Source organism: Bacillus sp. JK106 (assembly GCF_053663355.1).
In genome coordinates, this window is record NZ_JBSJQC010000003.1 from 859286 (window position 1) to 916956 (window position 57671).

Here is a 57671-nt window from a genome sequence, read left to right on the forward strand (position 1 = left end):
CTCCTTATAATGCAGGATATAGTGGTATATACCCAATTCTTAAAATGATAAACATATATGAAAGGTCTGTATGTATACTATTTCTCCATTTATCGGTAAATCCCTTTTGCAGCACGCGCAAAAAAGCAGTGAGAGCCCCACTGCTTTTTTGTTACGCTATGACGTTTTCATAGGCTCTCATATATTTTTGAATGTCTCCGGCGCCCATGAAGATCAGCACTGCGCCTTCATGCGCTTTTAACACGGATGTGTCATTTTCTTCAATGAGTTCTGCGTTATCGATTTTTTCCTGAAGATCCGTGATCGTGAGCTTGCCGACGTTCTCGCGGGCAGAGCCGAAAATGTCGCACAGATACACGCGGTCGGCCGCGCTTAAGCTTTCTGCGAATTCATCCAGGAATGATTGCGTCCGTGTAAACGTATGCGGCTGAAATACCGCGATGATTTCACGTTCGGGATATTTTTGGCGCGCCGCCTCAATCGTGACTTTGATTTCAGTCGGATGGTGGGCGTAGTCGTCGATCAGTACCTGGCTGCCGATCACTTTTTCATTGAATCTGCGTTTGACGCCGCCGAATGATTCAAGTCCGAGCTTAATCATGTTCACGTCTATCTCTTCATAGTGGCAGAGCGCAATGACCGCTAAGGAATTGAGGACATTGTGATGGCCGTATGCCGGGATGTAGAACGTATCGTAAAACGTATTGCGGACAAAGACGTCAAATGTCGTGCCTTCCGTATTTTTTACGATGTTTCTCGCTTGAAAATCGTTTTCTTCTCCCGTGCCGTAATAAACGACAGGCACATTGGCGTGAATTTTCGGCAGGTACTCGTCATCACCGCAGGCAATGATGCCTTTGTTGACTTGAAGCGCCATGTTTTGGAAAGCATCAAACACATCGTCAATGTTGGCGAAATAATCAGGGTGGTCAAAATCAATATTCGTCATAATCGCATAATCAGGCTGATAGCTTAAGAAATGACGGCGGTACTCGCAAGCTTCAAATACAAAGTATTCGCTGCTTTCATTTCCTCTGCCCGTCCCGTCCCCGATAAGAAACGAAGTCGGCTTCGCCTGCTGCATCACGTGTGCCAAGAGGCCCGTTGTGGACGTCTTGCCGTGTGCGCCCGTTACTGCGACACTTGTATATTTTTTCATATATTCAGCTAAAAATTTATGATATCTGATGACAGGAATCCCTTCAGCGAGCGCCTTTGCGATTTCCGGATGAGAATCAGGAAATGCGTTTCCGGCGATTACCGTTAAGCCGGGTTTGATGTTATCGGCGCTGAACGGATAGATCGGGATATTTCTTTTTTCAAGGGCAGCCTGAGTGAAAATCTGCTTCTCGATATCCGATCCCTGCACCTGATACCCCGTATCATGCAGGATTTGAGCAAGCGGGCTCATACCTGTCCCTTTTATTCCAACAAAATGATAAACAGTCATAATCGTACCTCCAACAAACGTCTATCTGTTCCCCAGTATATGACGCTCATTTCATTTTGCGACCGCAGCGGGCGAAAAGCCCGCACAGCGGCGCTTCCATTTATTTTTACGTTATCGTCAGTATCTGTAACTTTCTTTTTGATTAAACCTGCCGCATGATATTTCAGCGCGTGACAGTGATGCAGTTTTGATGGTCCATCCACTATCATACCATGTTTGTGAGAAAAATGAACGATATTCTTATTCTTGAGAAATGTCAGCGGCCGTAATCAGCACTTCACGGGGTTTGCTGCCCTTCGCTTCTGAGATCATGCCTTCGGCTTCCATCATGTCAATCAGCCTCGCGGCGCGGTTATAACCGATTCTGAACCTTCTTTGAAGGCTTGAGGTGCTGGCGCTGTTTTGCTCCACGACGAATTGGCACGCCTCAGGAAACAGTTCATCTTCTTCCTTAAGGGCGGTTCCCTGCCTGATCAGTTCTTCCTGTTCAAACAAATAAGAAGGCGGCAGCTGCTTTCTGACATGAGAGACGACGCGGTCAATCTCTCTGTCGGAAACAAAGTTGCCCTGCAGGCGCACCGGTTTTCCGGTACCGTTTTCCCAGTACAGCATGTCGCCTTTTCCGAGCAGCTTTTCCGCTCCCGCCATGTCGATGATCGTTCTGGAATCTACCTGGCTTGAGACGGAGAATGCAATCCTCGTCGGTATGTTCGCCTTGATCATTCCGGTAATGACATCGACAGACGGACGCTGTGTCGCGACAAGCAGATGAATGCCGCAGGCTCTCGCTTTCTGCGCGATTCTGGCGATGCTTTCTTCCACATCGTTCGGCGCGACCATCATTAAATCGGCAAGCTCATCAATGACCACTACGAGGTACGGAAGCTTTTCGCCTGTCTTATGATCGGCCGTTAATTCATTAAAGCGGCCGATATCTCTCACACCCGAATGGGCAAACAGTTCATACCGCCGTTCCATCTCTTCCACAACCCATTTTAACGCGGCGGTCGCGGCTTTGGCGTCCGTGATGACGGGGCTGACCAAATGCGGTATTTGGTTATAAGGCGCAAGCTCGACCATTTTCGGATCAATCAGAAGCATTTTGACATCACTCGGATCCGCCTTATAAAGCAGACTGACCAAAATGGTATTGATGCAGACGCTTTTTCCCGATCCTGTCGCACCCGCTATCAACCCGTGCGGCATCTTTTTCAAATTAATGACGACCGGGTTTCCGGAAATATCGACACCGAGCGCGGCTGTAAGCGGAGACGGATTCGTCCTGAAAGCGGCGCTTCTGATCATCTGCCTTAAATCGACGACTTTGCTTACGCGGTTCGGAACTTCAATGCCGATCGTGTTTTTACCGGGGATCGGCGCCTCAATCCGAATATCCTTGGCAGACAGGCTCAGTTTAATATCATCTGCTAAGTTTGTAATTTTGTTTACTTTCACTCCGGGCTCAGGATGCACTTCAAAACGTGTGACGGACGGGCCTTGTGTGACATGAACGACTTGGGCGCGCACATTAAAGTTTTTCAGCGTAACGTTTAAAAGCTCGCGCTGTTCTTCAATCCACGATTGGTCGTCATGTCTTTGCGCCGGCGGTACGTCCAGAAGCGACAGATTCGGAAAGACATAGCTCGCTCCGCCCTCTGGCGTCTTCGTCTGCTTGTGTTTATCGCTTTTAAGCATCATGACGTTAAACGGAACATTGCGCTCTTTCGGCCGCTCCGCTTTTCTCACAGTCTGAGGCTGTCCGGGATGCTCCGTTTTTTCTTCGGCAGGCCGGGACGGGGCATCAGCCGTCTCAATGCTTGCTGGTTCAGGCGCGAGGTCTGAATGCCGGTCTGCTTCATTGTACTCAGGCTGACAGTCTGCTTCCTGTTTCGCGTCGGGTTCAGCTGATTCGGGCTTGTCTTCAGACTGCGGCTGAACTTCCTCATCGTATCCGGGTTCTGTGTATGTATACACCGGTTCTTCTGCGGTTTCAAAAGGCGGTGCTTTTTCCGGCTCAGGCTCCTGATGTTCCCCCTGCAGCGCCGCTTGTTCCTCTGTGTTTTCAGCCGTTCGGGATGCTTCATACTCAGGCTCTATTATAGGCTGCGGGCGGGTTTGTTCATGCTCTTGTTCTTCTGTAAAGCCGGCAGACTCCGCGCTTTCGGTGTGCTCCAGCTCTTCAGCCTGCTGCGGTTCTGGTGCTGCAAACACTCGCTCTTTTGCATTCTCAGCCTCGGTGTGTAGCTCCTCTTTTTTAACGGCCTGGATTTCTTCCGTTTCTTGTTTCGCAAACGGGTCTGGCCGGTCATTCGTCTGTTTTGTTATACCGGATGTTGTGAAGACGGGCTCTTTTTCCGTTTCCTGACCGGATTTAGGCGGAACAAATTGCTCCTCTGACAGCAATGTTACGTTCTCTTCACGCCGCTTTTCGGAAATAGGCGCTTTTTTGATGCTGTGCTGAGATTGAAAGCCGTAAACCGGTGAAGGAATGGATGACGGTTTAAAGGGCTTTTTCACGGTATCAGGCTCTTTATGTGTATGCTGTTTCCGCTCGGTTTGCTCCTTCCCGGCGGCATAACCCCGGGACGGCTGACGGCGTTCGTGCCTTTCCCGCTGTCTTTGGTTTTGCTCCGTTCGCTTATAGCCGTCCGGAACGACAGGGAAGCGGAAATTCCCTTTCGGATATTCGTAATATATTTTAGGATCTTCCATGCGCGTTAATTTGCCTTCTGGCTGATCCGGTATGTGCTGTTTCGGGATTTGGGCATGCATGTTCGGTTCACGTTCATGCTCTTCTTCTTTTTCACCTAAAAATAAGTCAAAAAATTTATTCAGCCAACTCATGTTTAATCACTCTCTAACTCCCTTTTTAGTAGTCTGGGACGATATTTAGTATACCATTGCCGGGCGGCTCAGAAAAGATTAAGCTCCCAACTGAAGAAAGCCGTTAAGCAGGCCTGCTTAACGGCTTTCTCTCACATCATTCGATTCTGTGCGCTTATTTATGGGAGTTAGAATTGAAATGCTTCGCCGGCCTCGCGGCTGTCTTCAAGAACAAGAATCCCTTTTTCCGCCGGTGCATCCGGCAAAGCGAGTTCTTTTGCGGAGCAGATCATGCCGCTTGACGGAACGCCTCTTAATTCAGCGTCTTTAATCACAAGTCCGCTCGGCATTACCGCGCCGACTTTAGCGACGACGACTTTTTGCCCTTTGTCCACGTTCGGCGCGCCGCAAACGATTTGAAGGGTTTCCTCTCCCACATTCACTTGGCAGATATTCAGTTTATCCGCATTCGGATGTTTTTCTTTCGATTCAACGTGACCGACAACAAATTTCGGAGAAAGGTCAACCGTCAGCGTTTCTGAAACGCCGTTTCTGTTCAGTATTTCATTCACATCCTGAACGAATGTCTCAGACAAAGCGACGGGGCCGTTGTCTTCAATCTGTAAGTAAGAAGACACGTTAAAAATGTTAAAGCCCGTCGTTTCTTTTGTTTCTTTGTTAAAGATTCTGACGACATCGCCTTCTCTTTCATAGCCGATTTCTTCGCGTGCTGCATCTTTAAGAGAGATCAGAAGCGTATCTCCCACACCTTCTTTATTGTAAAAAGCGTTCATAAGAAAAATCCTTTCTAATCCTTTTTCGGCCGGCTTTTCGCCATGATAAACACAGGTTCCAGTCTGCCTTCATTATACAGAAATGAAAGGGCCGTAATCGGCACCGTGCCGCTTGCAAAGAAGCTCATGGACATTTGCCCTAAAATATCATAACCCGATTCATTTCGAATGTCAGCAAGTATTAATACATCCTGATGCGGAACGGAAATCGCTAATTCGCCTTCAGCGGCCTGCTTGTATTCATGAAGAATTGAATCATTGAGAATCCGGCTGGCGTCATAGCCGTCATTCGCCCTGAAAAAATAAAAATAATTGTCCGCAACCGTATCCTGTTTCACGACCGAAGGAAGAGAGCGGAGATTGAATGACGCCGTCTCCCTGATGCGTTCTTTTGTCCAGTTTTCTTTCTCGAGCATACGGCTGTCAATTAAGCGGTACGTCTTACCGAGATCAAGCGCGTAGTAGATTCTCGTTTCGGCCGTATGGTCATCATACACGAGCGGAATGCCGTCGCTTGTTTGATCGGGAAATGACGTGGAGCGGATGACCGGATAGATTCCGGCTTCCTTTCCGGACATCTCCTGTCCGCTGCCTTCCATCGCCTCCATCGCTTCTGACACATAGTAGACGATTTCGTCGATCGCTTCTTCTTTTTTCGTCTCCCATTTCGCAATGATCGGCGGGAGCTCCAATGTGATGCCTTTTTTGGTCGTTTGATCCTCAACACGGAGGGTGTCTTTTTCTCTGTCAAAAAAGAAGGATCGGTTCTCGTGCTGCAGGCGCTGTTTTAATAAATCCGCCAGCTTCCTTGACGTCATTTTCAAAGCCCGTGGCCTCCTTTATGCTTTAGCAAGGGAATCGGTTAAAAATTGCTCAATTTCTTCTTTTGTTTTACGGTCTTTGCTGACGAAGCGGTTCACTTCTTTTCCTCCGTTAAACACAACAAAGCTCGGAATGCCGTAAATTTCCCATTCCGCGCATGTATCAATAAATTGATCGCGGTCTACGTAGTAATAAGTGAATTCAGGAAAGTCCGCTTCCAGCTCAGGGAGAAACGGCTCCACAAAGCGGCAGTCCGGGCACCAATCCGCTGAAAACATAAATACCGCCCAATCGTCTTGTACCGCTTTTTGCAATTCTTCCGTGCTTTCAATCTTTTTCATTGTCATTCCTCCATCTGGATTATGAGTTTTTTATATGCTGATGTTTGTCCAATTGGATCATACCAGACTGTTTACGGCAAAACCAACTATATGCAATATCATTATCATATTTCATTTGCATTATCAAGCAAGTTTCGTTTACCATTTTGCTTGTAGCCGTACGAAATTCTGAATATGTACATAAGGAGGGGCAAAAGGTGCAGTTTGTCGTGTATTTAGCCGGTGAAATCCACAGTGATTGGCGGGATGAAATCAAACAAAAAGCAAAAGCGCTGAACCTGCCGATTACGTTTGTCGGTCCGATGGAAAACCATGAACGCTCAGACAATATCGGAGAAGAGATTATGGGCGTGCAGCCCGATTCTGTTTTAAAAGACGCCAGAGCTTCTGATATCAACAATTTCCGTACAGAGGTGCTGATGGAAAAAGCCGATTTTGTGATCGCCCTGTTTGGCGAGAAATATAAACAGTGGAATACCGCGATGGATGCTTCTTATGCCGTCGCAAAAGGAAAGCCGCTCATTCTCATCCGCCCGAAAGAACTTCATCATCCGCTGAAAGAGCTTTCCGGAAAAGCGAATATCACGGTCGAAACCGTAAATCAAGCGATGAAAGCACTTTCTTATTTATTTGAAACAGAATAAGCAGGCCGCCTTTATGCGGTCCTGCTTACCTATTTACAATAGAATGGTATCAAATCTTACTTTTCAGACTTTTTTCTCGAATCCAAAAGAATTTGTCCGCAATAAATTATTCCCACAGCCCTCTTTTTCTTCACTTCATTCATGAATTATTTTACTCAACCTCAAACTAACTATATATTGTTTTCTTTATATGTAAGGAAGGAGAGCGAAATCTGCGCAATAACGGATACATATGCTGCTCGTTGAAATTGATTAAAACCAAAAAGTGGGATACTGCCGATTATTTCGCAAGTTATTAATAATAACTGCTGCCGCAACAATAATTACAGATCCCACAAAAACCGGAAAAGCTAAATAGCTCCAAGCATACGCCCCTTGAATAACTACAATAGGGTCCGCTCCAGCAGGTGGATGAGTAGTCTTTGTAACCGCCATAAAAAATATAGCTAGCCCCACTCCTAAAGCCAATGTCCAGGGATGAGAACCAAGAAGATTATATATAACAAGTCCAGTCAATGTCGAGATGAAGTGTCCGCCAATAATATTTCTAGGTTGTGATAAAGGGGCATTCCACGCTCCGAAAGCCAGTACACAACTTGCCCCAAAAGGCGCCATCAGCCACAGAGATCCAGTTTTATAGGTTATCAATGACAAGATTAAAATTGTTATAAAACCACCTAATAAGCCTGTTGAAGCATCTTTAACATTTACTTTTAAAGGACTTTTTCCTCCTCCTTTCATTTTTTTGAAATAATATCCTTTTTTACTTTGTGGATTTTCTGCTGTTTGCTCAATCTTCAATATAACCCCTCCTTTTCACTAAGTTTAAAACAATTAAAATAACCTGTCAATTTAATTTTAAAGGGTTATAAATCTGAAATTACAATCCTTCTCTCTTTCAAAGATTGTTCTTCTATTCAAAAATGATCTTTTAAGAACGCTTGAAATATCATTTTCCTGTTTGTTACTTTAACCTTTTTTTATAATTCAACTGGGTTTTAGCTGCAAATTGGTTGTTTTATGAGCGACATTTTAATTTTCCGTAAAAGCCGTTAAGTTACTTATTGATTGTTTTTTCTAAAAAAGACAAACAACCTTACTCAAAAGAATATTGAAATAAGGCTGTTCATTAACTTTTTATTTATATGTGATTATTCAAAATTAAAGTAAAGTGCAAGATGATTTCGACAATACAATAAAGAAAATTTGTTCTATGTTTTTTTAAGATGACGGGAAACCTTTTCTCTGTTACCACATATCTTCATTGAACACCATTTTCTCCTTCCAGTGTTATCAATGAATAATAAAACACATTCCTCATTAGCACATCGCTTAATTAAATTAATCTTTTTTGTATATATTAGCGATAAGCCATCATAAGCAATGAGCGAAATAATTGCATCATCAATATTTCCAATTGGAATACGAGCAAGTTTAGTATCGAGAATCTTATATGTAAATGGAGCCAATTCAATCTTTTTTTCTAAAAAAGTGATAAAAGATTCTCCAGGTTCTTCACCATCTGCAATTTTCTCAAAATTTTCTCTTAGTGTTGATCGTAACTCAAGTATTTTTTCAACCATCACAGTAGTCAGTTCATCTTGTGCTTTTTTTAATGTTAATTGATTGAAAAAAGGGGTTACTTTACTCATTAACCTTAACCATTCTAAAAGATCCTCTTTTGACTTTAACAAATTATGACGTTTACCATAACTGACCACCTCAGTATTAACCAGATCAAGAGGAAGATTGTTAGAGATGAGAGGAAATTTTATGTTTGTCTTTTTTGTCATAATCATACCTCCTTGCAGAACAAATAAAAAATGCAAATGACTCGACTTTGTGAAATCGCTGCTCATCTCAATGCTTGCAGCATGTTTTTGATTTAAAAACGTTTATCATTGCAATAAAGATTCGTGGTTGTTTATTTGGATTGGAACCATTTTGATAATAATATTGAAAAATAATATGTGTTACCTAATTCTATTTTCAATACGCTTTAATGAACTGTCTCGATCACGCGGCTTAAAACAGAATGTAAAAACAGCAGTCAATAAGTATTCAAAGGGACTTATTGACTGCTTATTTTTTTACACATTTTCTCTGATCGTTTCAACCGTCTGTTTGTCACTCGCCATGACCAGCTTAATGAGCATTTCTTTCGCCGCGGCATAATCATCGACATGGATGATAGCGGCATTTGTATGAATGTATCTTGAACAAATGCCGATGACGGCAGACGGAACCCCGCTGTTTGATATGTGGACCCGTCCGGCATCCGTTCCTCCGCCTGAAGCGAAATATTGATAAGGGATATTGTGCGTTTCCGCCATATCAAGGACGAACTCTCTCATCCCGCGGTGCATGACCGTCGTTCTATCGAGAATGCGGAGCAGCACCCCCTCGCCGAGACGGCCGAACAGCTCCTTATCCCCGCTCATATCATTTGCCGGGCTGGCATCAAGCGCGAAGAAGAGATCAGGCTGAATCATGTTGGCCGCTGTCTGCGCCCCTCTCAAGCCGACTTCCTCCTGAACGGTGGCCCCGGCGTACAGATTGTTCGGCAGGTCTTTTCCGTGCAGCTCTTTTAATAGTTCAATGCTTAACCCGCAGCCGTAGCGGTTATCCCACGCTTTGGACAATATTTTCTTCTCGTTGGCCATCGGGGTGAACGGGCAGACCGGCACGACCTGCTGTCCCGGTCTGATCCCCATTTTGACCGCGTCCTCTCTGTCATCGGCACCGATATCAATCATCATATTTTTGATCTCCATCGGCTTTGCGCGCTGGGCATCCGTTAAAATGTGGGGCGGGATGCTTGAGATGACGCCGATAATCGGTCCGTTATCCGTCTGCACCTCGACACGCTGGGCAAGCAGCACCTGGCTCCACCAGCCGCCGAGCGTCTGAAATCTCAGCATGCCGTTATCCGTAATCTGTGTCACCATAAACCCGACTTCATCCATATGCCCGGCTACCATAACGGTCGGCGCATCTTCAGCGCCGCGCCTTACTCCGAAAACACTTCCGAGTCTGTCCTGCACGATGTCATCCGCATATTTCGCAAGCTCCCGTTTCATAAAGGAGCGGACCTGATGTTCATTTCCCGGTGCGCCGGGAAGCTGCGTCAGCGTCCGGAAAAGCGTTTTCGTTTCCTCATTCATATTTTCCCCTCATTTCTATGTAATGCTTTTATTTTATTAGAAAAACAACCGTTTTCCAAGCGCTCAGATTGAATGGGCTGTAAAACCGCCGCTTTACTTAACACCGTCTGGCATCTTCTGTATAATAAAAACTACGACATAATTGGAGGTGCTTCATATTGAAATTACGTCATTTTCTCTTAGGTGCAGGAGTCGGATTATGCGCTGCCATCGCAGTGAAAAAGTATGCGATGAAACCTTATATCTCTTCAGAAAAAGCGCTCCGTATCGTGAAAGCGGCTTTTAAACAGCGCGGGCCGATAGACGGATCATGGATTTACACAGAGCCCGAGCCCTACCAGGTAAACGGAGAAACCATCCAGGTATACAAAACCGGCGTGACACGTTCGGCATTCGGCGAACTGGAGCAATATGAAGTTATGGTTAATGCAAAAACAGGCCAGATTGTCGATGTCATTGATTCTGTCGCCTCATAATTCGGACAAGCAAAAAATAAAGCCCAAAACCATCAGCGTTTTGGGCTTTATTCGGTTACATCGGCCGAATTCGTTTATATACGGGGTTCCACATCGCGTCCTGCACCGCTTGGATCAGATCCTCGGGTTCCGTTTCCGCTACACCGTCCTGAATCGCAGCTTTAGCTACGGCTACCGCCACTGTTGCCGATACCGTCCTGAGATCCTCCACTTTCGGAAGCATCGGCGCTCCCGGCTTGCCGACGTCCACCATACCGGCGATGGCATTCGCGCAGGCAACGAACATATTGTCCGTAATGAGCCTTGCTTTTGTCACAATCGTGCCGAGCCCGAGTCCCGGGAATACGAGCGCGTTGTTCGCCTGTCCGATATGGTAGGTAACGCCGTTATACGCAACAGGCGGAAACGGACTTCCCGTTGTGACAAGCGCGCGGCCTTCCGTCCATTTAATTAAATCTTCAGGTTTTGCTTCTGATAATGTCGTCGGATTTGACATCGGCAAAATAGCCGGCCGTTTGACATGTGAGGCCATTTCTTTGACGATTTCTTCCGTAAATGCGCCTGAAACGGTGGATGTGCCGATCAGGATCGTCGGCTTGGCCTGACGCACCGTCTCCGCCAGATCAATTGATCCGCCTTCACCGCTGCGGCCGTACTCTTTCACTTCATCAGCAGGGCGGGCGTACGGAACCTGAAAATCACGCAGGTCCTTCATATCATCCGTTAACAATCCGTTTCTGTCGATACACCAAAAGCGGCTGTATGATTCTTCTTCGCTTAATCCGTCATGCACCATAGCTTCGCGCAGCTGCTCAGCAATTCCGATACCGGCCGTTCCCGCGCCGAAGACGACGACTTTATGCTCTTTTAAAGGCACTTTTGATGCTTTCGCACACGCTAAAACAGCTGCAAGTGACACCGCGCCCGTTCCTTGAATGTCATCGTTAAACGTACAGACTTTATCTTTATACCGTTTTAATATGCCGCGGGCGTTAGCCGTACCGAAATCCTCCCAATGAAGTAGCGCATTCGGGAATGTTTCCCGGGCAAGCGAGACATACTCATCAATAAAGCGGTCATATTTCTCGCCGCGCACTCTTGAATGCTGGTTTCCGACGTACAGCGGGTCATTTAAGAGGCTTTCTTGATTTGTCCCGGCATCTAATACGACCGCAAGCACTCGTGACGGATCAATTCCGGCCGCCGCCGTATACACCGCGAGTTTTCCGACAGAAATGGCGATGCCGCCGACGCCCCAGTCACCGATTCCCAGAATACCCTCCGCATCTGTGGCAACGATTAAGTCAATGTTTTCATTTTTTCCGAACTGCTGAAATGCGGCGCGCATTCCTTCAGGGTCATCTATTGACAAATACAGACCGCGGGGTTTTCTGTACTCGTGGCTGTAACGCTGGATCGCGGTGCCGACGGTCGGCGTATATACGATCGGCAGCATTTCGCCTAAATGATCATTTAACAGCCTGTAAAATAACGTTTCATTCCGATCATGGAGAGCGGTCAAGTAGACATTTTTGCTCAGCTCATCAGGCTGCGAACTGAATTGTTCGTAGGCCCGCCTCGCCTGCTCTTCGATTGTCAATACTTTCGGCGGCAGAAATCCCTCGAGCCCGAGTTCCTTTCTTTCCTCCTGTGTAAAGGCCACCCCTTTATTTAAAAAAGGCGTAGAAAGCACTTCTAATCCGCGCAGAGTTGTTTTGATTTCTCCATCTTTCGTCACTTGAAATTGATTCACCTGTCTCTTCCTTTCAAAGCAATTTGTCTTAGGTTTGCTTTTATTCCCGAAATTCATACAGGTAAATCATCGATCCGCCTATTTTTTCTCCCGTCTGACAGATGCAGCCACTTCGCCGTCTTCTCCCCATTTTACCGCTCTGTAAATCGCGTCGTGATAGAAAATCAGCCAGGCGTCTTTTTCTGCCGCGAACGTCTGCCATTTCTGCTTTTGCGGAATGGAGGTCATCGGATAATCATCATATGCCAGCACCCATAGCGGATTTTTATGCGCATTCGTCGGCATCAGGTCGGCAAAATGCACAGCCGTCTCCCCGCCGTCTTCTAAGACGATGACGCTGTGGCCGTCGCTGTGGCCGCCGGTGTGGTGCATCGTAATGCCTTCTGTCAGCTGATACTCGTTCTCAAAGGTTTCGACCTGATCTTGTACCGCCTCCCAATTTTCTCTCCAATATGTATTTTTCGATCTGATATTAGGGTTTCTCATTTCGCGCCACTCTGTTGCAGAAGTGATAATGCGGGCATTCGGGAAAACAGAGACAAGCTCCTCTCCGCTGTATTCCGTCAAGCCGCATGCATGGTCAAAATGAAGATGGGTCATCGCCGCAATATGAATGTCCTCACAGGAAAGCCCGAGTTCACGAAGAGAGTGTTTTAAATTGGATTCCTGTGTTACACCGTAATTCCTTTTTTGTTTATCAGAAAATTTCCCTCTGCCGATACCCGCGTCAACCAATATATTCAGGCCGTTTGTTCTGATCAGAATCGGGTCTGTTCTTAATTCAATCTGGTTTTTGTCATTTACGGGGTATTTTCTCGACCATAAAGGCTTCGGGACAACGCCGAACATCGCTCCGCCGTCCATATGCGTTACACCGCCGTCCAGCCATGTTAATGAAATATTCCCAATATTCAATGTCTCCATCTTGATCCCTCCTGATGTAATGGTAGCAAATGGCGGCATAAAAAAACAGACTCCCGCATCAGAGTCTGTCTTTTGTTCTCCATTCAACTTCGGCCCGGTAAATCGGCTGGCCGAGCGCGGAGAATTTTTCTTCGTATTCTGTCATAATATTGCCTTTTGGATCGCTGTTGTGCAGATCGAGACTGACTTCCTTCAGGAGCAGGCCGTATTCGGAAAAACTTTTCAAAGAGTATTCAAACAACCCGCGGTTATCGGTTTTGAAATGAATCTCACCTGTTTCGCCCATCACTTCTTCGTATTTTTTCAAGAACGTTTTAAATGTTAAACGGCGCTTTTCGTGACGGTTTTTCGGCCACGGGTCAGAAAAGTTTAAATATACGCGCTTGATTTCTCCCCGTTCAAATACGTCATTCAGTGTTTCCGCGTCTATATTTAACAAACGGACATTGTGAGCCCCGCTGTCCTTAACTTTTTGGACGGCAGTGACGATGACGCTTTTAAACAGTTCGATCCCGATATAGTTGATATCCGGATTCTGCTTGGCCATTCCAGAAATGAACTGCCCTTTTCCCGTACCGACTTCAATATGGATCGGGTTGTCATTGCCAAAGACCGTGTTCCACCGCCCTTTATACTGGGCCGGATCACTGATGGCGATGTCAGCGTTTTCTGCCAGAAAATCATTCGCCCAAGGTTTATGGCGCATTCTCATATGATTGACACCTCTATCTATAATTTCGAGTAACAACATACCATGAAACATAAAGAGCCGCAAGCGCCTTTTAAAGGCGCCGGCTGCATAAAAAAAGAGGCTCCCCCGGTCCGGAACACTCATGTGATGCATAAAACCGCACCGCTTTGCACAATGTATGACACAGAAAGGATGTGTATATGAATCATGGGCTTAACAAGCGAACATCAGGTCCGGTTATTAAAGGACATATTGGCCGACCATCAATTGGATTGCTGCGGCACGGTTGCCGAGTATGAACAGCTGGAGCGCGTCATCAAATCACTGATGGCCAACACCGGGCTTGATTCAAATATAAAAAACGTGCTCGAGGATGTCTACCGCTACAGCCAGTCCGGCATCACGGCCGATTCCATCGACACGCATATTCAGGAGCACCAAAACCATTTGTCCCAATGGGTGGAGCAGATGGATTCGTACTCCTGACTACTTGACAATCCGCTTCATCAGGGCATGAAGCTCTTCCATGGCATCATGATACGCTTTGTCGTTTCCTTTTGATTTGTGCCAGGCGATGAAGGTGATGGTCTCCGATAACATGTACCACGCCATCCGCAGCCGAAGCCCTTCCGTGAGCTTCATGCCGTACATCCCAAGCCAGCTGTCCCACGCTGGCTCTTCGACGTAATGATACAATAAAGGGCCGAGATCCATGGCCGGATCGGCTATCATGGCGCCGTCCCAATCTATTAAATACAGCTGGTTGTCTTCTGACAGAAGCCAGTTATTATGATTCACATCACAATGGCAAACGACTTTTTCACCGAATTGCACCTGATCCACATGAGCTTCCAAATAAGCAAGGCCTTCCTGAATAAGCGGCGAAAATTGCCGCACGGCAAAGACGGCCTGCTTCAGCTGCGACAAAAGGGCGCCCGGATCAAGCGGTTCTTTTCCCAATCTTTTCAGCATGTCGAGCAAAGCTTTTGATGTGTGGATTTTGCGGAGCAGCTCAGCCACCGGGCGTCCGCTCATATCCTTTGCCTTCAGCTCCCTGCCCGCCATCCAATGCTGAGCCGTAATGACGTCTCCGTTTTCCATCCGTTTTGTCCAAACCAGCTTCGGAACAATGCCTTCGGCGGATAACACGGCTAAAAAGGGCGAGCTATTACGTTTTAAAAAAAGCTGTTGGCCGTTATGTTTCGCATAATATGCATCTCCTGTAGCTCCTCCGGCGGGGAAGATCTCCCAATCGCTACCTAGTAATTGTCCCAACCAGTTCATATCAATGTTCAACCCATCATTTCTTAAAATATTTTAGAATAGGCCTCCAGCCTTTCTCTATTGGCGGAGCGGCCTGTCATAAACAATTTCATGAGAATAAAAAAGACAGCTATTGAGAGTCTCATATGCTAATCAATAGCCGTCCTATAAATTTTAGCGCTACAGCACAAACTTCGTCAAGCAAAACTAGCAAGAACACCTGTGAATTCTGAAGATTTATGCCGCGAACCGCTCTTTGCCGTGAAACATTTGACGGGTTTCATTTGTTTATTATGTTTTTATTTTCAACGGCGCGCCGCCCGGCATAAGCCGAAACGGCGTTGTTCCGATCAGCTCGCCGTCAGCGTGAAACGGAATTTTCCCATCTGTTTCAAAAACGAATTCCTTCCCCTTTATCATCGTCACTCCGTCCATTTTGATATGCCGGCCGAAGCTCATCGCCCATAAAAAACGATACAGCGAGAAAAAGGACAGGTTTTCTGCAATGACAATATCAAAATGGTTTTGACGGGGATTTGCTGAAGGCGCCGCTTTCATGCCGCCTCCGTAATAAGGATGATTAGCCGCAATGACAAACCAGACATTGCGGAATTCACGCCTCTGGCCGTCTGCCGTGCAAACAAATCTGAACGGCTGAAACCCCGAGGCCGTATGTAAATGCGCGAGCGGGTAAATCACAAAACCGAGACGCAAAAACCGAAGAACGCGCGAAAACGGAAAATTCGCGGCTGCCTTCAAAACTGAGGCATCGAAACCGACAGACAGGTGGTTAATAAAATAAAGTGATTGCGCTTTGTCATGAAAAAAGTTGATGTTTCCCGCAAAAAATTTCCGTGTGAGCGGGCGGTGCATACTTTTGATTTCTTGGAGGAGCGCCGACTTCTTAATACCGAGCCCTTTGGAAAAGTCATTGTACGAACCGGCGGGCACAAAGGTCAGCTCAATCTGATCCGTTCCTTTCAGTCCGTTAATGACTTCATGCATCGTCCCGTCACCGCCGATGACGAACAGCCGCTTAAGCTTATGATCCTGCATCATTGAAATCTGCCTCGCCAGCACCTCCGCATGTCCGGGATGCCCGGTCAAAAAAGAGCGGTGGCTGACCCCGCGCCTGGTCAGCTCTTTTTGAACTGATTTCCAGACACGCCGGCCCCGCCCGCCTCCTGAGACCGGATTAATAATAAAAAACCATTGACTCATCGTTTGTTTTCACCTGCTTCATAGATGAAGAGACAGCCGGCAAACGTCCGCTTTAATCAAGCCATTCCTGTCTCCGGCTTGAATCGCTCAACCCGTAAGACAAAAGAGCCTTCGCCGCCTTCAGCTGGTGGTGCTTGATCGGCGCCGTATTTTTCTGCTGCTTTTCCAGCCACCCTGCGGCAGTCCGTTTATCAGCTATTTCCAGCCCGTACGGCGGCTCCGGGTAATCAATATAAGACGTTCTGCTGAGCAAAAGCTTCCGCACGGGAATGTCGGCCTGCTTTTCTTTTATGATTTGCGAAACGACCGAGCCCGTCCGTTGCAGGCTGAGAGACGGATTCAATACTTGGCGCGTGCTGCCGGAGCCTCTTTCTTCCCAAAAACGGTGTTTTGATCCGATATATACACTGTCCTCTTCCGCTTCCATAAAAGCGGCGCAGAAAATCTCCAGCGGCGAGATAATGATGATGCTCAGTTCGACGGACGCCTGCTGAATTTGCAGAACCGGATGATACATCACAAAATAGGAATCGGGCAGCTTTTGAGCCAGCATTTTTAACATCCTGTCCCTTTTGACCGCCTGCGAAAGCTCAGACTTTTGAGAAAGCGTGGAGCTCGCCCATTTTAATTGAAAGTCATACAGCTGATCTTTGAAAAAAGGCGCGAGCTCAGACTTTTGAGACGGAAGATTCCCGAACAGCGCCTCTTCTCCCTCCGGTTCATCAAACCATTGGTGCCTCTTTTCATTTATATCGGCCGTATTTTCTTCTTTTCTCTTTTTTAAGGAAAATTTTTTCCTGGCCGGCGCTTGACCGGTTTCCCCGCCGGCAGCCGTTTCCGTTTCCGTTTCTTCCGTTATCCGGTCAAACGCTTCAAGAAGCGCCTCCCAGCGTTCTTTCTTCAGCCGGATAAACTGGTTCATATAATGGTATGGATCAAGTTCATATCTGGATATGCAGTCGTGAATTTTGATGATCTGTGCCATGTGATTTCTCCACTCCGAATATTTGTTTATGTCAATTGAAACTGTGCGATTTCTTCGTATTTAGGCGACCGGTCAAGATGGGTCTGAAACAGGGAAAACCGGCTGACGGCACTTTGCACCCTGCCGCTTTCAAACGGCATATCGTCAGGAAACGGCCGGTCTCCCGCCCACTTCCGCGCCATCGTCATATGAGGGTGATACGGCCGTTTTTCCACTTGAAAACCGGCTTTCAAAACAGCCTGTTTTGTTTTTTCCCACAAATCAAAGAGCAGTTCATTCCGTTCGGGCTCAAGGTGAAGCACTCTCGGCTGTCTGCGGTCGCCGAAAATATCCAGATGCTGAAACTGTACGGTAAACGGCTGCGCTGCCGACGCAGCATCTGCGAGCAGAGACGATAATTTCGCAAGCCGTTCTTCATCCGCGGCTCCGAGAAAAATGAGTGTAATATGATAGTCATGCGGGTGCACCCATTTTTTGAATGATAACGCCGGCTCCTTTTTGGCTGCTTCCCAAATCGGTTCAGCAATGTCAGCCGGAATCGGAATGCCGATAAAATAATGCGGCAATGAAGCTTTCATACGAGGATCTCCCCCTCTTTGGTTATGGTGTTATTATAAAACGGATAAGCGGAGAGGAGAACCCTGTCCGCTCATTATGATAGGATATTATGTACCGAACGTTTTATACAGAAAGGAATGAGCCGGCCTTGAAAATCGCAAACAGCACGGCGGAGCTGATCGGCGGCACACCGATCGTAAAGCTCAATCGCCTTCAGCCAGAACATGCAGCACAGGTCTATTTAAAATTAGAATCGTTTAACCCGAGCGGCAGTGTCAAAGACAGAGCGGCTTACAATATGATCATTGAAGCGGAAAACAGCGGGCATTTAAAACCCGGCTCTGTCATCATCGAACCGACAAGCGGCAACACAGGCATCGGCCTGGCGATGAACGCGGCGGCGCGCGGCTACAAGGCAATCCTCGTCATGCCTGACACGATGACGAAAGAACGCATCAACCTCCTGAAAGCGTACGGCGCGGAGGTTGTGTTAACACCGGGGGCGGAAAGAATGCCCGGCAGCATCAAAAAAGCGAAAGAACTCGCCGAACAGATTCCGGGAAGTTTTATCCCGATGCAATTCGATAACGGCGCAAATCCAGATGCCCACCGAAAAACGACAGCCATTGAAATCTATCAGGCCGTTCAGCAGCTCAACAGACCGCTCGGTGCTTTTGTGGCAACGGCGGGAACGGGCGGAACCATTACCGGAACCGGAGAAACGCTGAAAGAGCTTTTCCCGGATATGATTGTTCATGTCGCCGAGCCTGCGGGATCTCCCGTCCTGTCTGGCGGAAAACCCGGCGCTCATAAGCTTGTCGGGACAAGCCCCGGATTTATTCCCGGCATACTGAATCAGGACGTTTACGATGAAATCATGAAAATATCTGATGAAGATGCGTATACGACAACACGGCGTCTGGCCCGGGAAGAAGGCATACTCGTCGGCCCGTCTTCAGGCGCCGCCTGCTTCGCCGCCATTGAAACCGCCAAACGCCTCCCTTCCGAACAGATCGTCATCTGTATGACGGCCGATACGGGAGAACGTTATTTATCAACGGATTTATGGTCATTTGAATGATAAAAAGGGATGCCGCTTTCGGCGTCCCTTTTTATTATCACTTGGCAAGCTCATAAATGGCTTGGGCATATAAAGCCGTTGACCTGAGAAGGTCATCGATTTCAATGTACTCATCCTTTTGATGCGCGCTGTCAGGCCGGCCGGGGAACAGCGGCCCGAACGCGACGCCCGCCGAAAGGGATCTCGCATACGTTCCTCCGCCGATTGAAATCAGATCCGCTTTCTTTCCCGTTTGTCCTTCGTAAACCTTTTGAAGCGTCTTTACGAGCGGATGATCGGCAGAAACGTGGTGCGGTTTGCTGTCTTTAAATTCTTCAAGCCGGAATTCTTCAGCAGACGTAAAAGCATCACGGATGACTTTGCTGTCTGAAGTGACGGGATAACGGATGTTGATGCCGAGTTCTCCTTCCTCACCCTTTCTGTATGTAAAGGTGCCGACATTCAATGTAAGATCTCCGCTGATGTCATCCCTGCAATCAATTTTCAGCTTTTTGCCTCGTGTATCATTTGAAAAATAGTCACTGACGGTTTTGACAAAGCGCTTTCCGGCTCCATCCAGCTCTGTTCCGTTAAGGCATTCAGCAAGCTTTAAGCCGGCATTGACACCATTATCCGGTTCCATCGCGTGGCATGATTTTCCGTACACCCGAAGCGTCAGTTTTCCATTTTCCGAAACTGCTTCACCTTGTGTTTTTGACTGCTCAAGCCATTTGCTGAAATATGCGTGCACGGCATCAAGACCGTTCCCTTCAATAACCGCTTCAGCCGCATCCGGCACCATGTTCAAGCGCAGTCCTGAACGGAATGACAGAAGCACGTTTTTTGCGTCTTTGTCAGAAGCGCTTTTTGCAATGCGCAGTGACGCATCTATAATTCCTTTTTCCGCGTTAATGATCGGAAAATCTGCGTCAGGAGCAAAGCCGATGTCAGGCATTTTTTCGTGTTTGAAGTAGTGATCCACGCATCTCCAATCACTTTCTTCATCCGTTCCGATGATGATTCTCACGCGTTTGGATAAAGGGAGCTGCATGTCTTTGACGATTTTCAGCGCATAAAACGCCGCCATTGTCGGCCCTTTATCATCAATGGCGCCTCTGGCATATATCCGGCCATCCCTGATATCGGCTGAAAACGGATCGCTCGTCCAGCCGTCTCCGGGCGGAACGACATCGACGTGGCACAAAACGCCGACGATTTCGTCACCCGTTCCCCATTCAATATGGCCCGCATAGCCGTCAAGATTCTTTACGGTGAAACCTTCTTTTTTACCGAATTCCAGCAGTGACGTCAGGCTGGCATTGACGCCTTCTCCAAACGGCCGGCCGGGACCGGCTGTTGATTCGTCCATTACGCTGTTGATCTGCAAAAACTTCTGCGTGTCACGGATCAGATCTTCTTTGTTTCTGATGACTTCAACTTCCCAGTTCATCACAAATCCCCTTTCTTGATAAAGACTTGCAAAATGTCGATAAAACGAATAATATAGATGATGTTTTGAAAAAATGTTCGTCATTGGAGGTACTTATGTTTCATCTCGACAAGCATCAAACGACAATAAAAAGAGAAATTACCGCGGGATTGACCACCTTTTTCACAATGGTGTATATCATTGTCGTCAATCCGGTGATCCTTTCCAATGCGGGAATTCCGTTTGACCAGGTGTTCACCGCGACGATTATCGCTTCCATTGTCGGAACTTTATGGATGGCTCTCGCTGCGAATTTTCCGATCGCCATTGCCCCCGGCATGGGCTTAAACGCGTATCTCGCCTTTCACGTTGTCGGTACAGGCAGCGGCATTACGTATCAGACGGCTTTCAGCGCCGTTTTTATCGCGGGAGTCATCTTTATTATTTTATCGTTAACGCCTTTAAGAAAACAACTTATAGAAGCGATTCCGGACAATTTAAAATACGGAATTACGACCGGCATCGGCTTATTTATCGCTTTTATCGGCTTACGCCAATCCGGAATCATCACGGCTGATAAATCTAATCTGGTCGCACTCGGCGATCTTCATTCGCCCGCCGTCATTTTAACGCTTATCGGACTTATCATCAGTATCGTGCTGATGGTGCTGAATGTAAACGGGGCTCTGTTCATCGGAATGGCGCTGACCGCCGTCATTGCCTTTTTGACCGGACAGATCCATTTTGCGAAAGGGTTCGTTTCATTCCCGCGCCTGCCGGAGGGGCTTTTGATCACAAATCCGTTCGGTGCCCTCGGGGATGTCGTGCATCACGGTCTGTACGCCGTTGTGTTTTCTTTTCTTCTCGTTACGATTTTTGACACGACCGGCACCATGATCGGTGTCGCCGAACAGGCGGGATTGATCAAAAACAATCAGCTGCCGAATGCCAGAAGAGCGCTGTTGGCTGATTCGACAGCTACGACGGTCGGAAGCATCTTCGGCACCAGCCCGACGACCGCGTTCGTTGAATCTTCAGCAGGTGTGGCCGCCGGCGGAAGAACGGGTCTGACGGCGCTGACGATTGCCGTTATGTTTGCCGTTTCCATGTTTTTCAGCCCGCTTGTCAGCGTCTTATCGGAAGTGTCCGCGATTACGTCACCGGCTCTGATTATTGTCGGCAGCCTGATGATGGGTGCTGTGTCGAATATCCGCTGGAATGAGCTTGACGAAGCGTTCCCGGCCTTTCTCGTCATTTTGGCGATGCCTTTAACGTCCAGTATTTCAACCGGAATCGCACTCGGCTTCATTTCATATCCGCTTGTTAAAGCAGCTAAGAAAAAATGGCGCGAAATCCATCCTCTAGTCCTCATCTTCGCCGTGCTGTTTTTTATTCAGCTTTTTATTTTGAACGGACATTAAGAAAAATCCCTTTCCTTTTCGGAAAGGGATTTTTACATATAAAGAACGGAAAGAATCGCGGCAATGAGACACCAGGCGGAACAGATGATTTGAATGACGGTTAATGCGCTGTTTCGCGCCCGGAAATAGTCATCGCTGTCTCTCTTGATACCGCTTAAAACCGGTTTACCCGTGATCCGGTCAAATAAAAGTGACGCGGCATAGCGGCTGACGATCGCAAATAAAATAAGGACTGCCGGCTTCACTAAGAGCGGAAGAACGAGAATAAGAGCCGTAAAAGCCGCGGTTAAAAGGTAAAGCTGCCGGAGATACCCGCCGTTTCGGATCAGCACTTTAAAGAACAATTCTTTCCACGCCGTATACGCCGACCGTTTTGTAAAGATGTGCTTTGAGCCGGGATATAAAAACGGCTTGTTCCGCCCTTTATTTTTACCATTCGGGAGCTGCACATCATGGCTGAGCATCAAAACAGAGGCGGCGAGTGAAAGCTTCCGCCTGTTCTCCTCAAGCACTTCTTCCTCAAAGGCTGATAATGTCTCCGTCCCTTTCCAAATCAAAAAAGCGGAACAGATGAACAATATACATCCCGCCGGCCAAAGCCAATACCATTCGGCGGCATAGACGATCATAAAAAACGCACCCGCCATCAGAACCATCACTTTCAGCCAGCCCGCCGCCTGATTCCCGAATGTCCGCCTGCTGTTTTTTCTGTGCCGGTGCACCGCTAATATCGCGGTATGGAAGCCGAACAGACAGCAAAACATACCTGAATATGCCGGTAAGGTACAGTCACCGTACTGGAGCCATAAGGGAAATAACAATACGGCAAGCGCACCCCATTTGATAAGGGAAAGGAACATCGAATACAAAAGCGCGTACCGTTTCAGCTTTTGCATCAGATGTTTTGCATGCACCAAAAACACGTGATCCGCTTCCAGCAAAAAGGTATGAATAAAACCCGTGCACAACAGCAGGGCACTGAATACATACAGCCAGCCCCATCCTAATACTCCTGCCGCTCCACTAAGAAGCCCCCTGCCGTTCAGCCATTCAGCATATTGATAAACGGCAAATGCGGCAGCGGGAAGAACGATATACAGCGCGACCGTCCAATCAATGACCGTCTGAAACACCTTCCATTGATACCGCCAATAATGAAACAGCCTTTGAAAAAACAGAGCCCGCCCGGTCATCGCTGACTGCTCCGAACCGCTGAATAAAAGCAATCCAGCAGTGAACGGCTCCCCGTTTTTTCCTGAAGCTCCTCTAATGTGCCTTGAAGAAGCAGAGCGCCCTGATCCAGCAAATAAAATCGGTCGCAGATTTTTTCCGCCGTATCCAGAACATGCGTGCACATCAAAATCCCCGCGCCCCTTTCTTTTTCAGCAATCAGCATGTCGGTAAACAGCTTTGTTGAGATCGGATCAAGTCCGATAAAAGGCTCATCAATGATGTAAATATCCGGCTTCGCCAAAAATGCCTGTATGAGCATCAGCTTTTGCTGCATCCCTTTTGAAAAACCGGAAGGCAAATCATGTTTTACAGACGTCAGCGAAAACTCTTCAAGCAGCCGCCCTGCCCGCTCACGGCACTCTTCCCCTTCTATACCCCGCAATGACCCGGTCAGCTCGAGGTGCTCCCAAAGCGTCAGTTCATCGTAAAAACTCGGACGCTCCGGTATGTAAGCATAAGAAGAATCATTCCACTCAATACCGCCTTCTATATCCCGGGACAGCCCGAGAACCGCCTTTATCACTGTACTTTTCCCCGCGCCGTTCGCTCCGATTAAACCGGAAATTTCACCAGCGTTGACTGACAGAGATACATTCGAAATCACCTTCGGCCTGTCAGCATAACCGGCGCAGACAATGTTTGCATTCAATAATTCTCCCAAACTTCTCACTCCCCCGTTTTCATACGGACATGTATAAAAAAAGTTTCAGTTTCCATAATAATAAAAGCGGGCCGGACATAGTAATCCACCAAGGCTGTACCCATTTGAAAAAATTACCTGCGCTTATTCCTAGATTCATGTCGTCCATATCGTGTATAATGGAGGCAGTTAAAAGAGAAAAAACAGAATGTCATCCTTTGTTGCTTATTCGTACGAAGTTTTAGAGTCGAAAGTTGTGGTATATCAAGTCCATCCGATCTTATGATAGGGAGTGGTTTTTTGAAACCTTCAACAAATCGTATGCTGACTCGGATTAAATCAGTTTACATGTTCATCCAGGAAAAAGGCCTTGTGACAACACAGGAACTGGTTGATGAATTCGGCATTACACCTAGAACCATTCAGCGAGACTTAAATGTGTTAGCATACAATGATCTTGTTCATAGTCCTAGCCGAGGCAAGTGGGAGACAACACGAAAAAAAGTGAAAATTACATCTTAAGCGAACAATTACATAAGGCCCTTTTCGGCCTGACATGCTGCAAGGCAAAGTAGCGTCTTTGCCTTGTTTTTTGTTCCTCTATATAAAAAGCCCAAAACAAATCTGTTTTGGGCTTTTCTGATATCGATTACACTTCTGCGCCTCTCAGCGTTTCGAGCTCCTCTTCAGTCAGCTCGCGGAATTCTCCCGGTTTAAGATCCGGGTCAAGAGAAACAGCCCCCATCGAAAGCCGCTTCAAATAAGCCACTTCATTTCCGACAGCCTTTGCCATCAGCTTCACCTGATGATATTTGCCTTCTGTAATGGTCAAGTGTATCACCGTTTCATCCGGGCTTTCTGTAATAATTTCAACGGCTGCCGGCTTCGTCTTATAGCCTCCTTCAATGACGACGCCTCTTTCCAGATGAACGATGTCTTCCGGTGACAGAGGTGAAATTAACCGGACCTCATATGTTTTAGGCACATGCTTTTTCGGAGAAAGGAGGCGATGAGCGAGCTGCCCGTCATTGGTGAGAAGCAAAAAGCCTTCCGTATCCTTATCAAGACGTCCCGCCGGAAACGGTTCAAATCGCTGTTCTTCAGGCGTCAGCAGATCAACCACCGTTTGCTGGCGGCTGTCTTCTGTAGCGGACAGCACTCCTTGCGGCTTATTCATCATGACATAAATAAATTCACGATAGTCTGCCGGCTCTCCGTATACCGTGATGTCCTGTTTTTCCGGATCGACATGGGTTTTCACATCTTTCGCCGGCTCTCCGTCAATCATGACAGCCCCGGCCTTGACGATTTTTTTCACATCTTTTCTTGAGCCGAATCCGCTGTTGGCAAGCAGCTTATCAAGTCTCATCCTGATCCTCTCCTTTAAAAAGAAAAGCCCGCGATAAGCGGACTATTCATTATTTCTCAATGGGCGGAATGCCTGCCTCTTCTCAAAACGCGGGGCAGACGGTTTCCAAACATTTTCTGTAAAAATCCGATTCGGTATGCGGCAAACATGTACACCGCACCGCCGACAGCGGCGCAGACAAAGACGACAATCGCCGCATGCACCTGGCCGCTTTGGTATGTTACAAAGAAGCTGAGCAGCCATTGAGTCAGCTTGACCGCGACTCCCATCACGACGGACAGGACTGCGATTAAAATGACCCGTTTTATAAGTACCGTATACGAATAGCCCGCATGGCGCTTAATCATGATAAAACCGTACAGAAGAGAAGCGATATAACCGAGCGCCGTTGCCAAGATGGCCCCGTCTCCCTGAAACAGCTTGATCAGCGGCACGTTCAGCACCACTTTTATAATGACGCCGATGAAAAGGCTCACGACAGCAAATTTCTGCTTATTAATCCCTTGCAGGATCGCGGCGTTTACGGTAAACAGAGAAAACAGAATCGCGACAGGCGCGTACCAGAACAATATATCCTGTCCGATATCCGGGCGAAGACTTTCAGAGCCGTAGAAGAACGTATAGGCCGGACCCGATAACACGGACATCCCGACAACGGCGGGAATAACCAAAAACAGAATAATTTGCATCGTCTGGTTAATCTGCTGGTTCAAAAGCTTATAATTCCTGCTCGTAAACGATTCAGTAATCGTCGGAATCAGCGTCAGACCGAAAGCGGTCGCCAGAGAAACCGGGATCATCACAAGCTTCGGCACATAAAGGGTGACAATCGCAAGCATGTCTTGGCTGATATCCTTATGGCCCGCCGCAATCATCGCTTTATTAAACGTATTCGTATCGATATATGAATACAAAGGAATCGCCAGTCCGACAAATACGTAAGGAGCGGCATAACTGAAAAGCTCAATGAACATTTTTTTATAACTTAAGTTCGCAGACGGGACGAGATTCGGCTTCATCGCCAGAAGATCGCCCTTCCGCTTATTCCAGTAAATATAAAGGACGACAAGCCCTCCGAATGATCCGATCAGCGCCGCGAAAGTCGCGTATCCGACTGCGATGACAAGGCCGCCGTTGATCACTCTTAAAATCAAATACGTTGCGCCCAATAAAAAGATGATCCGGGCAAGCTGCTCCACAACCTGTGAAACGGCTGTCGGCCCCATCATCTGATGACCTTGGAAAAAACCGCGCACAAGACTCATAATCGGCACGACCAAAAGTGCCAGACTGACCATCCGGATGACATAAACGACGTGGTCAATCGTAAGTCCGTTGTTACTCGTGCCGCCGAGAGATGTTTCCGCAAAAAACGGCGCCGAAATATAAAGAATTGAAAAAGCGATCATCCCAGTTACGAGCATAACCGACATTCCCGCTCTCAGCATCCGCCTGCTCGTCTCATAGTCTCCTTTGGAGTTATATTTCGAGACAAATTTTGAAACCGCGGCGGGAAATCCCATCGTGGCAATGTTTAAAAACAGTGTATATTGATTATATCCGTATTGAAACAAAGCTCCGCCCGTCGCTCCGACCATCGCTCCGAACGGGATCAGATAAATCATCCCTAAAATCCGCGATATATAGGTGCCGAGCGTCAGCACGAACGTGCCCCTTAACAATTTGCTTGACATGTTTCCTCATCACCATTTTCTACGAAGATTCAACTTTTCTATTTTAACACAACTGGGCAATTAGACGGTAATAATTACAGCGGGAAACTTTTTGGGAAAGCTCTTAAAAAAACAAAATACGTTTAAGGAATCCCCTTCTTTCGCTATAATAGCAGGAAGCGGACATTTCCGCCTATTATACGTGAAAAAGAAAGTTGTTGATGAATATGAAACATTATGACGTGATTGTAATCGGCGGCGGCCCGTCCGGTTTAATGGCTGCGATTGCGGCAGGCGAAGAAGGGGCGGACGTATTATTAATCGATAAAGGAAACAAGCTGGGACGGAAGCTGGCGATTTCCGGCGGCGGGCGCTGCAACGTGACCAACCGCCTCCCTGTTGAAGAAATCATTAAACACATCCCCGGCAACGGCCGCTTTTTATACAGCGCGTTTTCCGAATTTAATAATGAAGATATCATCGCCTTTTTTGAAAAACTCGGCATTCAGCTGAAAGAAGAAGACCACGGGCGCATGTTCCCGGTGACGGACAAAGCGCAAAGCGTTGTCGATGCGCTTTTGAACCGATTAAAACAACTGAATGTCACCATCCGCACAAATGAAAAAATCAAAGAGGTGCGGTACGAGAACGGCAGGACAGCGGGCATTACGACAAACAATGACGAACACATTAACGCAGACGCCGTCATTATCGCGGTCGGCGGAAAATCAGTCCCGCATACCGGCAGCACCGGAGACGGCTATGCATGGGCGGAAGCGGCCGGTCATACCGTGACCGAACTCTTTCCGACGGAAGTGCCGGTTACGTCGTCAGAACCGTTTATTAAACAAAAAACACTTCAGGGGCTGTCCCTTAGAAACGCGGCCGTCAGCGTCCTGAATAAAAAAGGCAAACCTATTGTCACACACGTGATGGACATGCTGTTTACCCATTTCGGCTTGTCAGGCCCCGCCATACTCCGCTGCAGCCAGTTTGTCGTCAAAGAACTGAAAAAGCAGCCCGATGTCAAATTACGCATCGATCTGTTTCCCGGCATCAACGAGGAAGAGTTATTTCAAAAGATGCACAAGGAACTGAAAGACGCACCGAAAAAAGCGCTCAAAAACGCACTGAAGCCGTGGATGCAGGAACGGTATCTGCTTTTTCTTCTGGAACGGAACGGTCTTGATCCGCAGACAAGCTTTACGGAACTGCCGAAGGATCAATTCAGGGCTTTTGTCAAAGACTGCAAACAATTTACGGTTGCCGCTGACGGAACGCTTTCTTTGGACAAAGCGTTTGTCACAGGCGGAGGTGTTTCCGTAAAAGAGATTGAGCCGAAACAAATGGCGTCTAAAAAAATGGAAGGCTTATATTTTTGCGGAGAAATACTCGACATTCACGGCTATACCGGGGGCTACAATATCACTTCAGCCTTTGTCACGGGTCGTCTCGCCGGTTTGAATGCAGGACGTTTCTCACGCTCGCTGTAAATGGTTTAAAGCGCATTTACCTGAGCGTCCCCGTTGATAATTGACCAAAAACATGATACAGTTTTCTGCGTTTTGTTTCACCTGATTGAGGGAACAGGAAGAAAGGAATGATCTGCAATCGTGCGACCATACTAAAAAGTGGCGTATTGAAAAAATAGTCAGAGGGTGAGAACGTTTGAAGAAGAACATCTCCAGTGTTTTTTGGATTGTGATTGTCATCACAGCCGCTGCGGTTTTATGGGGGGCCATTTCTCCTGACAGCCTGCAGCAAGTCACTGATACGGCACAAAAATTTATTACGGATTCTTTCGGCTGGTATTATCTGCTGGTCGTTTCTATATTTGTCGGTTTCTGTCTCTTTCTCATTGTGAGTCCGATCGGCACAATAAAACTCGGAAAACCCGGGGAAAAACCGGAATTCGGCTTATTATCATGGTTTGCCATGCTTTTCAGCGCGGGCATGGGAATCGGTTTGGTATTTTACGGGGCTGCGGAACCGATCAGCCATTACGCCATCAGCTCTCCCTCAGGTGAAACAGAAACACCCCAAGCATTTCGTGATGCGCTCCGGTACACGTTTTTCCACTGGGGGCTGCACGCTTGGGCCATCTATGCGGTCGTCGCTTTATGTATCGCTTATTTTCAATTCAGAAAAGACGCGCCCGGTTTGATCAGCAGCACACTGACACCGCTTTTGGGCGATAAAGTAAACGGGCCGATCGGCAAAGCAATTGACTGTATCGCGGTGTTTGCGACCGTTGTCGGTGTGGCGACAAGCTTAGGGCTGGGAGCGACTCAGATCAACGGCGGTCTGCATTATTTATTCGGCATTCCGAAAACATTTTCCATTCAGCTGATCCTGATCGCTGTCGTGACCGTGTTATTTTTGATTTCTGCGTGGAGCGGAATCGGCAAAGGGATTAAATACTTAAGCAATACCAACATGGCGCTCGCGGCTATTTTAATGATCTTTATGCTCATTGCAGGCCCGACGGTGCTGATTATGAACTCATTTACCGATTCTATCGGCCAATACATCCAAAATATCGTGCAGATGAGCTTTCGCTTGTCTCCGAATGATCCCCAAAAACGCGAATGGATTAACAGCTGGACCATTTTCTATTGGGCCTGGTGGATATCCTGGTCGCCGTTTGTCGGCATTTTTATCGCCCGTGTATCAAGGGGCCGGACGATCCGGGAATTTTTAATCGGGGTGTTAGTGACACCTTGTATATTGGCTTTCTTATGGTTTGCGATTTTCGGTGTATCCGCGATGGATCTTCAGCAGAAAGGCGTATTCAATGTCGCGGGAATGTCAACGGATACGATGCTGTTCGGCGCACTCAGCCACTATCCGCTGACAATGGTGACATCCGTATTAACGCTTGTTCTGATCGCTGTATTCTTTATTACATCAGCGGATTCAGCGACATTTGTGCTTGGAATGCAAACGTCTTACGGCTCTTTGGACCCGTCAAACCGGGTGAAAATCATCTGGGGCGTCATCCAGTCCGCCGTGGCAGCTGTATTATTATATTCCGGCGGTCTGGCCGCACTGCAAAACACGGCCATTCTCGCCGCGGTTCCGTTTTCAGTCGTGATCCTTCTGATGATCGTGTCTCTGTACAAGTCATTAGCGAGCGAAAGAAAAGGAATCAAACAAGCGGAGAAATACCAAAAACCGAGAAGTCCCCGCGTCAAAAAAGCATAATGCATAAAAAAGCCCGGTATTTCATCCGGGCTTTTTTATTTTCGGTATAAAATGAGAGCGGAAAAACAATAAAGCTGCTCACCTTCAGGATCACAGGCCGCCGCTACCGTATATTTAATATCAACGAGCTGTTCATCAGAAATCCCCTTTAAAAATGTATTGACTTCAGTCTGCAGATCCTTTTCATGCTCCTCATCAAAAACAGCTATCTTCAGCACATCACCCTCTCCTTTCTCTATCAATTTATTCCGGTTCAATTGAAATATGATAGAGAAAAACAGATTTTCTTTTTTACTGATTTTTACTAAAAGTAACCAAAAATAGTAGTTGAAAACGCTTACTAACGTATGATAATATCATTTTAACAATAACCAGGTCATTTCTGTTTAGTAAATATTTAGTAAAAAGGAGATGCGAAATGGTCCGTCTCAAAGATATTGCCTTACAGGCATCTGTATCCAGCGCGACAGTATCGAGAATTTTGAATAAGGATGACTCTTTGGCCGTGACTGATGAAACAAGAGAAAAAGTTCTGAGGATCGCCGATGAGCTGGGCTATCAGCCGTCGGCAAAAAAACGGAAGAACCGCAGCCGCAGCGATTCAGCGCCCCTGATCGGCGTTGTCAGCTGCCTGTCACCGGAAGAAGAACGGCAGGATCCTTATTTTTCAGCGATCCGAAAAGGCATTGAGGAAGAATGCTTTCGGCAAAAAGTTTTTATCACATCTTCTATCCATCTCGGTTCTTTTCAAGAGCATATGTTTCACGAACTGGACGGCGTGATCGTAATCGGCAGCCTGCAAGACGAGGCGCTTACGAATATCAGCGCCGCTTTCAGGCACGCGGTATTTGTTAACGGCACCCCCGATCCCGCCCGCTACGATTCCGTCAGCGTGGATTTTTATGCCGCAGCGCAGAAGGCGATAGAACATCTTCTGTCGCTCGGTTACCAGCGGCTCGGTTATATCGGCGGCCGGGAGCGGGAGCATACCGTCATAGACGGTGTAAACAGCAATAAAACGATTGAGGATAAGCGTCTGACCGCTTTCTCACAAATGGCCGGCGCCGAGCCGGAGCATGTACTGATCGGCGAATACAGCATGCACGAAGGGTTCCGGCTGATGAATGAAGCCATCAAAGGCGGAAGTCTCCCCGATGCCTTTTTTATCGCAAGTGATTCGATGGCTGTCGGCGCTTTAAAAGCCTTGCAGGAAGCCGGCCTTCAAGTCCCGCGCGATATGGCAATTGTCAGCTTCAACGGAATTGATGAGGCAGAATACGCCAGCACGCCGTTATCAACGGTAAAAGTATACACGGAAGAGATGGGCCGGACGGGTGTCAAATTGCTTCTCGACCGTTTAAACGGCAGAACCGTCCCGCTGGCCGTGACGCTCCCCACTTCATTGATTGTCAGACAAAGCTGCGGCTCACAAGAAAGGAGGTGACATGTCCCGCAGCGTTTATATCATATTTAAAGGAGGAAAAGATGAAACGCTTACTGGCTTTGTTTCTTTCTTTTACTTGCATGATACTTCCCGGCTGCTCGGCAGAACGGAGCGGCGCCGGAGAAAAGCAGAAAACATTGACAGTCTATTCCACAATATCCTCAGACAGCGAACGCGCCGTATTCAGAAAGTTGGCTGATTCATTCCAAAAAGAACATCCGGACATTCAAGTAAACGTTCATTTCCCAGGCAATGACTACGAAAATATGATGAGGGTCAGAATGGCGGCCGGTGACATGCCCGATCTTTTCGACACACACGGCTGGGCCAAAATCCGCTACGGAGAATATACCGCCGACCTCAGCGGCATGTCTTGGACGAAGCGGCTCGATCCGAATTTAAACAGCATGCTCAAAGACGCCAAAGGCAGAATATACGCCTTCCCTCTGAATCAGGCAAAGGACGGACTGGCCTACAACCGCACAATGTTGGAAAAATACGGAATCAAACCGCCGGGAACAATGGATGATTTTATGAAGGCACTGAGACAGATTAAAGAAAAAAGCGGCGGAACAGTCACCCCCTTTTGGTTTCCCGGCTATGAGAAAAGCTCATTTGCCCAATATTACGATCAATTCGCCGCACCGCTTCTCATCACAGATCCCGCACACCGTTTCAAAAAACAGCTGTTAAACGGAACCTTCCGCTGGACACACTTCACCTATTTATCTGACAAACTGAAAGAGATGCAAAAGGAAAACCTGCTCAATATAGATGCCGTGACGGCAAAACGGTCCCAGCTCATTGAACTGATGGCGCAAAACAAAATCGCCTTTACGCTGCAGGGCGGCACCCTCGGCCAAGACGTCGCTCAAATCAATCCGAAGGTAAAAGTCGGCATCATACCGACTCCGGCCATCCACAAGGGAGACGCGCCGGTTTGGATCGGAGGCGAACGTTACACGCTGGCGGCATTCAAGGATTCCCCGCGGCTTGAAGAAGCGAAACAGTTCATCGCATTTATGGCCCGTCCCGAGCATGCGAAATCAATTGCCGAAGCGACCTCGCTTCCGGCCGGATTAGTGAATGTGCAAACGGACATTTTCTACGCAAATGACTATAAGCGCTATCAGCATATTAAGGTGCAGCCTTATTTTGACCGCCTTTATTTGCCGAACGGAATGTGGGATGTGATGGGGACAGCCGGGCAGGAGCTGATGGCCGATATCTTAACCCCCGCGGAAATTTCGGCGAAACTCGGCAGGGAATATAAGCGGCTCCGTCTTCAATCTGATTCACAAGGAGCTGAAAAAGAATGAGTGATCTTGCAAGAGAAACCCAAGGATTTCAACATCAAAAGTCGGTAAAACCCGCGTCACTGTGGTGGATGTACGTTCCCGCTCTTGCCACGGTTTTTATTTTTATGATTTTTCCGTTTGTCAAAGGCGCTTTTATCACATTTACAAACTGGAACGGCTTCTCACAGACGTATCAATGGGTGGGGGTCACTCAATATAAAAGGCTTTTTACAGATCCGGACACGTGGCTTGTTGTGAAAAACACTTTGCTTTACGGCATCGGAAGCACTTTTTTTCAGAATATGCTCGGACTTTTATATGCGCTGCTTTTGAATCAGAGCTTAAAAATGAAGGCGCTCACAAGAACGATCGTCTACCTGCCCGTCATTATCAGTCCGCTGATTATGGGATACATTTGGTATTTTATTTTCTCATATGACGGGGGTGCGCTGAATGATGTACTTGGCGCACTGGGAATCGGTCCTGTCAACGCCTTGGCAAGCCCTGCGGCAAACCCTTGGATTATCGTCATGATTAACACGTATCAATACGCAGGCATTGCGATGATTGTATATTTGGCGGGGCTGCAAAGCATTCCGAAAGATTATTACGAAGCCGCAAAAATGGATGGCGCGGGAGGTCTTCAGCCGTTTTTCACCATCACCCTGCCATTATTGATGCCGGCTGTCACCATCAACATGGTCATCAATATCATCGGAGGGCTGAAGCTGTTTGATGTCATTTTCGCGCTGACCGCAGGCGGGCCGGGCAATTCCTCTCAATCGATGTCGACGTTTATGTATGATTTATATTTTAAACGGCAGGATGCGGGATATGCCGCCGCCCAAGGCGTGTTTATGTCCGTTATTATTCTTGTCATCAGCTTTTCGGCTCTCGTGTATTTCAAGCGAAAGGAGACGGAAATGTCATGAAAACATCCCGAATGCGGATCTTTACGCTGTTGGCTGCCGTTATCTCGTGCGTTCATATTGTCCCCTTTTATATTTTGCTGACCACGTCATTAAAAGCAAAAGGAGACTACAGTTCAAAATGGTCGCTGCCATCCGCCTTTTCATTTCAGAATTTTCGTGAAGCATGGGAGCGTGCCTCTCTCGGGCAATCCTTTCTGAACACGATCATCATTACAGCCGTTTCCGCCGCCTTGCTAATTTTCATGGGTTCGCTTGCCGCATACCCGCTCGCTAGAAGAAATACAAAGCTGAACAAAATCGTCTTCGGCCTTTTGATTTCCATCATGATTATCCCGCCTTTGACTTCCATGGTTCCTTTATACAAAATGGTCGCTGATGCGGGGCTGGTCAATACGCATGCCGCAGCCATTCTCATTAATACGGCTGCATATATGCCGCTGACCGTTTTCTTATATTCAGGGTTTATCCGCTCTTCCATTCCGAAAGAACTTGAGGAAGCCGCCAGGATGGACGGCGCGGGATTGATCAGGACTTTTTATACGATCGTGTTTCCTTTGTTGAAACCGATTACCGCAACGGTCTGCATTATTTCCTGCGTGTTTATCTGGAACGATTACCAATTTGCGATTTTCTTTTTACAAGATCAAAAGGTGCAGACATTGACCGTGGCCATGGCGGGATTCTTCGGCGAAAACGCGAACAATCTTCACTTAGTCGCCGCAGCCGCAATTATGGCGATGCTGCCGATGGTCGTATTGTTTTTGGCGCTTCAAAAATATTTTATCTCAGGGCTGTCCTCCGGGGCGGTCAAAGGCTGAGAAGAAAAGGGAGGAATTTCTGTTGAAGAAAATTACGTTTATCGGAGCGGGAAGCACGATTTTCGCAAAAAATGTACTGGGGGACTGCTTACTGACTGAAGCATTAAACGGATTTGAATTCGCGCTTTATGATATTGACGCTGTACGGCTGAAAGAATCCCAGCTCATGCTGGAAAACATGAGGGACCGCTACAATACGAGTATATCCATCATCTCTTACGATGACCGAAAACAGGCGCTTACACAGGCCGGCTATGTGATAAACGCCATTCAGGTCGGAGGCTATAAACCCGCGACGGTCATTGACTTTGACATCCCGAAGCGGTACGGTCTCCGCCAGACGATTGCCGATACCGTCGGAATAGGCGGCATTTTCCGTTCCCTTCGCACCATCCCCGTTTTATTTGACATCGCAAAAGACATGGAAGAGGTCTGCCCGGATGCGTGGCTGTTAAACTATACAAATCCGATGGCCTCTCTGACCGGAGCGATGCTCAGACATACAAATGTCAAAACGGTCGGCCTGTGCCACAGCGTCCAGGTCTGTACCAAAGATCTGTTTGACTCACTCGGCATGGATCACGAAGGTACGGAAGAACGCATTGCCGGCATCAACCATATGGCTTGGCTTTTGGAGATTAAAAAAGACGGAATTGATTTATATCCGGAAATTAAAAGACGGGCACGCGAAAAACAAAAGACGAAACATAAGGACATGGTGCGGTTTGAGCTGATGGATAAATTCGGCTGCTACGTGACGGAATCATCTGAGCATAATGCCGAATATCACCCGTATTTTATAAAAAGCCGGTATCCGAAGCTGATAGATGAACTCCAAATTCCGCTTGATGAATATCCGAGGAGATGCGCGGATCAAATCAAAAATTGGGAAACGATGAGAGACGGCATCATCAACAACCAAAACCTGACGCATGAACGCTCGAAAGAATACGGTTCGAGAATTATAGAAGCGATGGAGACGGGCCGTCCGTTCACATTCGGCGGCAATGTGCTGAATACAGGGCTGATACCGAATCTGCCGGCGAAAGCGGTCGTTGAAGTGCCATGCGCCGCCGTCAAAAACCAAATTATACCGTGCTACTCCGGCGAACTTCCGGAGCAGCTCGCGGCGCTCAACAGAACAAACATTAACACACAGCTTTTAACCATCGAAGCAGCCGTTACATTAAAAAAGGAAGCCGTATATCAGGCGGCCATGCTTGATCCGCATACGAGCGCCGAGCTTTCCATGAATGACATCATCTCTTTGTGCGATGACTTATTTGAAGCGCACAAAGACCGGCTTCCGGCTTATCATTGATCATTCGCGATCCGGTCCTGGGCGGGCCGGACGCTTTTATATGTTCAGCACCAGTTTGACCGTCTGTAAGGTGTGTCCTTTAAAATCTTCTTCAAATTCACATACCCTTTGAAACCCTTTCGCTTGATAAAAGGACAAGGCGATGCGGTTCTCTTTTTCTGCATGGACATAAAGCTTTTTTACCCCGCCGGACTGCCTGATGCATTCTTTAAGAAGTGCCGTGCCTATCCCGCTTCCATGGCAATCCGGATCAATATAGATGGCGGTCAGCTCCGCATTTCCGTCTTTTTGAACCGGGGTGACATTTGCAAAACCGAGCACTCGCCCCTCTTCTTCTGCCACAAAGAACAAAGAATGCAAGAGCCGGCGTTCCATCATCCCATCCTGATAGGCGGATTCGAGAAACTGATCCTGAATGTGTCTGGGAATAATCCCTTCATATGTATGATGCCAGCTTCGTTCTGCGACTTGCCGGACCTGTTTGATATCGTTTGTTTTCATCGCGCGGATCATCGGTTTCACCTGATTCGCCTCCCGTTTTTTTATAAAAAAAGAAGAAAAAGACGCACGTCCCTTTTCTTCTTTCACTTCAAAGCGTTATTTCTTCGGCTTTGTTTCGCCTTCCCACTCCAGCATGCCGCCTTCAACATTAACTGTACGGAAGCCCTGCTCATGTAAATACATACAAACGTTCATGCTTCTTTTTCCGGAACGGCAGATAAATACATATTCCTTGTCCTTGTCTAACGCATCCATCTTCTCAGGAATGTCCCCCATGCGGATATGAACGGCCTCCGGAATCATTCCTTCGGCAACTTCTTCGTCTTCTCTGACATCAATCAGATACAGCTCTTCTCCCGCTTTTAATTTTTCTTCCAGTGCGGCTGTGCTGATTTCATTTATTTTCAATGCGTGACACTCCCATTCATCTTTATGGTGTTAAGTATACCAAAGCCCGCGGTGCAATTTCTATGATAGAGGCCTGATAAAAAAGCCCCTCTCTGTAGGAGAGGGGCTTCGTCCGGTCAGTTTGCCACGATATTGACAAGCTTGCCCGGTACGGCAATAATTTTTCGGATCGTTTTTCCTTCAAGCTGCTCTTTTACTTTTTCGTCAGCTTGTGCGAGCTGTTCTAACGCTGCTTTATCAGCATCAGCCGGAACCATTAATTTCGCTTTTACTTTTCCGTTCAGCTGGACGACGATTTCCACTTCATCGTCCACCAGTTTTGATTCGTCATAAGCAGGCCAAGCCTCGTATGCAATCGAACCTTCGTGGCCGAGTTTTTCCCACAGTTCTTCCGCCAAATGCGGCGCAACAGGAGAAAGCAGCTTCACAAAACCTTCGATATATTCTCTCGGCAGTTCATTCGCTTTGTAAGCTTCATTAATGAACACCATCAGCTGAGAAATGCCCGTGTTAAAACGAAGGGCTTCGAAGTTTTCTGTCACTTTCATGACCGTTTCATGATAGACGCGCTCAAGAGTTTCGCCCGCGCCTTCTGTCACTTTGCCCGTCAGCTCGCCGTTTTCCTCGATAAACAAACGCCATACGCGGTCAAGGAAGCGGCGCGCTCCGTCAAGGCCTGATTCAGACCAGGCGATAGATGCGTCAAGCGGCCCCATAAACATTTCGTACAGGCGAAGCGTATCTGCTCCGTGAGACGCTACAATTTCATCCGGATTGACGACGTTTCCGCGGGATTTACTCATTTTTTCATTGTTTTCCCCGAGAATCATCCCTTGGTTATACAGCTTTTGGAACGGTTCTTTCGTCGGCACGACACCGATATCATAGAGGAATTTATGCCAGAAACGAGCGTACAGAAGGTGAAGCACGGCATGCTCCGCTCCTCCGATGTAAATATCGACGGGCAGCCATTTATCCAATTTCTCAGGTGAAGCGAGCTGATCCGGATTTTTCGGGTCGATAAAGCGGAGGAAATACCAGCAGCTTCCCGCCCATTGCGGCATCGTGTTCGTTTCTCTTCTGCCTTTTCTGCCCGTTTCAGGATCAGTGACTTCCACCCACTCTTTAATGTTGGCAAGCGGTGATTCACCTGTTCCGCTCGGTTTGATCTCATCGGTTTTCGGCAGAATCAGCGGCAGCTCTTCCGCCGGAACGGCTGTTGACGTGCCGTCTTCCCAATGAATGACCGGAATCGGCTCGCCCCAATAGCGCTGGCGGCTGAACAGCCAGTCACGCAGACGGTATGTCACTTTCTTCTCACCGTTTTTCGTTTCTTCAAGCCAGGCGATCATTTTTTCAATCGCTTCCGCTTTATTCAGTCCGTTCAGAAAGCCGGAATTGACATGTTCTCCGTCTCCCGTGTACGCTTCTTCTTCCGTGTTTCCGCCTTTTACGACTTCTTTGACAGGCAGGCTGAACACTTTGGCGAATTCAAAATCCCGTTCGTCATGCGCCGGCACGGCCATTACAGCGCCCGTTCCGTAAGAGGCGAGGACATAATCCGCTATCCAGATCGGCAGCTTTTCCCCGTTTGCAGGGTTTACGGCATATGCACCTGTGAAGACGCCCGTTTTTGTTTTCGCAAGATCCGTCCGTTCCAGGTCACTTTTCGCCTGAACTTCTTTAACATAAGCGTCTACCGCTTCTTTTTGTTCAGGCGTCGTGATGGCCTCCACAAGCTCATGCTCAGGAGCCAGTACGGCATAAGCCGCGCCGAACAGCGTGTCCGGTCTTGTCGTAAACACCGTAAACGTGTCATCAGTGCCGTCGATCGCGAAATGCACGTTTGCGCCTTCTGAGCGTCCGATCCAGTTGCGCTGCATGTCTTTAATGCTTTCAGGCCAGTCAAGTTCTTCTAAATCTTCAAGAAGCCTGTCCGCATAAGCGGTGATTTTCAGCATCCATTGTCTCATCGGGCGGCGTTCAACCGGATGGCCGCCCCGCTCGCTTTTGCCGTCAATGACTTCTTCGTTCGCAAGCACCGTTCCGAGCGCCGGGCACCAGTTGACCGGCACTTCGTCTACGTATGCGAGCCCTTTTTCGTACAGCTTGGTGAAGATCCATTGCGTCCACTTGTAATAGTCCGGATCAGTCGTATTGATTTCACGATCCCAATCATAAGAAAATCCGAGTGATTGGATCTGGCGGCGGAAATTATCTATATTTTGTTTTGTGAACTCAGCCGGATCATTTCCCGTGTCAAGCGCGTATTGCTCGGCAGGAAGCCCGAACGCGTCCCATCCCATCGGATGAAGCACATTGTACCCTTGCATGCGTCTCATGCGAGAAAGGATATCGGTTGCCGTATAGCCTTCCGGATGTCCGACATGAAGGCCGGCTCCTGAAGGATACGGAAACATGTCAAGCGCGTAAAACTTCGGCTTGTCATTCTCTTCACTGACGGCGAACGTTTTATGATCCAACCAGTAATTCTGCCATTTCTTTTCTATTTTTTCGTGCTGAAAACTCAACGTAAAAACCTCCTTCTGATTGAATACGGCGTATGTAGTCCAAGTATTGACGGGATGAGGAAGATTATATTCAGATTATTCTAAAACTAAAAAAAACTCCCTCATCCCTAAAAGGGACGAGAGATTTTTGTTTCCCGCGGTACCACCCTCGTTAGCGCGGTTTTAAGCCGCACTCACTTGATACTTTTAACGCAGTTATGCGTCAGCGGTTTTGCCGCTGCAACTCTGAGGCGAGTTCGGAAACAGACTTGATTGACTTGCACCGGCCGTCAACTCTCTGAGTGCGAAATCTGCTTCTTACTGCTCCTCTTCACTGTTCTTATCGCTACCGTAATCTTACCTGTATTTTATAGAATTCTGTTCATAAGTGCAAGCAGGTTTGTATACAATGGGAATGTACCCGGAACGGGTCGTGAGCGGGGATATTATTTTGATGGAGGATTTTTTTGCTGGTGTGGTTTTGCTTCGGCCGAATCACTGTTTTGTTCTCTGACAAAATCAAAGCTCCTGAGAACAGCTTCTCCGCCGTAGCCTGCGATTATGGATAAGATGACGAGTTGAATTCCTGAATCGGGGTCAGCGGATAAGACAAGTAAGATGGAAGCAGCCATTCCGATAAAACCATCTTCCAAAAAACCGAGATAGATAAACCGCTTTGTCATTCTGGGTTTCTCCAGCCTGCCTCTCTTTTTCACATGACCGAGAACCCCCATGATGCCTCCAATTACACAAGCAATTATTACCTGATGCAGCATCTTCATCACCTTCCTAAAGCCCTTATTTAGTAAAGCGACTTCAGGCCATCCAGCCCCCTTACGAATACGATGATTTTCGATATCTACATACCGGCGATTGAACAGGAATGTAAAAAGCTTGTTTCTTCCATTATATGTGAACACATGATCGGTAAGCTTGATGCATTAGATTCATTTTTCACCCAGTGACAATGACCTAGTCACTTACTTAGCGATGATGTGCCTTCCCCTTATATATTCAGTGTATATGAGGACAAGCCCGAATGACAAATTGCAAACTTCGGCTGCTTGAATCAGAACATATGTTATGCTACGGTTACTGTAGATTCATTTAAAAAGGGGAGAAACAACGGCTGAAAAAAGCGCGCAGCTTTACGGCCAAAAGGGGGTTTTACATGGCTGACTCAAATGTATTCGGAAAACTGGAGCAGCTGGAGCTTATCAAAAAGGCGCTTGATCACGCACGCATCGGCGTGGTGATTACAGACCCCTCTCTTGAGGACAATCCCATCATATATACAAATCAGGGATTTATGGATATGACAGGCTACTCTTCCGAAGAGATATTAGGTAAGAACTGCAGATTTCTGCAAAGCAAAGAAACCGACCGTCAACAAGTCGCGAAAATAAGAAAGAGCTTAAACCAGAAAGAAAAGATCACGGTGCGGCTGAAAAATGTCAAAAAAGACGGCACCCCGTTTTGGAATGAACTCAACATTGATCCTCTGTATGTTGAAGACAAGCTCTATTTTGTCGGTTTTCAAAAAGACATTACAGAGCAGAAAGAATACGAAAAGCTCCTGGAGGATTCCCTCACAGAAATCACGACGCTTTCAACACCGATTGTTCCGATCCGAAACGGCATCTCCGCCTTGCCGTTAGTGGGAAACTTAACGGAAGAACGATTTGATTCAATTGTGACAACTTTGACGGACATATTAACCGCATCTAAAGATGATTACTTAATTATAGACTTATCAGGTTTGGCCGAGGTAAACGAACAGACGGCAGACCAGATTTTCAAATTGCATCACCTGCTTAAATTAATCGGCACAGAACTGATTATCACCGGGATCAAGCCTTCCCTCGCCATGAGAATGAATCAGCTTGATGCCAGCTTTTCTTCATTAAAGACATATTTAAACGTTAAGGACGCCGTCAACGTGCTTCCGGTCGTATAAACAAAAAAATCCCGCCGAAACAGCGGGATTTTTTATGTCGTCATCGCACTTGGACGTTTTGTTTATTAACGGTTTTCAGGCGTTTGTCGTACAGCACCGTCGCTGCGATGCTGACAACAAGAAGCACCATCAGGATCAACAGCAGCACGCTCATGCCGTACTGATCAACCAGCACGCCGCCAAGGAGCGGCCCGATCATTCTGCCGCCCGTCGCCGCACTGTTGACAAATCCTTGGTAAAACCCTTCTTTCCCCTTAGGCGCAAGCTGATTGGCAATGGTAGGCACGGCAGGCCAGACAAGCATTTCTCCGACGGTTAAAATCACCATTGCGGTGAGGTACATCGGAAATTGCTTGGCGCTAAGAAGCACGCCGAACGAAACGATAAAAATACAAAAGCCGATGACCATCTGCGTTTTTAACGCGCCGGACCATTTTTTCAGAACAGCTCCTATGAGAGGCTGTCCGGCGACAATTAATATTCCGTTTACGGTCCAGAGCACACTGTATAATGAAAGCGGCATACCGATGCTTTGAGTATGTGACGCAACGGTTGTGGACCACTGCGAATAGGCAATCCACCCGAGAACATACCCGCCGCTCAATATGAGAAGCGCCGTAAATTTCGTTCTGCTGCTGACAGGCTCGTAGTCCAGAACAGAAACCTGGCTCGCATTTCCGGTTTTGATATTTCGAAACCCGAAAAATACGATAAGGAAAAACAGCACATAAAGCAAAGCATTGGCTAAAAACACGTACGTAAACGAGTACGCCGCAACCATCCCGCCGAGTGCCGAGCCCACGGCGACACCTGCGTTCTGAGCTACATAAATCGCATTAAAAGCTCTCCGCCCGCCTTCTTTCCATACCGCTCCCGCCATGGCGTAACTGGCCGGAAACACGATACCGGAACCGAAGCCGACAATGATGAGCAGCCAAATATAAACGGGCCATTGGTGAAACAGAACGAGTCCGAGAAGACTTGCCAATGTGATCATAATGCCCAGCATAATGGATTTGAATCCGCCGATTTTATCAAACAAAAATCCGCCGCATAAATTCCCCGCCACACTGGCCCCGGAATTCAGCATCAGAACAATCCCCGCAACAGTCAGCGATTTCCCTAAATGATTATGAATATAGATCGTATTCAGCGGCCACAAAAAAGATGCGCCCGTCACATTGATAAACATTCCGATGATTAATATCTTCAAAGCGCGCGGCATACCGATCCCCCTCTCTCTATAAAAAACCCCATGAAAAAACGGAAACCGCAAGCCGCGGCTCCGTATCGATCACGTTATCATAGCACATTCATTCTATCGCCGCGGACGTCTTTTTTCAACATCAGAATCTGAAAAAAATAATGCCGGAATGTTGAAAAAATTACAAATGATTGGATTCGCAAAAACAGCCCGGCCTCATGCTCTTTTCCTCAGCAGCCAAAACGGAATATACAGAATGAAAAAGCTCAATATCACCGCCGCTTCCATTGATAGAAGATACCACGGCCAAGGTCCGAAAACATTCAGAAGCGAAGCGGTCTTCGGTTTTTTCATTAAATATAGGTAATTTGCATTCAGCACACGATCAATAAAAAAGACACACGCCCCGTACAGATTTACGATCAGCACCGACACCCACAGCCCGCGCGCAGACGGTCTGTACTTTTCTGCAGCGGCCATGAATAGACAGGTAAGAAAAACACAGCCGTGGGAGACGAAAAACACGATGTACCGAAAATGCGGGAAAGAATACGCCCCTAAATCAGGTGTTGCCATCGCCTGTACGGCGCTGCCCAAACCGGCAAAATAGAGGAAGGCGAACAGCTTTTTGCTTTTTGTCATAACCATCAGCATCGCCAAATAGACGGAAAGGTCGCTCAGCTGCAGCGGCAGAGCTGTTTTCAGCGACCAGGCATGATGACAAAGCAGCCATATATGATAGCTGATCTGCGACACGGCAAGGAGAATGAATAGTACATAGCGGATCATGCGACTCTGGTTGAGCTTTTTCCGGAATACGATCACGCCCGCCCCCAGCAATCCGATGATCAACAGCGTGAAAATGTGTTCCTTGGAAAAAAGATGAAAGGCCCCTGTTTCAGATTTCAATTGAAAATACTTCTGCATAAGGCTCCCCCGCGCGAAAAAATGACGTATGTCTATTCTTTTAAAAATCGCTTTCTTCTATTCATACAAAAAAAGCCTCCGCTTATGCGGAGGCTCCTCAACTTGTTTTACAAGGCGGATTGAATGACCTTTTTATAATACAGCACCGACAGCATGCCGAAGATGGAGTACAGCAGCGTATACAGCGCCATGACGATGATCATCGGCGTCCACACTTCCGTTCCGAATAAAAACCATCCTGACTGAACGGCAAAATAGCTGTGGAACAGCCCGAGAACGAGAGGAATCCCGAAATGATACGCCTGCTTCCGGCGGATGCCTTTCAGCAGATCTCCCGTTGTGAAGCCGAGCTTCCGTAATATCGTATAATCAGCCTTCTCATCCTCACACTCGCCCATTTGTTTAAAATAAAGGATACAGCCTGAGGTAATCAGAAAGGTTAATCCTAAAAACCCGACAATAAACATGATCAGCCCCATGTTTTTCTTTTGCGTGTCAGCCGTTTCAAATTGTGAAAGCGCGCCGTCTGAATAGTGCTGCGCCTGAAACAGACCATCAGCTTTTTGGATGTCCTCTTCTCGTTTGAGTGTAATGCCGAAGAACCGATTTGATTTTCCCTGAATGGACGGGTCGATATCTTTCTCGATCCGGTCGAATACCTGCTGCGTGACGATAACGGTCGGCAGCCCTCCGCTTGTAAATGTATATGACAGGAGGAAGTCGTTCTTCAAGCCCTTATACGCCAGCGGTATTTTATCCGTTTTGCCGTTTATATCAATGGAACCTGACGTTTTCAGGTCGAGAAATCTTTTCATCATATCATTATATCCGGTAAACACAGCTTCTCCGTCAGAAAGCTCCGTCCCTTCTGCGTCTTTCTCGCTTATAATCGGCAGCGCCAGGCTGGACGGGTCTTGTTTAAAGCTTTTCATGTCGCCGTTTATGATGTTTTTCATATTGACACCGGCTTGAATGGTCTTGATTGTTTTTACTTTGTGTTCAATTCCGTTTTTCTTCAATAAAGCGGTAAATGAGTCAGTCTCCTTTTGGTTATCAAACGCAAAGTCCGCGGCTGTATTTTGCTCAGCCGATTTTTCCGCGGAGTAGTACGAGATATAGCTTAAAGACAGTAAACCGATTGCCAGCGCCGAAAGAGTCGTAATAATCGTCAGCAATACGGCGTTTGACTTCATCCGGAACATGATGGATGACAAAGACAGCACTTCACTGACATTCAGATACCCGCCTTTTGATTTCCGGATGAGATTTGCCAGAAAGCTGACCGAACCTTTATAAAACAGATAGGTTCCGATAATGACCGAGCCTAGAATAAACACCATGGCCGAAAACAGTTCATTCATGCTCGTAAAACTGCCTCCGAATAAATCCGCGGACACGGCATAGCCGGCGATAATGGCCGCAATACCGACAACGCCGATCAACATCTGCACCCAAGAAAGCCGTCTTATGCCGCTTTCTGACGATGACGCGGTTTTAAATAAAGACAAAATGCTTTGCCGTTTAATAAATAAGTAATTCATCATCATAATCAGCACGTAAATTGCCCCGAACACAATTAACGTCTGAACGAGCGCCTTGCTAGAAAAAAACAGTGAGACAGAGGCTTTCACACCGACTGTATGAAACAGCATCATCATACATAATTTCGAGAGGGAAAAGCCGGCAAAAATACCGATCCAAATCGATCCGAAATACAAAATGAAATTTTCTGCGCTGAGTATGCGGAAAATGTGCATTTTCGTCATGCCGATTAATCGGAATAAGCCGATTTCCCGGCCGCGCCGTTTAATAAAAATGGTGTTGGCGTATAAAAGAAATACCGACACGATCGCCACAAGCAGTACAGAGGCGGCCCGGATTGCCGCCGCTCCTTTTATAGAGCTTTTCATTTCATCAAGCGCAGGATCGTATTGCATCGTGACAAACGCGAAATAAAGGGCGGCGCTGAATACCAGCGCAAAAACGTAAAGGTAATAGTTTTTCATATTCTTTTTCAGGTTCTGGAAGATCAAATGATGAATACTCATGCCTGAACCCCGCCCAATACACTTTGCGTTTTCATAATATCCTGAAAAAAGTCCGGTCTGTCCTGACCGCCTTTATTCAGCTGTGTATACACACGGCCGTCTTTAATGAAAACCACACGTCCGGAATAGCTGGCGGCAACCGGATCATGCGTGACCATCACAATGGTGGCGCGGCGTTTTTGATTCAGGCGGCTGAGTTTATTCAATAAATCCGTGGCAGCCTTTGAATCGAGCGCTCCGGTCGGCTCATCAGCAAAAATAATGCCCGGCTCGTGAATAACAGCTCTTGCGGCAGACGTCCGCTGTTTTTGCCCGCCGGAAATTTCACTCGGATACTTATGTCTCAAATCATAGATCCCAAGCTCCTCTGCCGTCTCGGCAAATCGCAGGTCCGCCTCTTTCTTAGACATTTTCGTAATGGATAACGGCAGGAGTATGTTTTCCTTCACGGTCAGCGTGTCCAATAAATTATAATCCTGAAAAATAAAGCCGAGATGCCGTTTTCTAAATTCGGCAAGCTGTTTTTCTTTCATGGATGTAATCTCCGTCTCGTTCAGTTTAATGGTGCCCGCGCTCACTTTATCAATGGAGGAAAGCACATTCAAAAGGGTCGTTTTCCCTGATCCTGACGGGCCCATAATGCTGACGAATTCCCCTTTGTGAATCTGAAGATCAATTCCTTTCAGCACCTCTTGTTTATTCAGCTTGTTTCCGTAGCTTTTTTGGATATTGCCTGCTTCTAAAATCATCACGTTATGATTCTCCTTTTACATTGGTTATCTTTATTTTAAAAACAGAAGCCGTTTTTTTCGTTTGATTAAGCGAACAAAAGAGAAAAGCATGTGACACTTTTGTCACACGCTGAACATGCTGACGGCATCGTTCTGTTTCGGAAACACCAAGGTAAAAACCGTGCCGCTTTCCGGCTCAGAGCGCACGCTGATTTGGATGAGAAGAGGAGCCGCGGCTTTTTGAGCCAAATACAGGCCCATCCCCGTTGACGCGTGATCTCGCCTCATTCGCGTCGAGGTAAATCCTTTTTCAAAAATGCGCGGAAGATCTTTGGGCTCGATGCCGATGCCGCAGTCTTCGATATCGACATGCACACGGCCGTTTTGTTCATAGCTTTTTACGGTAATGTCATCCGCTTCACTGTATTTTACCGCATTGCTTAACAGCTGCCTGATGATGAAGGAAAGCCATTTTCCGTCACTGTGAACGTCCGGTGAATCAAGCTGAATGTCAAACCCGATCCCTTTTTGTATGCACCATGATTGCAGATTTTTAATTTCTTTGAAAACAAGCGGTCTGAGCTGAATGCGCTGGAATGATAAATCATTTTCAATAAAGGACAATCGTTTCTGATGAAGCTGCTGGTCCAGGAGATGGTGAATCCGCAGCCATTCATACAGCAAAGGGGCTTTCAGCGGCTGTTCATCAAGGCGCTCGATCATGAGATGCATCGCTGTCAACGGTGTTTTGACCTCGTGAATCCATGACATCAGATCATCCTTTTCATGCTCTGACGCCGCCTGAAGATCAAGTGAGCTTTTTCGTAATTGCTGTGTCTGCCCTTCAATGCTTTCTTCAACGATAGACTCAAACGGACTGTCAGGCGCTTTAAGATAAGACATGTCTAAATTGGCGTCCCACTCTCTTAAGCTTTTATAATAGGCTGTCTCTTTACGATAGCGGAACAAGAGAAATACAAGAAACACAAGAAGCGACAGGTAAACAAAATACAGCACCGAAAAAAACGGAATAGACGGATCAATATATGCCGCAAAAAGGAGCACAGCCTGCTGCAAAAGAAACATCGCGATCCAGCTTTTTCTTTCGAGCAGAAATGATTTAATCATAAAGACCGTCTTCTTCCTTTGCGATGTATCCCTGCCCGACCTTGGTTTCAATCATTTTCCCGATGCCTAATTGATCGAGTTTTTTCCGCAGCCGGTTGACATTCACCGTCAGCGTATTATCACTGACGAAACGCTCATCATTCCATAGGCTTCTGATGAGTTCTTCCCGGCTGACGATTTTATTTTTCTGTTCAGCCAGCAGTTTTAAGATCAGCATTTCGTTTTTGGTCAGCTCGACCGAACCGTTTTTACGGCTGACCGTGTTGGTTTCTGTGTCAATGACCGCCCCGCACCATCTTTTCATCAGCGCCGGTTCTGTGCCGTATTGGTGCACACGGCGGAACACCGCCTGTATTTTCGCGATTAACACATCAAAGTGAAAAGGCTTCTGAATAAAATCATCTGCCCCGAGCTGCATCGACATGACCATATCCGCGGGATGATCGCGCGAGGACAAAAAGAGAATCGGCACGTTTGATTGGGAGCGTATCATTCTGCACCAATGAAAACCGTCAAATTTCGGCAGCTGTACGTCAATGATCACCAAATCAGGCTTGATTTCGGTAAACTCCCGGATGACCCGGCTGAAATCCTTTATTCCATGCACCGCAAATGACCAGCCCGTTAATCTCTCTTTCATCTCGTGAAACAAAGTGTTATCATCTTCTATTAACAAAATGTGAAACATGGTATCCGCCCTTTTCTGATAGATAGAGGAAAAACCGGCTGATGTCCAGCCGGCTTTTTTCCTTTACAGTTCTCTTCTTAATGCGGTCAGAACGTTGGTTTTTGTCGCTTTGCGGGCCGGATTCATACCGGAAATCACCGCGACCCCCGCACAAATGACAACTGCGATCACAACGAGGCTGAGCGGGATGTAGGAGAAGGTATAATGAAGATCTTCAGCTCCGGTATTTCCCCCTACCGCTTTCAAAATAACCGGCACAGCCAGATTGACGGCAAAACTCACTCCGTAAGAAATGATAATCCCGATGACAGAACCTAATATCCCGATATAGGCGCTTTCCATCAGGAACATTCTGCGGATGATGGACGGGCTTGCGCCGATCGCTTTCATAATCCCGATTTCCTGCGTTCGTTCCGTCACCGCCATCGTCATCGTATTGAAAATACCGATGGCTGAAATCACGACGGCGATAAAGCCGACAAAGATCAGACCGATTTTAAAGACGAGGAAAAAGGTGTTGACGCCCTTCAGCTCGGTTGTGACAGATCTGACATAAAAGCCGTCATCCGTGAGGTCATGGGTAAGCTGATCGACATGATCGAATTTGTCCGCATACACATTGATGCTTTTTTCCGCATTTCCATTCTTCAGATCCAAGAATGTCGAGAAGTCTTTTTTGAATTGATCACTCACAAAAATATTTGTATCCTCCATCCAATCTTGGGACGGTTTTTTTGTAATTCCGACTACTTTGAAGTCGTACGTTTTCGTTTTTTCAACGTCTCCGTCTTTGTTTGTTTTGGAGATGCTCAGCTGTATCGTTTTATTAAGCAGGTCTTTCGTATAGCCTTTTGGTTTTTTCACCTCCGACATGTCGCCTTGGTGATCCTTTAACTCTTTGTCGTAAGCGTCAGCCTCTTTTTTCGTCAATAGGTTCTTCGCAAAATCATAGCCGACCACGATTTCATTCTCTGTGCGGGCGACTCTTCCCTGATCAAGCTCCATATTGGCTTTGACTTCATCTTTCATGTTTGTCAGCACAATGGCTGAATCTTCATTTGTTCGGTTTCCCAATGACGCTTTGTTCGGTTCATACACTTGTGTTCTTTCAACGACAGACTTGACATTTTTATACTTTTCCAAGTCTGATTTCTTCACGGCTTTTCCGTTCTCTTGGCCGAGCACATTGATTTCCGTAACAATCTGCTGGCTCATCGTAATGTCTGTAATCGTTTTTTGGATGCCGAATCCGACGGAAGCCAGCACCACTAAAAACGCGCACGCCATTGTCGTCGCCAGCACCGTCATGAAAACACGCAGCCGGTTTTTCTTCATATTTCTTCTGATAAAGTGAATCTGATCCTTAAATCTCAACAGTAACGCCCCCTTTTAATACACCGTCATGCAGCTGGAATTTTGAATGCGCGATCGAAGCGACTTCATCGTCATGCGTAATGATGACAAATGTAATCCCGCGCTCCCGGTTCAGCTGCTGAATTAATGCAAGCACCTCAAGTTCCGTTTCTGAATCGAGGCTTCCCGTCGGCTCATCGGCTAAAATAATTGACGGATTTAAAATGAGGGCTCTTGCGATACTGACACGCTGTTGCTGGCCGCCTGACAGCTCATTCGGATAATGATTCGCATGATTCTCAAGTCCGACCCGTTTCAGCATATCCGCGACTTTCTGCTTGCGTTCAGACGGTTTGACGCCTTTTAAGGCAAGCGGCATTTCAACATTTTCATAGGTTGTCAGACTCGGAATGAGCTGAAAGCTTTGAAAAATAAAGCCGAAATGCCCGAGGCGGAACTGCGCCCACTCTTTTTCATTGAAACCCGTCACATCAGTGCCGTTAATGACGATACGGCCCTTTGTCGGCGCTATGTATCCCGAAATTAAATTCAGAAGCGTTGATTTTCCGGAACCGCTCCGCCCGACGATACAGGCAATTTCCCCTTTTTCAACGGTCAAAGAGACATCCTTCAGTACCGGTACCTCACTCTCTCTGCCTTTCCTGCCGATTTTAAATGAATGATCGATATGCTGTACCTCTATCACGTACACCACTCCCCCTTATATCTGTTTCGTTTTTTTATAGATGAAGTAATAACTAATGAAAAACCCGATAACCGCACCGATGAGCATGCCGAATATGTAACCGGTATACGAACCGTTATAAGCATATCCGCATACCCCCGCACTTCCCAGCATACTGAGCGACATGACGAGCACTTGAATGATGCGTTCAATGTGTTTGCTCAGGATAAAATGTCCGCTTCGTTCATTCGGCATTTTCAAGAAATTCACATAGCCGAATAGATAGAAACAAAATCCCATTAATGCGGAGATGAACAATGCGTGTTTCATGTAATACATCCATGATGTATGGATGTAAGCGGCAGGCATGAAATAGATCAGAAATCCGCTCCAAGGGAAATCAATATCCGGCACAGCCTGCCTGCCAAAAAGGAACTCGGCGTTTAACAGGTAAATCGTCATAACCACGATCGGAAAGACGGAAACCGTGAACGCTGTGATCAGCTGCGCCGCTAAATTGCCCGTTATCGTGCCTGCAGCTGTCACTAATGCGTAGATCATCAAGCTGATGACCAGCATCCCTGCGCTGAACGATTGAAAATGATGGACAGCGTCAGGTTTAAGCGCTAGGAACAATATGTCGGATACTCCGTAAGAAACAAACTGCGAGCCGGCTAACACGGCTGCTCCCAAGAAAAACTTCGTATGAAATATCCGGCTTCTCGAATACGGAAGACTCAGTGTAAACATCCTTTCAGCCCGGCCTGCTCTTATCAGAAAAAGCCCCATAACAACCGGCGGAATGAAATAAAGCCCAATCAAATTCCGATAATTGCTGTAATCGATGCTGAATGTACAAACTGACCCCGGGTACAGCTGAAGTGCACGTAAACAATCCTTATAGTGAAAATACTCATTTATAATTGCCAAAGGGCCTAAGATAGATAAGAACCCCGCTGTAAGCAGCAGCAGCGTCTGCCGCTGCTTACATTCTTTATAAAGCAAACCGCTAATCGGCACCTTGCCTTCCTCCAAACTGCTCATTTTCAAACGGATCTACATATGCTTTGACTTCCTGTAAACCGTAAAATAACTGATGAAAAACCCGATAACCGCGCCGAAGATAATGCCGGCTAAATAGCCGAACATCGTGTCTGTGACCCCATATCCGAAAACGCCGAAACCCATAACGGCAAACGCAATCACCAAAATCTGCACCGGACGGTCCAATTTTCTCCATAGAAAGAATCTGCCGTTCCGTTCATTCGGATGTTTCAGAAAGCTGACGTAACCGATCAGATAAAAGACAAGACTCATCATCATCGGAATGATTAAAACCAAATCCCTTTCTCTGATCCATTCGTTAAACACATATCCAATAGGGGTTACAAATATAAAAAGACGGGATTCGATATAACTGCTGATAAAAGAAAATTGATCTCCGACACTAACACCGAAAACGACCTCCAAATTCGCGGCCGGCAGACCGATGAGTAAAAAAGGCAGAATCGTTACGGTAAACGCCGTTAACAGCTGGGCGAATATATGTCCCGTTATTGCTCCGGATGCCATTAACAAGGCGTAAGCCATAAAACTGATGACAATCATTCCGATTGAAAAATGATCAAAATCGTACGTATGGCTCGGTTTCAGCAAATATATCAGCAATGACGCCGCTCCATAGCCTATCGCCTGAGGAACAACAATGACTGCCCCGCCGAGCCAGAATTTAGTCTGAAAGATTTGGCCTCTGCTGTAAGGCATGCATAACAAAGCATCCATCGTTCCCTTTGTCCGTTCCAAGCCTAATAAGAAGACAGCAATGATGACACTCACAATCCAGCTGAAGGAAAGAAGCGACCCATTCTTATAACTCACGGTAAATTCACAATATTGCGGATCCAGATAATTCAAACGTCCTTGGTATGATAAATAGTAGTAATAAATCATAAAAGGGTTTGCCGCTATTAAAAAAATACCGCTCAACAAAAACAACCACTGATTTTTCTTCCATTCTGTGTACAACAGTCCCCGCGGTATCATTCCGGTCCTCCTTTCTTACACATGCTTCGTTTTTTTATATATGGCAAAATAACTGACCAAAAATCCGAGAACTCCTCCGACCAGCATCCCGGCCACATACCCTGTCATCGTCTGTCCCGTCGAGTACCCCGCCAGGCCAAAACCGAGAACGGCGATGATGATCACCACAATCTGAATGGGCCGGTCAAGCTGCCTCCAGAGAAAAAAATGGCCGTTCCGTTCCACCGGCTGCCTGACATAGCAAAAGTACCCGATGGCATAAAATACAATGCTCATCACTGCCGGAATGATTAATATATACTTGTTGGCAGATACCCAATCTGTATCCATGTACATGATCGGATTCAAATATTGAAAAAGATTGTATACTTCGAGATAAGCATCTTCTGACGGCATCAGCTCATACATGCCGGCTCCGAAAATGACTTCCGCGTTGGACAGCGGCAACGTAATAATCAGGTATGGTGATATCGACACAGCAAACGCCGTTAACAGCTGGGCGAACGTATTCCCCGTTAAGCAGCCTGCGCTCGCGACCAATGTAAAAGCCAAAACACTCACAATAATCTCTCCGACGCTGTAATGGTGGAAGAAATATACGCGCTCAGGCTTTAACAGAAGAATGAGCAGCTCAGCCAGCCCGTAGCCGATCACCTGAGCGCCGGTAATGACCGCCGCTCCGAGCCAAAATTTAGTGCGGAACACCTGAGCGCGGGAATAAGGCAGACTGAAAAGCGCATCAATCGTACCTTTCGTACGTTCCAGTCCGAATAAGCAAACCGCCAAAATCACAGCGGGCGCCCAGTTTAAGTTCAGCATTCCGCTATCCAAAGAATTCACATAAAACTTACAATATGCTCCGTGGGTGTCCAGACAGCCTTGATAAACCAGATAGGTATTTAACACTTCAAATGGATTGACCGCCGCTAAAAAAATGCCGACCATCACAAGAACAGTTCGATTCTGCACCCATTCCCTGTACAGCAATCCCCTGTCTACCATCTCCGGTTCCCTCCAAACTTCGCGATGAAAACTTCTTCTAAGTTCACAGGAAGCTCGTTCCATACTTTCGGCTGCAGCTCTTGCAGAAAGTTCTTTTTCTTCTCATCGTTCTTTTGAATCAGCACCGTATAAAATACACCGGCATGGTCGAGAATCGGTATATTTTGTTCCCTGATCTTCAAGGCGACGTCCTCTTCAAATGCCATTTGGATTTTCATGTACTCTTCCTTCATATCATCCAAGTCCATCACATTCGTCAGCTGGTTTCCTTCCAAAAACCCGATCCGGTTGCACATTCGCTCAATATCTTCTAAACGGTGTGAGGTAATCAGAATGCTCGTTTCCCGTTCAGCTACTTCATCCACCATAAGCTGAAGCACGTCATGACGCGTTACGGCGTCAATTCCGTCCGTCGGTTCATCCAAAAGGATAAGAGCCGGGCGTGAAGCAAAGGCAAGGACGAGCGCAAGCTGTTTTTTCAGGCCTGTGGATAATTCACGGTATTTCTTCGTTTCCGGAATGCCGTACCTGTTCATCAGCTCATTGGCGTAAGTCACATCAAAATTCGGATAGATTCTGCTTACAATCGCAACAAGCTGTTTATATGTATACTTGTCATAAAAAGGATTTTCAACAGGCATATAAATGATGTTCTGTTTGACTTTCGGATGCCGCTTTATTTCCACCTGATTAAATAAAACCGTCCCTTGATCCGGAAGCAGAATCTGCTGAATGAGCCGGAGCAGTGTTGTTTTCCCTGATCCGTTCCGCCCGAGCAGCCCGAAAATTTCCCCTTTTCCGATGGTGAGCGAAATATCTTTGAGCACTTCTTTACCGTCTATCGTTTTTGAGAGATTCCGCAATTCAATCATGATCCTTTCCTCCTTTCACATCAGCGCTGATTTCCTTTATCCATTCCTGCAGCTTCTCCAGCTCAACTCCCGCGTAATGGGCATCGATGATGAGCTGTTTCAATTGCTCTTTTATCATCGTCATCTTCCCTTCAACCAATGTCGTTTTTGCATTCTCCGATATATACGTTCCTCTTCCCCTCAGCGTTTCAATGACACCATCGCGTTCGAGCTCCTTGTACGCTTTGCTGACTGTGTTCGGATTGGCGATAATAATCGTTGCCAATTCCCTGACAGAAGGAAGTTTATCCCCCGGCTTCATGATCCCTTTTAAACAAAGCTCTTTCAATTGCTGTATGATCTGCTCATAAATCGGAGTTGAGCTTCTCGGATCGATTTGAATCATTTACTTCCCTTCTTTCTTTTACGAGCTGCTCTCTTTCTTTAAATGTTCTGCCATTGAAAACCGATGACGACAAGAACGACAAACAGACTGCTGGCCAAAACCGAGGCGGCGATAATAAGAGGCACATCTTGTTTTACGGATCTTTTGTTTTTCATGAAAGTTCCCCTTCCCTATGCTTAACATTTATATGTCGATTTCATTTTTTGAGTGTTTTATGTGTATTACATCAAGTAGTACACGTAATACAATAAACACACTCAGGCCTATTGTCAATTCTTTTTTAAAAGAAATACAAAAAAACCCGCCGGGATTCCGGCAGGTTTGCTGAACCATTTGAAACGGCGCGGTCAGTAATCAAAATTACGCTGCAAAATCATATTGTTTTGCAAAGTCTGCAGCTGCAATCTCATTCTGTAAAGCTGCTCTCTTTGCTGATCATTCGCAGATAATGACAGCTTGTTTAATTCATTCACCGCGTTTTCAAGCATCATTTGCGCTTCACTGTACTCATTATCATTATAATGCTCTTGTTTTGAAGCGGTCATAAATTGCTCATTCGCAAATTCATACGCCTGTTCGCTTCTTTGGAGATGTTCATCTACTGATTGTCTTGTTGCCAACGAAACCCCTCCTCAGTGAATGGGAAATCAAACTTAGTTTGAGCGGACCAAAAATAATAACACCCGAAGGTTGCAGGAAAGAGAACCAAATTTTCCGTGTTTAAGCTAAAAGAATGAGAATCCTGCCTAAAGTCATAATAAACAAAAGAAAGCCGCATCCTGTTTTCAGATTGTGAACCCCCATCATTCATGCTACAATTTTAGGATGCATCTGATGTGAGGGAGGCTTTTTGAACATTGAACGAGAATAACCCTTTTCCTTATTCAAATACGGAAAAACGGTACCATACATTAAATTATCACCTGCGGGAGCATTTCGGGCATAAAGTGTTTAAAGTCGCGCTTGACGGCGGTTTTGACTGCCCGAATCGGGACGGCACGGTTGCACACGGAGGCTGCACATTCTGCAGCGCGGCGGGCTCCGGTGATTTTGCCGGCAATCGGGCCGATGACTTACTCACGCAATTTCACGATATCAAAAACCGTATGCACGAAAAGTGGAAAGATGGCAAATATATCGCATATTTCCAAGCGTTCACGAATACGCATGCCCCGGTAGAGGAGCTGCGTGAAAAATTTGAATCCGTCCTCAAGCTTGACGGCGTTGTCGGCATGTCTATCGCGACCCGTCCGGACTGCCTGCCGGACGATGTCGTGGAATATTTGGCCGAACTGAATGAGCGGACATATTTGTGGGTTGAACTCGGGCTGCAGACCGTGCATGAGCGGACCGCCCTTCTGATCAACCGCGCCCATGATTTTGACTGCTATGTTGAGGGTGTCAATAAACTGAGAAAACACGGCATCCGCGTTTGTTCCCATATCATTAACGGGCTTCCGCTTGAAAACAGGGACATGATGATGGAGACGGCCAAAGCCGTCGCTGATTTGGATGTGCAAGGCATTAAAATTCACCTGCTTCACTTATTAAAAGGCACACCGATGGTGAAGCAATATGAAAAAGGAAAGCTGGAGTTCCTTTCTCAAGAAGAATATGTAAGTCTTGTATGTGATCAGCTCGAAATCATTCCCCCGGAAATGATCGTTCACCGCATTACGGGAGACGGGCCGATCGAATTAATGGTCGGGCCGATGTGGAGCGTCAATAAGTGGGAAGTACTGGGCGCCATTCAAAAAGAGCTGGAAACACGGGGAAGCTATCAAGGAAAGCTCTTCAGAAAGATCGGGGAGGAGACCGCCCTATGACCTTGATGCACATCCTCCCTTTCAGTAAAGAATTGCTGAAGTCCGCCGCACAGGAAGGTGATATCACGGTTGACGCGACGATGGGCAACGGACATGATACATATTTCCTGGCCGGCCTTGTCGGTGAGACAGGACATGTCCATGCCTTTGATATTCAAGCGGACGCACTCGCTAAAACGAAGGAGCGGCTCGGTGCCGACTTCGGCCCGCGCGTCACGCTTCACCATAAGAGCCATGATCAAATAAAGGCATCGCTGCCTGAAGATGCGCACGGTCGTGTGGCTTGCGCCGTCTTTAATCTCGGCTATCTGCCAGGCGGCGATAAAAGCATTACGACAAACGGTCACTCAACCATTTCCGCGATCGAACAGCTCCTTGAACTGCTGAAGGAGAACGGGCTGATCGTTCTCGTTGTGTACCATGGGCATCCTGAAGGCAAGACGGAAAAAAGTGCATTACTGGAATACTGCAGCAATCTTGATCAGGAAAAAGCCCGCGTGCTGAGCTACGGCTTTCTCAACCAGCGGAACGACCCGCCGTTTATTATAGCGATTGAAAAGAAATCTGCCGGCAAATAAAGAATCGGCCTGTCATAAGCGGGCCGATTCTTTTTGTGTTTACTTTTTAAGAAAAATCAATTACTATGAAATAATGGAAAAAAGTTCATCTTTTAAGTGTAACATCTGGGAGGAGCGGCAGTTTGAATATTCTTCGCATCATATTTTCAAGTGTTCCCTATGTGATGTTTGTCATCATTTTATCAAGACATTTAGGATTTGAGTTCGCGAAAACCTATTACTGGTGGTTTGCTGCATTTTTTGTCATCGGGCTGATCGGCAAATTCGCAATGCACCTTGCGGCAAAAAAGAAACCGTTAAAAAAAGAGACAGCGTAAAATGCGCATGTCTCTTTTTATTTACTGTTTTGCAGCACGCTGCGTGTATAAGCGGGATTGTTCGTAAAGACACCATCTGCTTTTTGTTTCAGCATAATAGGCGTCAGCGTATGCTCGTCTTCCTTATCAAAAAACACGTGCACTTTCATCTTATTGTGATGAATGCGCTTCACGACTGCTTCATTTGCCAATTTGGCGTTGAGCCCGACTGTATCAGCATACGTTCTGATGGTTTGCAGCTGCTTATCATTTATCTCCTCAGCCTCGTGATCTTTTAATAATCGAACAAGAGGAACTTTTTTATTCATAGATCGAACTTTCTTTAAGCTCTTCCCGCTAAAAGACTCAATGACTGCTTTATGGCTGGAAATCAGCTTATGTTTTTGTAATATGTCAATCAGTTTCTTTTCCATCACCAGGCTGCCGTTGCTTTCTCTTGTCTCAATATAGTAATTGGCAGTTTGTCCGAATTTCTGGATGATTTCTTCTAATGTTAAAATCTTTTCTCCTTTTCCCGCATTCAGTTTCTTAATCTGAGCCAAAGACAGATCATCTGTCATCCCTTTACCATCTGTTGTCCGATCTACCGTTTTATCGTGAATCGCAATCAGACGGCCGTCCTTTGTCTCCCGTAAGTCTATCTCAATATAATCTGCTTTGTCTTTAATCGCACGTGCATAAGACAAAGCGGTATGTTCCGGCTCAATCGCAGAAGAGCCCCTGTGCGCTATCAAGACAGGATGATAGCCGGCGGAAG

Annotated in this window: 57 protein-coding genes and 1 other annotated feature (1 of these 58 cut by a window edge); of the genes, 17 read left to right on the forward strand and 40 right to left on the reverse strand. The window is 46.9% G+C overall.

What is annotated here, in order from left to right; genetic code table 11:
* Nucleotides 1-151 precede the first annotated feature (151 nt).
* The 5 genes from murC to ACWJJS_RS14800 all read right to left on the reverse strand — a co-directional run bounded on the left by murC (nucleotide 152) and on the right by ACWJJS_RS14800 (nucleotide 6230).
* Entirely contained in the window at nucleotides 152-1450 is a 1299-nt protein-coding gene (gene murC, locus ACWJJS_RS14780) for a UDP-N-acetylmuramate--L-alanine ligase (protein WP_032873626.1), read from the reverse strand.
* A gap of 240 nt (nucleotides 1451-1690) precedes the next feature.
* Nucleotides 1691-4294, reverse strand: coding sequence for a DNA translocase FtsK (locus ACWJJS_RS14785; RefSeq protein WP_454023670.1), 2604 nt, complete (start codon nucleotides 4292-4294; stop codon nucleotides 1691-1693).
* Between the two features lie 167 nt (nucleotides 4295-4461).
* Nucleotides 4462-5067: a YtpR family tRNA-binding protein gene (gene ytpR / locus ACWJJS_RS14790; protein ID WP_003152375.1), complete on the reverse strand. Its 606-nt coding sequence runs from the start codon at nucleotides 5065-5067 to the stop codon at nucleotides 4462-4464.
* A 14-nt stretch (nucleotides 5068-5081) separates the two neighbouring features.
* Nucleotides 5082-5891, reverse strand: a complete 810-nt coding sequence (locus ACWJJS_RS14795) for a DUF1444 domain-containing protein (RefSeq protein WP_012118213.1) — start codon at nucleotides 5889-5891, stop codon at nucleotides 5082-5084.
* A gap of 15 nt (nucleotides 5892-5906) precedes the next feature.
* Nucleotides 5907-6230: a thioredoxin family protein gene (locus ACWJJS_RS14800; RefSeq protein WP_003152373.1), complete on the reverse strand. Its 324-nt coding sequence runs from the start codon at nucleotides 6228-6230 to the stop codon at nucleotides 5907-5909.
* Nucleotides 6231-6427: 197 nt separating this feature from the next.
* On the opposite strand from ACWJJS_RS14800, the gene ACWJJS_RS14805 reads away from it, so the two are divergent.
* On the forward strand, nucleotides 6428-6874 hold the full coding sequence (locus ACWJJS_RS14805; protein ID WP_071391484.1) for a YtoQ family protein: 447 nt from the start codon (nucleotides 6428-6430) through the stop codon (nucleotides 6872-6874).
* A gap of 252 nt (nucleotides 6875-7126) precedes the next feature.
* Here the strand turns inward: ACWJJS_RS14805 and ACWJJS_RS14810 are convergent, their stop codons facing one another.
* The 3 genes from ACWJJS_RS14810 to ACWJJS_RS14820 form a co-directional block, all read right to left on the reverse strand.
* The gene (locus ACWJJS_RS14810; protein ID WP_026092269.1) at nucleotides 7127-7615 is read right to left on the reverse strand and encodes an HPP family protein; all 489 of its coding nucleotides are present in this window, start codon (nucleotides 7613-7615) and stop codon (nucleotides 7127-7129) included.
* A 470-nt stretch (nucleotides 7616-8085) separates the two neighbouring features.
* A complete protein-coding gene (locus ACWJJS_RS14815; RefSeq protein WP_102422696.1) occupies nucleotides 8086-8667 on the reverse strand; it encodes a CGNR zinc finger domain-containing protein in 582 nt (193 codons plus the stop codon).
* A 297-nt stretch (nucleotides 8668-8964) separates the two neighbouring features.
* On the reverse strand, nucleotides 8965-10038 hold the full coding sequence (locus ACWJJS_RS14820) for a M42 family metallopeptidase (RefSeq protein ID WP_003152370.1): 1074 nt from the start codon (nucleotides 10036-10038) through the stop codon (nucleotides 8965-8967).
* 158 nt (nucleotides 10039-10196) lie between these two features.
* Between ACWJJS_RS14820 and ACWJJS_RS14825 the strand changes: the two genes are divergently transcribed.
* Nucleotides 10197-10514, forward strand: coding sequence for a PepSY domain-containing protein (locus ACWJJS_RS14825; RefSeq protein WP_003152366.1), 318 nt, complete (start codon nucleotides 10197-10199; stop codon nucleotides 10512-10514).
* A 55-nt stretch (nucleotides 10515-10569) separates the two neighbouring features.
* On the opposite strand, the gene ACWJJS_RS14830 is transcribed toward ACWJJS_RS14825, so the two are convergent.
* From ACWJJS_RS14830 to trmB, 3 genes are all read right to left on the reverse strand, one after another.
* On the reverse strand, nucleotides 10570-12267 hold the full coding sequence (locus ACWJJS_RS14830; protein ID WP_024085698.1) for an NAD-dependent malic enzyme: 1698 nt from the start codon (nucleotides 12265-12267) through the stop codon (nucleotides 10570-10572).
* A gap of 78 nt (nucleotides 12268-12345) precedes the next feature.
* Complete coding sequence (locus ACWJJS_RS14835; RefSeq protein WP_436335116.1) at nucleotides 12346-13191, reverse strand: YtnP family quorum-quenching lactonase; 846 nt, start codon at nucleotides 13189-13191, stop codon at nucleotides 12346-12348.
* Nucleotides 13192-13249: 58 nt separating this feature from the next.
* Nucleotides 13250-13903, reverse strand: coding sequence for a tRNA (guanosine(46)-N7)-methyltransferase TrmB (gene trmB, locus ACWJJS_RS14840; protein ID WP_454023671.1), 654 nt, complete (start codon nucleotides 13901-13903; stop codon nucleotides 13250-13252).
* A 186-nt stretch (nucleotides 13904-14089) separates the two neighbouring features.
* On the opposite strand from trmB, the gene ACWJJS_RS14845 reads away from it, so the two are divergent.
* Nucleotides 14090-14368, forward strand: a complete 279-nt coding sequence (locus tag ACWJJS_RS14845) for a YtzH-like family protein (RefSeq protein ID WP_003152357.1) — start codon at nucleotides 14090-14092, stop codon at nucleotides 14366-14368.
* On the opposite strand, the gene ACWJJS_RS14850 is transcribed toward ACWJJS_RS14845, so the two are convergent.
* The 4 genes from ACWJJS_RS14850 to thpR all read right to left on the reverse strand — a co-directional run bounded on the left by ACWJJS_RS14850 (nucleotide 14369) and on the right by thpR (nucleotide 17929).
* Entirely contained in the window at nucleotides 14369-15166 is a 798-nt protein-coding gene (locus ACWJJS_RS14850; protein WP_003152355.1) for a phosphotransferase family protein, read from the reverse strand.
* A 270-nt stretch (nucleotides 15167-15436) separates the two neighbouring features.
* On the reverse strand, nucleotides 15437-16366 hold the full coding sequence (locus ACWJJS_RS14855; RefSeq protein WP_070082228.1) for a YegS/Rv2252/BmrU family lipid kinase: 930 nt from the start codon (nucleotides 16364-16366) through the stop codon (nucleotides 15437-15439).
* 52 nt (nucleotides 16367-16418) lie between these two features.
* The gene (locus tag ACWJJS_RS14860; protein WP_061046947.1) at nucleotides 16419-17351 is read right to left on the reverse strand and encodes a hypothetical protein; all 933 of its coding nucleotides are present in this window, start codon (nucleotides 17349-17351) and stop codon (nucleotides 16419-16421) included.
* 26 nt (nucleotides 17352-17377) lie between these two features.
* A complete protein-coding gene (thpR, locus tag ACWJJS_RS14865; protein WP_454023672.1) occupies nucleotides 17378-17929 on the reverse strand; it encodes an RNA 2',3'-cyclic phosphodiesterase in 552 nt (183 codons plus the stop codon).
* An 89-nt stretch (nucleotides 17930-18018) separates the two neighbouring features.
* Between thpR and cysK the strand changes: the two genes are divergently transcribed.
* On the forward strand, nucleotides 18019-18990 hold the full coding sequence (gene cysK, locus ACWJJS_RS14870) for a cysteine synthase A (RefSeq protein WP_232213388.1): 972 nt from the start codon (nucleotides 18019-18021) through the stop codon (nucleotides 18988-18990).
* A gap of 37 nt (nucleotides 18991-19027) precedes the next feature.
* Here the strand turns inward: cysK and pepV are convergent, their stop codons facing one another.
* Nucleotides 19028-20419 (reverse strand): dipeptidase PepV, encoded by a 1392-nt coding sequence (gene pepV / locus ACWJJS_RS14875; RefSeq protein WP_353575192.1) that lies wholly within the window; start codon nucleotides 20417-20419, stop codon nucleotides 19028-19030.
* A 95-nt stretch (nucleotides 20420-20514) separates the two neighbouring features.
* Here pepV and ACWJJS_RS14880 point away from each other — a divergent pair, with 95 nt between their 5' ends.
* A complete protein-coding gene (locus tag ACWJJS_RS14880; RefSeq protein WP_070082232.1) occupies nucleotides 20515-21819 on the forward strand; it encodes an NCS2 family permease in 1305 nt (434 codons plus the stop codon).
* 32 nt (nucleotides 21820-21851) lie between these two features.
* On the opposite strand, the gene ACWJJS_RS14885 is transcribed toward ACWJJS_RS14880, so the two are convergent.
* Together ACWJJS_RS14885 and ACWJJS_RS14890 are read right to left on the reverse strand one after the other, a co-directional pair.
* The gene (locus tag ACWJJS_RS14885) at nucleotides 21852-23012 is read right to left on the reverse strand and encodes an ABC transporter permease (protein ID WP_454023673.1); all 1161 of its coding nucleotides are present in this window, start codon (nucleotides 23010-23012) and stop codon (nucleotides 21852-21854) included.
* The gene (locus tag ACWJJS_RS14890; protein WP_003152339.1) at nucleotides 23009-23713 is read right to left on the reverse strand and encodes an ABC transporter ATP-binding protein; all 705 of its coding nucleotides are present in this window, start codon (nucleotides 23711-23713) and stop codon (nucleotides 23009-23011) included. The genes ACWJJS_RS14885 and ACWJJS_RS14890 overlap by 4 nt, the downstream gene beginning before the upstream one ends.
* A gap of 279 nt (nucleotides 23714-23992) precedes the next feature.
* On the opposite strand from ACWJJS_RS14890, the gene ACWJJS_RS14895 reads away from it, so the two are divergent.
* Nucleotides 23993-24214, forward strand: a complete 222-nt coding sequence (locus tag ACWJJS_RS14895) for a DeoR family transcriptional regulator (RefSeq protein ID WP_003152337.1) — start codon at nucleotides 23993-23995, stop codon at nucleotides 24212-24214.
* Nucleotides 24215-24341: 127 nt separating this feature from the next.
* Here ACWJJS_RS14895 and ACWJJS_RS14900 read toward each other — a convergent pair whose 3' ends face one another.
* Both ACWJJS_RS14900 and ACWJJS_RS14905 read right to left on the reverse strand, forming a co-directional pair.
* Complete coding sequence (locus ACWJJS_RS14900) at nucleotides 24342-25061, reverse strand: pseudouridine synthase (protein ID WP_007613195.1); 720 nt, start codon at nucleotides 25059-25061, stop codon at nucleotides 24342-24344.
* A gap of 56 nt (nucleotides 25062-25117) precedes the next feature.
* Nucleotides 25118-26755, reverse strand: a complete 1638-nt coding sequence (locus ACWJJS_RS14905; RefSeq protein WP_003152313.1) for a putative polysaccharide biosynthesis protein — start codon at nucleotides 26753-26755, stop codon at nucleotides 25118-25120.
* 206 nt (nucleotides 26756-26961) lie between these two features.
* On the opposite strand from ACWJJS_RS14905, the gene ACWJJS_RS14910 reads away from it, so the two are divergent.
* Both ACWJJS_RS14910 and opuD read left to right on the forward strand, forming a co-directional pair.
* Entirely contained in the window at nucleotides 26962-28227 is a 1266-nt protein-coding gene (locus ACWJJS_RS14910) for a BaiN/RdsA family NAD(P)/FAD-dependent oxidoreductase (protein WP_003152311.1), read from the forward strand.
* A gap of 175 nt (nucleotides 28228-28402) precedes the next feature.
* Nucleotides 28403-29938 (forward strand): glycine betaine transporter OpuD, encoded by a 1536-nt coding sequence (gene opuD / locus ACWJJS_RS14915; RefSeq protein WP_012118228.1) that lies wholly within the window; start codon nucleotides 28403-28405, stop codon nucleotides 29936-29938.
* Between the two features lie 35 nt (nucleotides 29939-29973).
* Here opuD and ACWJJS_RS14920 read toward each other — a convergent pair whose 3' ends face one another.
* Entirely contained in the window at nucleotides 29974-30156 is a 183-nt protein-coding gene (locus tag ACWJJS_RS14920; protein WP_003152309.1) for a sporulation protein Cse60, read from the reverse strand.
* A gap of 200 nt (nucleotides 30157-30356) precedes the next feature.
* Here ACWJJS_RS14920 and ACWJJS_RS14925 point away from each other — a divergent pair, with 200 nt between their 5' ends.
* From ACWJJS_RS14925 to melA, 5 genes are read left to right on the forward strand one after another with little or no spacing between them, the layout of a single operon-like run.
* Nucleotides 30357-31382, forward strand: a complete 1026-nt coding sequence (locus ACWJJS_RS14925) for a LacI family DNA-binding transcriptional regulator (protein WP_369614587.1) — start codon at nucleotides 30357-30359, stop codon at nucleotides 31380-31382.
* A 41-nt stretch (nucleotides 31383-31423) separates the two neighbouring features.
* Entirely contained in the window at nucleotides 31424-32701 is a 1278-nt protein-coding gene (locus ACWJJS_RS14930) for an ABC transporter substrate-binding protein (protein ID WP_167860358.1), read from the forward strand.
* Nucleotides 32698-33612, forward strand: coding sequence for a carbohydrate ABC transporter permease (locus tag ACWJJS_RS14935; RefSeq protein ID WP_070082237.1), 915 nt, complete (start codon nucleotides 32698-32700; stop codon nucleotides 33610-33612). Before ACWJJS_RS14930 ends, ACWJJS_RS14935 begins: the two co-directional genes overlap by 4 nt.
* Entirely contained in the window at nucleotides 33609-34430 is an 822-nt protein-coding gene (locus ACWJJS_RS14940; protein WP_156735671.1) for a carbohydrate ABC transporter permease, read from the forward strand. Before ACWJJS_RS14935 ends, ACWJJS_RS14940 begins: the two co-directional genes overlap by 4 nt.
* A gap of 22 nt (nucleotides 34431-34452) precedes the next feature.
* Nucleotides 34453-35751 (forward strand): alpha-galactosidase MelA, encoded by a 1299-nt coding sequence (gene melA / locus ACWJJS_RS14945; RefSeq protein WP_369614589.1) that lies wholly within the window; start codon nucleotides 34453-34455, stop codon nucleotides 35749-35751.
* A 36-nt stretch (nucleotides 35752-35787) separates the two neighbouring features.
* Here the strand turns inward: melA and ACWJJS_RS14950 are convergent, their stop codons facing one another.
* From ACWJJS_RS14950 to ACWJJS_RS14965, 4 genes are all read right to left on the reverse strand, one after another.
* The gene (locus tag ACWJJS_RS14950; RefSeq protein WP_220461756.1) at nucleotides 35788-36264 is read right to left on the reverse strand and encodes a GNAT family N-acetyltransferase; all 477 of its coding nucleotides are present in this window, start codon (nucleotides 36262-36264) and stop codon (nucleotides 35788-35790) included.
* 84 nt (nucleotides 36265-36348) lie between these two features.
* The gene (locus ACWJJS_RS14955) at nucleotides 36349-36660 is read right to left on the reverse strand and encodes a rhodanese-like domain-containing protein (protein WP_003152299.1); all 312 of its coding nucleotides are present in this window, start codon (nucleotides 36658-36660) and stop codon (nucleotides 36349-36351) included.
* 116 nt (nucleotides 36661-36776) lie between these two features.
* Entirely contained in the window at nucleotides 36777-39191 is a 2415-nt protein-coding gene (gene leuS / locus ACWJJS_RS14960; RefSeq protein ID WP_003152297.1) for a leucine--tRNA ligase, read from the reverse strand.
* Nucleotides 39192-39300: 109 nt separating this feature from the next.
* Nucleotides 39301-39514, reverse strand: a binding site (T-box leader).
* 102 nt (nucleotides 39515-39616) lie between these two features.
* Nucleotides 39617-39952: a DUF4257 domain-containing protein gene (locus ACWJJS_RS14965; RefSeq protein ID WP_015418038.1), complete on the reverse strand. Its 336-nt coding sequence runs from the start codon at nucleotides 39950-39952 to the stop codon at nucleotides 39617-39619.
* Between the two features lie 389 nt (nucleotides 39953-40341).
* Here ACWJJS_RS14965 and ACWJJS_RS14970 point away from each other — a divergent pair, with 389 nt between their 5' ends.
* Complete coding sequence (locus tag ACWJJS_RS14970) at nucleotides 40342-41127, forward strand: STAS domain-containing protein (protein ID WP_172614915.1); 786 nt, start codon at nucleotides 40342-40344, stop codon at nucleotides 41125-41127.
* A 40-nt stretch (nucleotides 41128-41167) separates the two neighbouring features.
* Here ACWJJS_RS14970 and ACWJJS_RS14975 read toward each other — a convergent pair whose 3' ends face one another.
* The 14 genes from ACWJJS_RS14975 to ACWJJS_RS15040 all read right to left on the reverse strand — a co-directional run bounded on the left by ACWJJS_RS14975 (nucleotide 41168) and on the right by ACWJJS_RS15040 (nucleotide 54813).
* Nucleotides 41168-42352 carry an MDR family MFS transporter gene (locus ACWJJS_RS14975; protein ID WP_014305612.1) on the reverse strand — a complete coding sequence of 395 codons (1185 nt, stop codon included), beginning with the start codon at nucleotides 42350-42352 and terminating at the stop codon, nucleotides 41168-41170.
* Between the two features lie 195 nt (nucleotides 42353-42547).
* Complete coding sequence (locus ACWJJS_RS14980; RefSeq protein WP_077722726.1) at nucleotides 42548-43258, reverse strand: YwaF family protein; 711 nt, start codon at nucleotides 43256-43258, stop codon at nucleotides 42548-42550.
* A 107-nt stretch (nucleotides 43259-43365) separates the two neighbouring features.
* Nucleotides 43366-45306 carry an FtsX-like permease family protein gene (locus tag ACWJJS_RS14985; protein WP_015418041.1) on the reverse strand — a complete coding sequence of 647 codons (1941 nt, stop codon included), beginning with the start codon at nucleotides 45304-45306 and terminating at the stop codon, nucleotides 43366-43368.
* Nucleotides 45303-46058, reverse strand: a complete 756-nt coding sequence (locus tag ACWJJS_RS14990; RefSeq protein WP_015387828.1) for an ABC transporter ATP-binding protein — start codon at nucleotides 46056-46058, stop codon at nucleotides 45303-45305. The genes ACWJJS_RS14985 and ACWJJS_RS14990 overlap by 4 nt, the downstream gene beginning before the upstream one ends.
* Before the next feature lie 102 nt (nucleotides 46059-46160).
* On the reverse strand, nucleotides 46161-47165 hold the full coding sequence (locus ACWJJS_RS14995) for a sensor histidine kinase (protein WP_071391470.1): 1005 nt from the start codon (nucleotides 47163-47165) through the stop codon (nucleotides 46161-46163).
* Nucleotides 47158-47853, reverse strand: coding sequence for a response regulator transcription factor (locus tag ACWJJS_RS15000; protein ID WP_014305616.1), 696 nt, complete (start codon nucleotides 47851-47853; stop codon nucleotides 47158-47160). The genes ACWJJS_RS14995 and ACWJJS_RS15000 overlap by 8 nt, the downstream gene beginning before the upstream one ends.
* 63 nt (nucleotides 47854-47916) lie before the next feature.
* Complete coding sequence (locus ACWJJS_RS15005; protein ID WP_003152283.1) at nucleotides 47917-49227, reverse strand: ABC transporter permease; 1311 nt, start codon at nucleotides 49225-49227, stop codon at nucleotides 47917-47919.
* Nucleotides 49217-49912, reverse strand: a complete 696-nt coding sequence (locus ACWJJS_RS15010; RefSeq protein ID WP_003152281.1) for an ABC transporter ATP-binding protein — start codon at nucleotides 49910-49912, stop codon at nucleotides 49217-49219. The genes ACWJJS_RS15005 and ACWJJS_RS15010 overlap by 11 nt, the downstream gene beginning before the upstream one ends.
* Nucleotides 49913-49927: 15 nt before the next feature.
* Complete coding sequence (locus ACWJJS_RS15015) at nucleotides 49928-50911, reverse strand: ABC transporter permease (RefSeq protein ID WP_454023674.1); 984 nt, start codon at nucleotides 50909-50911, stop codon at nucleotides 49928-49930.
* 36 nt (nucleotides 50912-50947) lie between these two features.
* The gene (locus ACWJJS_RS15020; RefSeq protein ID WP_454023675.1) at nucleotides 50948-51934 is read right to left on the reverse strand and encodes an ABC transporter permease; all 987 of its coding nucleotides are present in this window, start codon (nucleotides 51932-51934) and stop codon (nucleotides 50948-50950) included.
* A gap of 15 nt (nucleotides 51935-51949) precedes the next feature.
* A complete protein-coding gene (locus tag ACWJJS_RS15025; protein ID WP_454023676.1) occupies nucleotides 51950-52936 on the reverse strand; it encodes an ABC transporter permease subunit in 987 nt (328 codons plus the stop codon).
* Nucleotides 52930-53808 carry an ABC transporter ATP-binding protein gene (locus ACWJJS_RS15030; protein ID WP_003152276.1) on the reverse strand — a complete coding sequence of 293 codons (879 nt, stop codon included), beginning with the start codon at nucleotides 53806-53808 and terminating at the stop codon, nucleotides 52930-52932. The genes ACWJJS_RS15025 and ACWJJS_RS15030 overlap by 7 nt, the downstream gene beginning before the upstream one ends.
* Nucleotides 53801-54193 carry a GntR family transcriptional regulator YtrA gene (gene ytrA, locus ACWJJS_RS15035; RefSeq protein ID WP_003152275.1) on the reverse strand — a complete coding sequence of 131 codons (393 nt, stop codon included), beginning with the start codon at nucleotides 54191-54193 and terminating at the stop codon, nucleotides 53801-53803. Before ytrA ends, ACWJJS_RS15030 begins: the two co-directional genes overlap by 8 nt.
* A gap of 347 nt (nucleotides 54194-54540) precedes the next feature.
* Nucleotides 54541-54813: a YtzC family protein gene (locus ACWJJS_RS15040; RefSeq protein ID WP_003152272.1), complete on the reverse strand. Its 273-nt coding sequence runs from the start codon at nucleotides 54811-54813 to the stop codon at nucleotides 54541-54543.
* Between the two features lie 237 nt (nucleotides 54814-55050).
* Here ACWJJS_RS15040 and ACWJJS_RS15045 point away from each other — a divergent pair, with 237 nt between their 5' ends.
* The 3 genes from ACWJJS_RS15045 to ACWJJS_RS15055 all read left to right on the forward strand — a co-directional run bounded on the left by ACWJJS_RS15045 (nucleotide 55051) and on the right by ACWJJS_RS15055 (nucleotide 56914).
* Nucleotides 55051-56019 carry a TIGR01212 family radical SAM protein gene (locus ACWJJS_RS15045; protein WP_007408822.1) on the forward strand — a complete coding sequence of 323 codons (969 nt, stop codon included), beginning with the start codon at nucleotides 55051-55053 and terminating at the stop codon, nucleotides 56017-56019.
* On the forward strand, nucleotides 56016-56597 hold the full coding sequence (locus ACWJJS_RS15050) for a tRNA (mnm(5)s(2)U34)-methyltransferase (RefSeq protein WP_007613246.1): 582 nt from the start codon (nucleotides 56016-56018) through the stop codon (nucleotides 56595-56597). Before ACWJJS_RS15045 ends, ACWJJS_RS15050 begins: the two co-directional genes overlap by 4 nt.
* Nucleotides 56598-56719: 122 nt before the next feature.
* The gene (locus ACWJJS_RS15055) at nucleotides 56720-56914 is read left to right on the forward strand and encodes a hypothetical protein (RefSeq protein ID WP_003152265.1); all 195 of its coding nucleotides are present in this window, start codon (nucleotides 56720-56722) and stop codon (nucleotides 56912-56914) included.
* Between the two features lie 17 nt (nucleotides 56915-56931).
* On the opposite strand, the gene ACWJJS_RS15060 is transcribed toward ACWJJS_RS15055, so the two are convergent.
* Nucleotides 56932-57671 carry the 3' portion of a glycerophosphodiester phosphodiesterase family protein gene (locus tag ACWJJS_RS15060; protein ID WP_070082246.1) on the reverse strand. It continues 70 nt past the right edge of the window, so only the last 740 of its 810 coding nucleotides appear in the window; its start codon lies off the right edge, out of view; the stop codon is at nucleotides 56932-56934.

Excerpts from the sequence above, each read along its gene's own strand:
- ACWJJS_RS14855 (WP_070082228.1), bottom strand. The coding sequence starts at position 16,366 with ATGAGTCAATGGTTTTTTATTATTAATCCGGTCTCAGGAGGCGGGCGG.
- ACWJJS_RS14935 (WP_070082237.1), top strand. The coding sequence starts at position 32,698 with ATGAGTGATCTTGCAAGAGAAACCCAAGGATTTCAACATCAAAAGTCG.
- ACWJJS_RS14815 (WP_102422696.1), bottom strand. The coding sequence starts at position 8,667 with ATGACAAAAAAGACAAACATAAAATTTCCTCTCATCTCTAACAATCTT.
- ytrA (WP_003152275.1), bottom strand. The coding sequence starts at position 54,193 with ATGATTCAAATCGATCCGAGAAGCTCAACTCCGATTTATGAGCAGATC.
- ACWJJS_RS14925 (WP_369614587.1), top strand. The coding sequence starts at position 30,357 with ATGGTCCGTCTCAAAGATATTGCCTTACAGGCATCTGTATCCAGCGCG.
- ACWJJS_RS14800 (WP_003152373.1), bottom strand. The coding sequence starts at position 6,230 with ATGAAAAAGATTGAAAGCACGGAAGAATTGCAAAAAGCGGTACAAGAC.
- ACWJJS_RS14940 (WP_156735671.1), top strand. The coding sequence starts at position 33,609 with ATGAAAACATCCCGAATGCGGATCTTTACGCTGTTGGCTGCCGTTATC.
- ACWJJS_RS14860 (WP_061046947.1), bottom strand. The coding sequence starts at position 17,351 with ATGGCACAGATCATCAAAATTCACGACTGCATATCCAGATATGAACTT.
- ACWJJS_RS15050 (WP_007613246.1), top strand. The coding sequence starts at position 56,016 with ATGACCTTGATGCACATCCTCCCTTTCAGTAAAGAATTGCTGAAGTCC.
- thpR (WP_454023672.1), bottom strand. The coding sequence starts at position 17,929 with ATGAAAGCTTCATTGCCGCATTATTTTATCGGCATTCCGATTCCGGCT.
- cysK (WP_232213388.1), top strand. The coding sequence starts at position 18,019 with ATGTACCGAACGTTTTATACAGAAAGGAATGAGCCGGCCTTGAAAATC.
- trmB (WP_454023671.1), bottom strand. The coding sequence starts at position 13,903 with ATGAGAATGCGCCATAAACCTTGGGCGAATGATTTTCTGGCAGAAAAC.
- ACWJJS_RS14845 (WP_003152357.1), top strand. The coding sequence starts at position 14,090 with ATGGGCTTAACAAGCGAACATCAGGTCCGGTTATTAAAGGACATATTG.
- ACWJJS_RS14910 (WP_003152311.1), top strand. The coding sequence starts at position 26,962 with ATGAAACATTATGACGTGATTGTAATCGGCGGCGGCCCGTCCGGTTTA.
- ACWJJS_RS14835 (WP_436335116.1), bottom strand. The coding sequence starts at position 13,191 with ATGGAGACATTGAATATTGGGAATATTTCATTAACATGGCTGGACGGC.
- ACWJJS_RS14820 (WP_003152370.1), bottom strand. The coding sequence starts at position 10,038 with ATGAATGAGGAAACGAAAACGCTTTTCCGGACGCTGACGCAGCTTCCC.
- ACWJJS_RS15020 (WP_454023675.1), bottom strand. The coding sequence starts at position 51,934 with ATGATACCGCGGGGACTGTTGTACACAGAATGGAAGAAAAATCAGTGG.
- ACWJJS_RS15025 (WP_454023676.1), bottom strand. The coding sequence starts at position 52,936 with ATGGTAGACAGGGGATTGCTGTACAGGGAATGGGTGCAGAATCGAACT.
- ACWJJS_RS14980 (WP_077722726.1), bottom strand. The coding sequence starts at position 43,258 with ATGCAGAAGTATTTTCAATTGAAATCTGAAACAGGGGCCTTTCATCTT.
- ACWJJS_RS15030 (WP_003152276.1), bottom strand. The coding sequence starts at position 53,808 with ATGATTGAATTGCGGAATCTCTCAAAAACGATAGACGGTAAAGAAGTG.
- ACWJJS_RS15000 (WP_014305616.1), bottom strand. The coding sequence starts at position 47,853 with ATGTTTCACATTTTGTTAATAGAAGATGATAACACTTTGTTTCACGAG.
- ACWJJS_RS14785 (WP_454023670.1), bottom strand. The coding sequence starts at position 4,294 with ATGAGTTGGCTGAATAAATTTTTTGACTTATTTTTAGGTGAAAAAGAA.
- ACWJJS_RS14885 (WP_454023673.1), bottom strand. The coding sequence starts at position 23,012 with ATGACCGGGCGGGCTCTGTTTTTTCAAAGGCTGTTTCATTATTGGCGG.
- ytpR (WP_003152375.1), bottom strand. The coding sequence starts at position 5,067 with ATGAACGCTTTTTACAATAAAGAAGGTGTGGGAGATACGCTTCTGATC.
- ACWJJS_RS14965 (WP_015418038.1), bottom strand. The coding sequence starts at position 39,952 with ATGAAGATGCTGCATCAGGTAATAATTGCTTGTGTAATTGGAGGCATC.
- ACWJJS_RS14975 (WP_014305612.1), bottom strand. The coding sequence starts at position 42,352 with ATGCCGCGCGCTTTGAAGATATTAATCATCGGAATGTTTATCAATGTG.
- ACWJJS_RS14995 (WP_071391470.1), bottom strand. The coding sequence starts at position 47,165 with ATGATTAAATCATTTCTGCTCGAAAGAAAAAGCTGGATCGCGATGTTT.
- pepV (WP_353575192.1), bottom strand. The coding sequence starts at position 20,419 with ATGAACTGGGAAGTTGAAGTCATCAGAAACAAAGAAGATCTGATCCGT.
- ACWJJS_RS14970 (WP_172614915.1), top strand. The coding sequence starts at position 40,342 with ATGGCTGACTCAAATGTATTCGGAAAACTGGAGCAGCTGGAGCTTATC.
- ACWJJS_RS14880 (WP_070082232.1), top strand. The coding sequence starts at position 20,515 with ATGTTTCATCTCGACAAGCATCAAACGACAATAAAAAGAGAAATTACC.
- ACWJJS_RS14850 (WP_003152355.1), bottom strand. The coding sequence starts at position 15,166 with ATGAACTGGTTGGGACAATTACTAGGTAGCGATTGGGAGATCTTCCCC.
- ACWJJS_RS14905 (WP_003152313.1), bottom strand. The coding sequence starts at position 26,755 with ATGTCAAGCAAATTGTTAAGGGGCACGTTCGTGCTGACGCTCGGCACC.
- ACWJJS_RS14985 (WP_015418041.1), bottom strand. The coding sequence starts at position 45,306 with ATGAGTATTCATCATTTGATCTTCCAGAACCTGAAAAAGAATATGAAA.
- murC (WP_032873626.1), bottom strand. The coding sequence starts at position 1,450 with ATGACTGTTTATCATTTTGTTGGAATAAAAGGGACAGGTATGAGCCCG.
- ACWJJS_RS14950 (WP_220461756.1), bottom strand. The coding sequence starts at position 36,264 with ATGATCCGCGCGATGAAAACAAACGATATCAAACAGGTCCGGCAAGTC.
- ACWJJS_RS14810 (WP_026092269.1), bottom strand. The coding sequence starts at position 7,615 with ATGAAAGGAGGAGGAAAAAGTCCTTTAAAAGTAAATGTTAAAGATGCT.
- ACWJJS_RS14930 (WP_167860358.1), top strand. The coding sequence starts at position 31,424 with ATGAAACGCTTACTGGCTTTGTTTCTTTCTTTTACTTGCATGATACTT.
- ACWJJS_RS14900 (WP_007613195.1), bottom strand. The coding sequence starts at position 25,061 with ATGAGACTTGATAAGCTGCTTGCCAACAGCGGATTCGGCTCAAGAAAA.